At 69.6% G+C, this 57,671-nt stretch carries 41 protein-coding genes and 1 pseudogene (1 of these 42 running past the window's edge); 10 read left to right on the top strand and 32 right to left on the bottom strand.

All coding sequences use genetic code 11. The features are described 5' to 3' along the window. The 3 genes in view from AB0E24_RS42245 to AB0E24_RS42235 are tightly spaced (at most 9 nt apart) and all read right to left on the bottom strand, a layout consistent with a single transcriptional unit that may run on beyond the window. On the bottom strand, positions 1–1,573 hold the 5' portion of the coding sequence (locus tag AB0E24_RS42245; RefSeq protein WP_359385066.1) for a serine/threonine-protein kinase. It extends 608 nt beyond the left edge of the window; the window shows 1,573 of its 2,181 coding nt (coding positions 1–1,573); its start codon is at positions 1,571–1,573; its stop codon lies off the left edge, out of view. Positions 1,574–1,578: 5 nt separating this feature from the next. Next, positions 1,579–3,777, bottom strand: coding sequence for an outer membrane protein assembly factor BamB family protein (locus AB0E24_RS42240; protein ID WP_359385063.1), 2,199 nt, complete (start codon positions 3,775–3,777; stop codon positions 1,579–1,581). A gap of 9 nt (positions 3,778–3,786) precedes the next feature. Further along, the gene (locus AB0E24_RS42235; protein ID WP_359385061.1) at positions 3,787–6,258 is read right to left on the bottom strand and encodes an outer membrane protein assembly factor BamB family protein; all 2,472 of its coding nucleotides are present in this window, start codon (positions 6,256–6,258) and stop codon (positions 3,787–3,789) included. Positions 6,259–6,573: 315 nt separating this feature from the next. Between AB0E24_RS42235 and AB0E24_RS42230 the strand changes: the two genes are divergently transcribed. Beyond that, on the top strand, positions 6,574–6,804 hold the full coding sequence (locus AB0E24_RS42230; protein WP_069873995.1) for a DUF397 domain-containing protein: 231 nt from the start codon (positions 6,574–6,576) through the stop codon (positions 6,802–6,804). 89 nt (positions 6,805–6,893) lie between these two features. On the opposite strand, the gene AB0E24_RS42225 is transcribed toward AB0E24_RS42230, so the two are convergent. Beyond that, the gene (locus AB0E24_RS42225; RefSeq protein ID WP_359385058.1) at positions 6,894–8,273 is read right to left on the bottom strand and encodes an outer membrane protein assembly factor BamB family protein; all 1,380 of its coding nucleotides are present in this window, start codon (positions 8,271–8,273) and stop codon (positions 6,894–6,896) included. Between the two features lie 804 nt (positions 8,274–9,077). Here AB0E24_RS42225 and eccCa (AB0E24_RS42220) point away from each other — a divergent pair. After that, positions 9,078–13,187, top strand: a complete 4,110-nt coding sequence (eccCa, locus tag AB0E24_RS42220) for a type VII secretion protein EccCa (protein ID WP_359385056.1) — start codon at positions 9,078–9,080, stop codon at positions 13,185–13,187. Between the two features lie 88 nt (positions 13,188–13,275). Here the strand turns inward: eccCa (AB0E24_RS42220) and AB0E24_RS42215 are convergent, their stop codons facing one another. The 3 genes from AB0E24_RS42215 to AB0E24_RS42205 are packed head-to-tail and all read right to left on the bottom strand — an operon-like array spanning position 13,276 to position 16,117. Next, positions 13,276–14,148 (bottom strand): hypothetical protein, encoded by an 873-nt coding sequence (locus AB0E24_RS42215; RefSeq protein WP_141729784.1) that lies wholly within the window; start codon positions 14,146–14,148, stop codon positions 13,276–13,278. Then, entirely contained in the window at positions 14,145–15,527 is a 1,383-nt protein-coding gene (locus AB0E24_RS42210; protein ID WP_141729783.1) for a putative T7SS-secreted protein, read from the bottom strand. Before AB0E24_RS42210 ends, AB0E24_RS42215 begins: the two co-directional genes overlap by 4 nt. A gap of 29 nt (positions 15,528–15,556) precedes the next feature. Further along, entirely contained in the window at positions 15,557–16,117 is a 561-nt protein-coding gene (locus tag AB0E24_RS42205) for a hypothetical protein (protein ID WP_141765392.1), read from the bottom strand. Positions 16,118–16,248: 131 nt separating this feature from the next. Between AB0E24_RS42205 and AB0E24_RS42200 the strand changes: the two genes are divergently transcribed. Next, positions 16,249–16,425, top strand: a complete 177-nt coding sequence (locus AB0E24_RS42200) for a hypothetical protein (protein WP_167503560.1) — start codon at positions 16,249–16,251, stop codon at positions 16,423–16,425. Positions 16,426–16,803: 378 nt separating this feature from the next. Here the strand turns inward: AB0E24_RS42200 and AB0E24_RS42195 are convergent, their stop codons facing one another. The 3 genes from AB0E24_RS42195 to eccD form a co-directional block, all read right to left on the bottom strand. Beyond that, a complete protein-coding gene (locus AB0E24_RS42195) occupies positions 16,804–18,042 on the bottom strand; it encodes a S8 family serine peptidase (protein WP_435865386.1) in 1,239 nt (412 codons plus the stop codon). Positions 18,043–19,646: 1,604 nt separating this feature from the next. Next, complete coding sequence (locus tag AB0E24_RS42190) at positions 19,647–20,144, bottom strand: DUF2563 family protein (protein ID WP_206333428.1); 498 nt, start codon at positions 20,142–20,144, stop codon at positions 19,647–19,649. Between the two features lie 293 nt (positions 20,145–20,437). Further along, positions 20,438–21,922, bottom strand: a complete 1,485-nt coding sequence (gene eccD / locus AB0E24_RS42185) for a type VII secretion integral membrane protein EccD (RefSeq protein WP_099015122.1) — start codon at positions 21,920–21,922, stop codon at positions 20,438–20,440. Positions 21,923–22,141: 219 nt separating this feature from the next. On the opposite strand from eccD, the gene eccCa (AB0E24_RS42180) reads away from it, so the two are divergent. Then, positions 22,142–26,107: a type VII secretion protein EccCa gene (eccCa, locus tag AB0E24_RS42180; RefSeq protein WP_359385052.1), complete on the top strand. Its 3,966-nt coding sequence runs from the start codon at positions 22,142–22,144 to the stop codon at positions 26,105–26,107. Between the two features lie 509 nt (positions 26,108–26,616). Here the strand turns inward: eccCa (AB0E24_RS42180) and AB0E24_RS42175 are convergent. From AB0E24_RS42175 to eccB, 10 genes are all read right to left on the bottom strand, one after another. Then, on the bottom strand, positions 26,617–27,354 hold the full coding sequence (locus AB0E24_RS42175; protein WP_099015119.1) for a hypothetical protein: 738 nt from the start codon (positions 27,352–27,354) through the stop codon (positions 26,617–26,619). 34 nt (positions 27,355–27,388) lie between these two features. Next, positions 27,389–27,688: a type VII secretion target gene (locus AB0E24_RS42170; RefSeq protein ID WP_093703411.1), complete on the bottom strand. Its 300-nt coding sequence runs from the start codon at positions 27,686–27,688 to the stop codon at positions 27,389–27,391. A 15-nt stretch (positions 27,689–27,703) separates the two neighbouring features. After that, the gene (locus tag AB0E24_RS42165; protein WP_359385049.1) at positions 27,704–28,465 is read right to left on the bottom strand and encodes a hypothetical protein; all 762 of its coding nucleotides are present in this window, start codon (positions 28,463–28,465) and stop codon (positions 27,704–27,706) included. A gap of 256 nt (positions 28,466–28,721) precedes the next feature. Next, positions 28,722–29,885 (bottom strand): type VII secretion-associated serine protease mycosin, encoded by a 1,164-nt coding sequence (gene mycP, locus AB0E24_RS42160; RefSeq protein WP_256116682.1) that lies wholly within the window; start codon positions 29,883–29,885, stop codon positions 28,722–28,724. Between the two features lie 127 nt (positions 29,886–30,012). Beyond that, a complete protein-coding gene (locus AB0E24_RS42155) occupies positions 30,013–31,524 on the bottom strand; it encodes a WXG100 family type VII secretion target (protein ID WP_359385046.1) in 1,512 nt (503 codons plus the stop codon). A 22-nt stretch (positions 31,525–31,546) separates the two neighbouring features. Continuing rightward, the gene (locus tag AB0E24_RS42150) at positions 31,547–32,029 is read right to left on the bottom strand and encodes a DUF2563 family protein (protein ID WP_359385044.1); all 483 of its coding nucleotides are present in this window, start codon (positions 32,027–32,029) and stop codon (positions 31,547–31,549) included. A gap of 114 nt (positions 32,030–32,143) precedes the next feature. Beyond that, on the bottom strand, positions 32,144–32,425 hold the full coding sequence (locus AB0E24_RS42145; RefSeq protein WP_069874019.1) for a WXG100 family type VII secretion target: 282 nt from the start codon (positions 32,423–32,425) through the stop codon (positions 32,144–32,146). Between the two features lie 41 nt (positions 32,426–32,466). Beyond that, on the bottom strand, positions 32,467–32,805 hold the full coding sequence (locus AB0E24_RS42140; RefSeq protein ID WP_069874021.1) for a WXG100 family type VII secretion target: 339 nt from the start codon (positions 32,803–32,805) through the stop codon (positions 32,467–32,469). Between the two features lie 199 nt (positions 32,806–33,004). Next, entirely contained in the window at positions 33,005–34,252 is a 1,248-nt protein-coding gene (gene mycP, locus AB0E24_RS42135) for a type VII secretion-associated serine protease mycosin (RefSeq protein WP_186000224.1), read from the bottom strand. 17 nt (positions 34,253–34,269) lie between these two features. Further along, positions 34,270–35,841: a type VII secretion protein EccB gene (eccB, locus tag AB0E24_RS42130; RefSeq protein ID WP_359385041.1), complete on the bottom strand. Its 1,572-nt coding sequence runs from the start codon at positions 35,839–35,841 to the stop codon at positions 34,270–34,272. A 173-nt stretch (positions 35,842–36,014) separates the two neighbouring features. Here eccB and eccE point away from each other — a divergent pair, with 173 nt between their 5' ends. The 3 genes from eccE to AB0E24_RS42115 all read left to right on the top strand — a co-directional run bounded on the left by eccE (position 36,015) and on the right by AB0E24_RS42115 (position 41,668). After that, positions 36,015–37,262, top strand: a complete 1,248-nt coding sequence (eccE, locus tag AB0E24_RS42125; protein WP_079153774.1) for a type VII secretion protein EccE — start codon at positions 36,015–36,017, stop codon at positions 37,260–37,262. Further along, a complete protein-coding gene (locus AB0E24_RS42120) occupies positions 37,262–38,110 on the top strand; it encodes a hypothetical protein (RefSeq protein ID WP_374344982.1) in 849 nt (282 codons plus the stop codon). Before eccE ends, AB0E24_RS42120 begins: the two co-directional genes overlap by 1 nt. Positions 38,111–38,380: 270 nt before the next feature. Beyond that, complete coding sequence (locus AB0E24_RS42115; RefSeq protein ID WP_359385039.1) at positions 38,381–41,668, top strand: SCO5717 family growth-regulating ATPase; 3,288 nt, start codon at positions 38,381–38,383, stop codon at positions 41,666–41,668. A 181-nt stretch (positions 41,669–41,849) separates the two neighbouring features. Here the strand turns inward: AB0E24_RS42115 and AB0E24_RS42110 are convergent, their stop codons facing one another. The 8 genes from AB0E24_RS42110 to rimP all read right to left on the bottom strand — a co-directional run bounded on the left by AB0E24_RS42110 (position 41,850) and on the right by rimP (position 50,127). After that, positions 41,850–42,803 carry a bifunctional riboflavin kinase/FAD synthetase gene (locus AB0E24_RS42110; protein WP_099015113.1) on the bottom strand — a complete coding sequence of 318 codons (954 nt, stop codon included), beginning with the start codon at positions 42,801–42,803 and terminating at the stop codon, positions 41,850–41,852. A gap of 222 nt (positions 42,804–43,025) precedes the next feature. Further along, complete coding sequence (gene truB / locus AB0E24_RS42105; protein ID WP_359385036.1) at positions 43,026–44,003, bottom strand: tRNA pseudouridine(55) synthase TruB; 978 nt, start codon at positions 44,001–44,003, stop codon at positions 43,026–43,028. Continuing rightward, positions 44,000–44,470 (bottom strand): 30S ribosome-binding factor RbfA, encoded by a 471-nt coding sequence (gene rbfA, locus AB0E24_RS42100; RefSeq protein ID WP_102937159.1) that lies wholly within the window; start codon positions 44,468–44,470, stop codon positions 44,000–44,002. The genes truB and rbfA overlap by 4 nt, the downstream gene beginning before the upstream one ends. A 72-nt stretch (positions 44,471–44,542) precedes the next feature. Then, the gene (locus AB0E24_RS42095; protein ID WP_069874036.1) at positions 44,543–44,839 is read right to left on the bottom strand and encodes a DUF503 domain-containing protein; all 297 of its coding nucleotides are present in this window, start codon (positions 44,837–44,839) and stop codon (positions 44,543–44,545) included. 124 nt (positions 44,840–44,963) lie between these two features. Then, entirely contained in the window at positions 44,964–48,071 is a 3,108-nt protein-coding gene (gene infB / locus AB0E24_RS42090) for a translation initiation factor IF-2 (protein ID WP_079153776.1), read from the bottom strand. Positions 48,072–48,223: 152 nt separating this feature from the next. Beyond that, positions 48,224–48,511, bottom strand: coding sequence for a YlxR family protein (locus AB0E24_RS42085; protein ID WP_079153777.1), 288 nt, complete (start codon positions 48,509–48,511; stop codon positions 48,224–48,226). Between the two features lie 96 nt (positions 48,512–48,607). Beyond that, positions 48,608–49,600, bottom strand: coding sequence for a transcription termination factor NusA (gene nusA / locus AB0E24_RS42080; protein WP_069874041.1), 993 nt, complete (start codon positions 49,598–49,600; stop codon positions 48,608–48,610). A gap of 2 nt (positions 49,601–49,602) precedes the next feature. Next, the gene (rimP, locus tag AB0E24_RS42075) at positions 49,603–50,127 is read right to left on the bottom strand and encodes a ribosome maturation factor RimP (protein ID WP_069874043.1); all 525 of its coding nucleotides are present in this window, start codon (positions 50,125–50,127) and stop codon (positions 49,603–49,605) included. A gap of 230 nt (positions 50,128–50,357) precedes the next feature. Here rimP and AB0E24_RS42070 point away from each other — a divergent pair, with 230 nt between their 5' ends. From AB0E24_RS42070 to AB0E24_RS42060, 3 genes are all read left to right on the top strand, one after another. Further along, complete coding sequence (locus AB0E24_RS42070) at positions 50,358–51,005, top strand: hypothetical protein (protein ID WP_359385031.1); 648 nt, start codon at positions 50,358–50,360, stop codon at positions 51,003–51,005. Between the two features lie 33 nt (positions 51,006–51,038). Then, positions 51,039–51,542, top strand: a complete 504-nt coding sequence (locus AB0E24_RS42065) for a ferritin-like domain-containing protein (protein ID WP_359385029.1) — start codon at positions 51,039–51,041, stop codon at positions 51,540–51,542. Positions 51,543–51,882: 340 nt separating this feature from the next. Further along, positions 51,883–52,794 (top strand): aminoglycoside phosphotransferase family protein, encoded by a 912-nt coding sequence (locus tag AB0E24_RS42060; RefSeq protein ID WP_359385080.1) that lies wholly within the window; start codon positions 51,883–51,885, stop codon positions 52,792–52,794. 1,082 nt (positions 52,795–53,876) lie between these two features. Here the strand turns inward: AB0E24_RS42060 and AB0E24_RS42055 are convergent. The 4 genes and pseudogenes from AB0E24_RS42055 to AB0E24_RS42040 form a co-directional block, all read right to left on the bottom strand. Continuing rightward, positions 53,877–55,592 (bottom strand): proline--tRNA ligase, encoded by a 1,716-nt coding sequence (locus AB0E24_RS42055; RefSeq protein ID WP_069874050.1) that lies wholly within the window; start codon positions 55,590–55,592, stop codon positions 53,877–53,879. A 318-nt stretch (positions 55,593–55,910) separates the two neighbouring features. After that, positions 55,911–56,480 (bottom strand): GNAT family N-acetyltransferase, encoded by a 570-nt coding sequence (locus AB0E24_RS42050; protein ID WP_079259157.1) that lies wholly within the window; start codon positions 56,478–56,480, stop codon positions 55,911–55,913. A 25-nt stretch (positions 56,481–56,505) separates the two neighbouring features. After that, a complete protein-coding gene (locus AB0E24_RS42045) occupies positions 56,506–57,351 on the bottom strand; it encodes a GNAT family N-acetyltransferase (protein WP_069874053.1) in 846 nt (281 codons plus the stop codon). Positions 57,352–57,506: 155 nt separating this feature from the next. After that, positions 57,507–57,671 (bottom strand): annotated as a pseudogene (locus AB0E24_RS42040) (flavodoxin-dependent (E)-4-hydroxy-3-methylbut-2-enyl-diphosphate synthase); the annotation flags it as partial.

The following is a 57,671-nucleotide window of genomic DNA, read 5'->3' as shown; positions in this document are numbered from 1 at the left end:
AGGAACCGGCGGGGGTCGCGAGGGGGTCCTGGAACTCGGGGGTGTCGCTGGCCCGGCGCCATCTCTCCTCCCCCGTGCGCGCGTCGATGGCGACACGCACGAGGCCCTTACGGCTCGTCCCTTCCACGAAAACCGCCTCCGCGGTGGCGGCGAGCAGCCGTACGTCGTCGACCTCGAGGTCCTTGACCGTGGCGAGCGGCGTCCGGAAGTTACCGGTTCCAGGATCCACCGGGGCGATCCGGACCTGATCGGCGGTGGAGTCGCAGGCGAGCAGCCGCCGACCGTCGGAGACGGCGTGCTGCGTCTTCGTCACCAGGTCGTTGGTGCCACGCCTGGCTCCAGTTCCGGCGTCGATCCAGTACAGCCCGGTGTCGGCGACGATCGCGGTGTGGTCCCCGGCGAGGAGGACCGCGCATTCGGCCATGGAGGTGCTGGAGGGCGGGGTGAACTTCCAGGACGTACGCGGCGGGGTCCCGGGCGGGCGTGTAGTGGGCGCGGACGCGGGAGTCGCGGTGCCGCTCGCACCTCCGTCCGGACGAAGCCAGGCCCATGTGGCGGCGGTCGCGGCGACCGCCACGGCTCCGCCTCCCGCGATCGTGACGGCCTTACGGCGGGAGACCCCGGCCGGCCTGGACGGCCGGTCCACACCGGCCGCGGTCTCCTCGTCCGCGGGCACGGGCATCCTGGACGGCTGGATCTCCCATACGGCCGTCCCGAGCCGGGCGATCTCCGCCAGGACGGGGTCCGGCAGATGGTCGGCGAAGTGGCCGCCCCCGCCGTGCAGCAGCGGCCCGAGCTCGGCCGTGCCGGGCCGCCGCCGGGGGTCCTTGGCGAAGCACGGCTCCACTACGGTGCGCAGTCCCCCCGGCAGCCCGGACAGGTCGGGGTCGGCGTACCGCACCCGGTACAGCAGATCGGCGGGCTGTCCGCCGCCGAAGGGCGGGCAGCCGGTGGCCGCGAAGACGAGCACTCCGGCGAGGGCGAACACATCGCCCGCGGCGGTGTGTTCACCACCGGCCACCTGCTCGGGCGACATATAGGCGGGCGTTCCGGCCGCCGCGCCCGTACGGGTCAGCCGGTCGTCGCCCACCGCCCGGGCGATACCGAAGTCGATGACCTTGGGGCCGAGTGCGGTCAGCAGGATGTTGGAGGGTTTGAGGTCGCGGTGGACCACATCGGACCGGTGCAGCTGGGCGAGCGCGTCACACAGGGCGGCTCCCAGCGCCCGTACGGCCCGTTCGGGCAGGGCGCCGCAGAGCGCGACCGCGTCGTCCAGCGGTGGGCCTAGGACGTACTCGGTGGCGAGCCAGGGCGTCGGGGCGACCGTGTCCGCGTCGATGACCTGCGCTCCGTGACGTCCACCGATGACCCGCGCGGCGTCGGTCTCCAGCCGGAAGCGGGTGCGGAATTCCGTCTCCGCCGCGAACCGCGCGTGCATGGTCTTCAGCGCGGCCGTGCGGCCGCCGGATGAGCGGCCCAGATACACCGTGCCCATGCCGCCACTGCCGAGCCGGGCGAGGAGGGTGTACGGGCCGAGGCGCTGGGGGTCGTCGTGGGTGAGGGGGTGAGCCATCGCCATCAGTCCACCGGCAGTGCGTAGAAGGCTTGGTCGTTCCTGACGAGGGCCACGCCGGGCACGCTGAGGACGGAACCGCTGAGGGCCCCGGCCGACGCCCCGTCGGCCGCGGGGGCGAAGCGCCAGCGCAGTGAACCGTCCGCCGCGTCCAGCGCCTCCACCTCGGAGGCATTGATCTGGAACACGGTCCGGCCGGAGTAGCTCAGCGCCGTTTCGCTCTCCGACATGGGTGACGCCGCGTCGACGGCCGCCCGGCGGCGCCAGCGAAGCCTGCCGCGGGCCACGTCGATGGCGTAGGTGACGGCGTCGCCGTCGGTCACGTAGAGCGTCCGGCCGTGCAGCGCGCCATCGGTGTACACGAAGTCCTCGCAGCTGAAGCGCCATCGCCTTCTGCCGCTGGATATCTCATGGGCGGAGACGACGTCCGAGGCGATGGTGATCAGGAGATCCCCGGAGACGATCTCCGTCGGGTCGTCGGCGACGGCAAGGATGCCCTTGTAGGTCCGCGTCCACAGCTTGGCACCGTCGCGCCGGCCGAGGGCCAGGTAGGTCCATGGCTCGTTGGGGCCGGACTCGCTGCGGTTCGACAGCAGGAGGGAGTCCTCGCGGAGCACCGCGGAGTGTTCGTCGTAGCCGCCGAAGCCACCGGGAACCGAGGTGCGCCAGCGCTCCTTACGGGTCTTGAGGTCATAGGCGACGACCGTGGCGGTCTTCTCCTGATTCTGGTCCCGGGCCAGGAACCAGAGAGTCCTGCCGTCGGCCGCCAGCGGATAGCGGAACCGCGGGCGCTTCTCGCCGTCGTAGGCCCGCTCCACCCACTTGACCTGCCCGGTGCGCGCCGACAGGGCCATGAATTCCCTGATGCCGCCTTTCAGCACGAGGTCACCGCCGAGCGGGCTGAGGTCGCCGACGCCCCATACGTTGTCACGGGTCCACATCTTCTTTCCGTCGCGGAGCCTCACCGCGGTCACCTCGCCCTTGCCCGGCACGAGCAGACGGCTGTTTCCCCAGAGCAGCGGCGGACCGTCGATCTCGGCCTCGATGCGGCGGCGCCACAGCGGAGCGGGAGCGACCCCGCGCAGAGCGAGGGGCTTGGGCGGGGCGGGCGCATCGTCGGCAACGGCCCGCCACAGGGCGGTTCCACCGATCCCCAGGGCCAGCCCGGCGGCGCCGGTGAGGGCGGTGACGGCCATGGAGCGCCGGGACGGTCCCGGACCCGCGGACAGCGGGTGATCAGCGGGTTCCGTGAGCTGCGGCGGCAAGGTATCGGCGGGGTGGTGTGCGGCCTGCTCGGCGAGGGCGGTCTCGACGGCATGGGGCATCCGGCCCGGGGAGAGGGGCGCCGTGGTCGAGCGGAACTCCCGGGCGAGGGCGGCGGGTTGGGGGCGGTGTGCCGGGTCCGGGGAGAGACAGGCGGCGATGGGCTCGCGCAGCCCCGGCGGCAGTGCGGCGGGCCCGGCGTCCTTACGGCCGGTCACGGCGTAGGCCAGCACGGCGCCCAGTGCGTAGACGTCACCGTAAGGGCGCGGTGGTTCACCGGCCCGCTGCTCGGGCGGCGTCCCGGCCTGGCCGCCGTGGCCCATGACCGGGCGGCCGGTGTGCGAGGTCTCGGGGCGGCTTCCATGGGGTGTGGAGGGGCGGCTGCCGGTGGCGGCCCGGATGAGCCCGTACCCGGTCAGCCGGGGGCCGTCCCGCGTCAGGAGTAACGCCTGTGGCGATATCCCGGCGTGGACGAGGCCGTTGGCGTGTGCGACCGCGAGGGTTTCGGCGAGAGCCGTGCCCAGCGCGCGCACGGTGTCCTCGGGGAACGGCCCGCCGTGCGCGGCCAGCGCCGCGGGCAGCGTCAGGGCCGGGAAGCAGCCGTGGGCGACCCAGGGAAGCCCCGCGTCGGGCGGGGCGACGTCGACGACCGGAGCCACCCAGGGGCCGTGCAGGCGACGGGAGTTCTCCGCCTCGGCCCGGAACCGCACCCGGTATCCGGCGTCGTCGGCGAACGCCGCGTGGGGCAGGGTCAGGACGACGGCACGGCCCGTTCGCACGTCCCGGGCGAGACAGCGGCGCGCGTCATCGGCGTGCTCGGGCACATCCAGGGTGGCGAGGACCCGGTACGGGCCGATCCGCTCTCCCCCGGCGTGGTCGCCACGCTGTGGAGTGTCGTGATCGGTATGTCCCGTCCGACGGTCCGGAATCGACGGTTCCATGCGTCCTTCCTAATCGAGCGGCAGCGCGTAGACGCTTCCGCTCCCGGCGACGACCACCCTGTCATCCGTCAACGCGACCTTACGGCGGGGCGATCGGGGAGGCGGGTCCGGATCGGCACCGGCGTCGGTGAAGCGCCACAGCAAGGAGCCGTCCTCGGCGTCGAACGCGTCCACCTCGGCATCACTGACCATCAGCACCCTGCGCCCGGCCGGGCTGACCAGCGTGTCGGGCGTGCGGGGCGCCGCAAGCGCCTTCATCACGAAGCCATAGGCGCGCTGCCACCGGATCTCGCCGGACGCGGCTTCGATCGCGTGGAGGGCAAAACCACCGTCGGCGACATAGGCGGTCTTCCCATGGACAAGCGGAAGCCCGAAGTCGGCGGGATGGCCCTCGGGCCCCTTTCCCTTGGAACCGACGGACCACAGGGCGGCCTCGTCCTGGGCCGCCGCGAAGCCCCGCAAGGTGGTTCCCAGGGCCGCGATGAGCGTGCGCCGGGCATCGGTGGTGACAAACCCCTTCGCGCTCATGCCCGGATAAGCCCGTCGCCACAGCTCCTTACCGTGGTCGCGGCTGAACGCGACGGCCTTCTTGGCGCCCGTCCCCTCCCGGTCACCACCGGCCATCACCACCAGCGCGTCCTTCAGCAGATGTCCCTCGTCCAAACCCGCCGGGAGAGGGCCGCGCCACAACTCCGCGCGCTCATGGACGTCGTAGGCGACCACGACCCGGCCACCGCTCGGACCCTCGCCCCTTACCGCCGCCGTGAACCAGACCGTGCTCCCGTCCACCGCGAGCAGCCCCGTGAAGGAACTCCGCCCGCCCTGCCGGAAGTCGCTCGAACGCCAGTGGGTACGGCCGGTCCGCGGCTCCAGCGCCACCAGCCCGTCCCCCGGGACGACCAGCGCGTCTCCACCGGCCACCCAGGGCTGGCCCGCTGGGCGCAGTCCCTCCCGCGTCCACAGCCGCCTGCCCGTACGGAGATCGATTCCGATGACCGCCCGCCTCCCCGTGAGGACGGCGACCGCGTCGCGCCAGACGAGCGGGGCGTACGTCGAAGCCATCCCTTTGACGTCGTGGTGCCACAGGGGCGTGGGCGGGGCGCCCGCAAGCCGGTGGCGGGGGCGATGAGCCGCGAGACGCTGGGCCGGGGAGAGCGGTGCGGGCGGGTCCGGGGCCGTCGCCAGCCACGTGGCACCGCCGCCGACGGCCAGCCCGGCCGTACCGCCGGCGACACCCAGCAGGAGGCGGCGCCGGGAGGGGCTGAGGGACGGGCCGGGGGTTTGCCGGGGCGAGGCGCCCCCAGTCCCGGCCTCGGCTCCGGCCCCCTGCGCAGACCCGCGCTCGGGCACGGCCGAAGGCGCGGCGCCGCGCTCCGTCCCCGCTCGGTGCACGGCAGCGCCCTGCCCGACCGGCGCCTCCGCCACCGCAACCGGCGACGGGGCCTCGGGCGGCTCGATCTCCGCGGCCAGCACCGCCGAGGACAGCTCGGACAACGCGGCGATCACCCGCCCCGGCAACCACCCCGGCCCCAACGCGCCCGCGGCCCGGCTGATGCCACCGGCGCCGTCCAGGGCGGTCGACCCCGGGCCCGCACCCGGCGCCAGGCCGCCGTCCGGACCCACGGATCCCGCGTCGACCACCGTCGGCGGCGCGCCCGCGGGAGCCCTCACGGCGCTCGGGGGCAGGGGGACGCGTACGCCGCGCATCAACTCGTCCAGCAGGGCCCGCGCCGTCGGCCGGTCGGCCGGGTCCCGGGCCAGACACCGGGCCACGGGGCCCCGCAGATCCTCCGGCAGATCGTCGGCGTCGGGCCGCCGTCGCCCGGCCGCCGCGTACGCCAGCACCGCGCCCAGCGCGAAGATGTCACCCAGCGGCTGCGGACGCCCGCCCGCGGCCTGTTCCGGAGGCAGGGCGTCATCCGCCAGCCCCGGCAGCCCCACCCGAGCCTCACCGTCCGGGGCGGCGGCCCGCGCCGCGCCGTAGCCCACCAGCCGTGGGCCGTCTCCCGCCAGGAAGACGGCGCCCGGTGCGACACCCGCATGAGCGAAGCCCGCGGTGTGCACCTCCGCGAGCGTCTCGGCCAGGGCGGCTCCCAACGCCCTTACGGTGCGCACCGGAAGCGGTCCCCCGTGCGCCTCCAGCGCGGCGGGCAGCGACAGCATCGGCAGGAACGGCGTGACGCTCCAGGGTTGTCCGGTGCCCCGGCCTGAGACCTCGACAACGGGAGCGAGCCACAGCGGAGGCCGCCCGCCGCCCAGAAGGCGCGCGTTCTCCGCCTCCACCCGGAAGCGCTCCCCGTATGCGACGTGGTCCGCGAACTCCTGCGACGGCGCGGTGACGACGACCGTACGGTCCCCCGCCGCACTGCGCGCGATGAAGTGGCGTGCCGCAGCGGGAACTTCTCCCGTATCCGACCCCAGCCGCGCGATGACGTGATACGGGCCGAGCCGCCCCGGATCGCCCTGGCTCAGCGGCTCCACACACGCCTCCTGTGACCGCGAGGACGGTCCGGGCGGCCGGGACGGCACACCGCTTCAGCCACGGCCCCGGTTCTGCGCGTGCCGTAGTCCGTACTCATATGGAAGGCCCCCCGCCCTTGATCCATCGCGTCGCCCGCCCGCGTCACGCGCGCGGCGCTACCCTACCGGGCCCATGTCGCCGTGTTCGATTGCCGCCTCACGCGCTGTGGACAACACTGTGAGATGTGGCGGGAGTCCGGGCGCAGGGCCCGCCCTCGCCTTCCGCCCAAGGCCGGGCGGGATGTTATCCGCGGTATCCGAAGGGGTTCTCCACCAGTGGCCGACGCCAAAGAGAAGGAAGAGCTGTACGCCCTCGACATTTCCGGTGTCGAGTGGCTCAGCGCACCTGGCAGCACCTCCGAAGACCGGGTGGAGATCGCCTATCTGCCGAACGGGGCGGTGGCTATGCGGAATTCCACGGACCCCGAGACGGTACTGCGCTACACGGAGGCCGAGTGGCGTGCCTTTGTGCTGGGCGCAAGGGACGGCGAATTCGATTTGAGCTGAGGAGCCTGAGGGCTCGATGAGCGTGAACGAGAGGGTGGTCGCCGATAGGCGCCCGCCCTCTTGGCCCGTTGTCGGCGCTCGGCTCGCCTTCAGGAGCCGAAGGCCATGATGAGCTTCTCGCTGGTGCCCTCGGTTCCCGTTATGCGGTTCGAGGCGATATAGAAATTGCCGTTCCGGTAAGTGTGAGTGGCGGAGTAGAAACCGCTCTCCGCCTCGCGGGTGGCCTGGGGCAGCCGTAGCACGGTTTTGGGCTTGCCGCCCTCCGGGGAGATGCTGACGACCAGACCGGCCTGGCCATATGAGGGCTCCTCATAGGCGATCAGATTCTTACCGTCCACGCTCAAGGGAAGCAGCATCCGGCCGGCCACCTTGGCCGCCCACTTTCTCTTGCCGCTGTCCAGATCGAAGGCGTGGATCTCACTCGTCGGGCCCTTGGCGCTGTCCTGGGTCATCTCGGTCGGCAGATAGAAGGTGTCGTTGGATGCGGCGACGCCCTGACAGCTCCCCGCATTGGTGCCGAAGAGGTCCGTTCCGCACAGCGGCTGGTAGGACTGATTCCCCACGGCCAGGGCCGATCGCTCCTTGCCGCTATCCGATATGGCCAGAATGCCGCCGGTCTTGCGGTCCTGGTCGCTCAGAGCGATCACAACGGGACTGGTGGAGAAGATCTTGTCGACCTTGTAGCCCTTACGGACGACGTAGGCCCACGTGATCGTGCCGTTCGGCGCCACCTTTTGCAGCTTGGCAGTGCCATTGGTGCAGGAGTAGGCGCGCAGCAGCACTTTCCCTCCCGCATAACCGTCGACCGAGCAGCCCGGGCTCGGCTTTTCGATGGCGACCTCCTTACCGTCGTGGACTTTGATGACGGCCGAACCACCGAACCAGGACATGCCGACGAGATCGCCGCTCTGCGCCATGCCCATGCTGGTGTAGCCGCCGCCGAAGGAACCCGCCTCGGGCGCGTCGTGGTCCCAGAGCTTGACGCCCTTGTCCAGGTCGATCAGGGCGAGTTGGCTGCACGAGTCCTTTCCATGCCCTTCATAGGCGACCACGACCTTGCCGTCGGTCGTGGAGTTGGGCGCGGCGCAGACGGCCTTGGGCAGGGAGAGTGCCCACTTCCTCGTGCCGTCGTCCTTGTACGCGACGATCTTGTCTTCGACCGCCTTGACCACATATCCGTCCATCACCCAGAAGCCGGGCACATCGACGCCCTTCTTGGAGACTTCGGGCGCGGGTGTTTGGTAAAGGACCTTCGCCTCGCCGGCCCGGCGCACGTCGTTGGGGTCGCTCTCGCTTTCGCCACGGTCATGGCCGCCGGCGCTCTCACCACTCCCGGTCGGCTCGGGGGTGGGGTCCTGCCGGTTCCGACCGGCGGGGGTGGACGTCGAAGCGGCGGTGGGTTTCTTGTCATCGTCACCGCCGCTGACCGCCGCGTACACCCCACCGCCTGCCGCGAGCAGCACCGCCACGGCTGCGCCGATGACGATGGCCTTGCGTTTTGTGTTCCGGCCGCTGCCTCCGCCCCCGGAGTGGAGCATGCCGTACGGCTGCCCGGGCGGTGAGGTGTACGGACCGCCGTACGCGGGCCCTCCCTGCGCGGAGGTGTACGGATTCTGGGCGTACGGGTTGGCCGGGTCGGCCCGGGGAGGGGCCGGGACTCCGGGCACCGCGGGAGGCCCCACCGGCAACGCGCCCGTGTCCCATATCTGTGGCGGAGTATGACCCGCCGGCGGAACCCCCGGAGGCGCCGGAGGGACGCCTGGCGGCGCTGGAGGGACGGCCGGAGGCGCGGGCGGGACGGGCGGGGTCGGACGCCACGGTGGCGCGCCAAAGCCGTCCTTGGCGGGCTCGTCGCCCTGACCGGGTTCCTGCGGCGCGCCGAAACCGCGGGCCGGTGGCTGGTCAGGGGGCTGGGGCGGCTGCGACATCAGCGCTTACCTCTTCGGCGAGTCCACTGGAAGATCCCGCTCTGCGATGACATTTCGGGAGCAGGAAATCTTTGTATCACCGGACGCCCGGTTCCCGGCCCCCAGTTCCATGGATGAAGGGCGCGGAAGCCAGCGCGTACGGCGCGCACGATGGTCTCCTCTCCCTCGGACCAATCAGGATTTCCTGTTCATACGCACGACACGCCGGGGTGCCACCGCATGGTGACACCCCGTGTCGATAAGCTCACCGGGTCCGGGGAATCGCGTCGCCGGAGTGCCGGTGCGACGCCCTCACGGATCTCGCTCCTTGCACGGGAGACCATAAGAAGGGGGACTGACCACCCGGTGAGCCAGATTGTCGTCAAGCGTCCGCCCCGGGCGCTGCCGCCGACCGTGCCCACGGACGAAGTCGAGCTCAGCTCACCCCCCGAACTGCCGCGCGGCGAGCAGCAAGGACTGTTGACGCAGCTGGTGCCCCTGCTCGGCATGGGCGGATCGATGGTCTACTTCTTCAACTCGGGCGCCGGTCCGTTCATGCGCGTCATGGGCTGGATGATGCTGGCATCGGCTCTCGCGACCGTCGCCGCCCAGATCGTGCGTTTCCGTCGTGGGACGGAGGGCCGGGTGGCGGGCGTGCGCCGGGATTACCTGAGGTACCTCGCGCAGATGCGCCGCGGTGTCCGTCGTACGGCCCGCGCACAGCTCGAGGTGCTGCTCTATCTGCATCCCGCGCCCGACCAGCTCTGGGCGGTGGCCGCGGAGGGCAGCCGGGTGTGGGAACGCAGGGCCGGTGACGAGGACTTCGGTCAGGCCCGTATCGGTGTCGGCCCTCAGCAACTGTCGACACCGCTGGTAGCCCCGACCACGGCGCTGATCGAGGACCTGGAGCCGCTCACAGCGGGCGCGATGCAGAGGTTCCTGATGCTGTACGGCGCGGTGGACGGGCTGCCGGTCGCGGTGTCGTTACGCCGCTTCTACCACTTCACGGTCTCCGGCGACCCTGCCACGGCGCACGGCACGGCACGCGCTCTGGTGTGCCAGCTGGCCACCCTCCACTCACCGGAGGACCTGGCCGTGGCGGTCCTGGCCGACGGGCAGGAGGCGGTCGCACGCTGGGAATGGATCAAGTGGCTGCCGCACTCCCAGATCCCCGGGACGCTGGACGGGGCCGGTACCCGGCGGCTGTTCTGCCGGGACGCTGTCGAACTGGAGGAGCTTCTGGCGGGGTACGGTTCGGGCCGCCAGGGCAACCCGCTCTCCGAGCGCCCCCGATTCGCCCCGGACGGACCACCCGTCCTGGACGCCCCGCACCTTCTCATCGTGCTGGACGGCGGCACCGTCCCGCCGGACTCGCTGCTGGCGAGCGCGGATGGTGTCCAGGGCGTCACGGTCGCCGAAGTGGTGTCGGGGGAACTGGACGAGCCGCGCGGCGGCCTGTCGCTCGACGTACGCCCCGGAAAGCTGTTCCTGGAGTCTGCCGCCGGACTGGTTTACGAGGGCGAGCCGGACGTGCTCTCCCTGGAGGCGGCCGAGGCCCTGGCCCGCCAGCTCGCGCCACTGCGCGTCGGCGCCGGGGGCAACGACGAGCCCCTCCTGGATGAGCTTGACTTCACCGATCTGCTGGACCTCGGCGACGCGTCCTCCGTGGACGTGGCCCGTACCTGGCGGCCCCGCATGGCGAGCGAACGCCTGCGGGTCCCCATCGGGGTCGGCGAGGACGGTGAACCTGTGATGCTGGACCTCAAGGAGGCGGCGCAGGGCGGTATGGGTCCGCACGGTCTGTGCGTGGGCGCGACCGGCTCCGGAAAGTCCGAACTCCTGCGCACACTGGTGCTGGCACTCGCCGTCACCCACTCCTCCGCACACCTCAACTTCGTGCTGGCGGACTTCAAGGGCGGTGCGACCTTCACCGGCATGGCCGACCTGCCGCATGTCTCGGCGGTCATCACCAACCTCGCGGACGACCTGACGCTCGTGGACCGTATGGAGTCCTCGATACGGGGCGAGCTACAGCGCCGCCAGGAACTGCTGCGCGCCGCGGGCAACTACGCCAATGTCCACGACTACGAACGCGCCCGGACCGCGGGCGCACCGCTGGAGCCGCTCCCATCGCTCGTCCTGATCATCGATGAGTTCAGCGAACTACTGAGCTTCAAACCGGACTTCATCGAGATGTTCATTCAGATCGGCCGCATCGGCCGGTCGCTCGGCGTCCATCTGCTGCTGGCCACCCAGCGGCTTGAGGAGGGACGGCTGCGCGGACTCGACACCTATCTGTCGTACCGACTCGGCCTGCGCACCTTCTCGGCTACGGAGTCACGCGCCGTGCTGGGCGTACCGGACGCGCACCATTTGCCGTCGCTGCCCGGTTCCGGCTATCTGAAGTTCGGTACGGACGAGATGGTGCGCTTCAAGGCCGCCTACGTCTCCGGTCCGTACCGCACCGCCGAGGCGTTGGCGGACGACGGGTCGGGCGGCTCACGGCGGCTGGACCGTCGGCCGACTCTGTTCACGGCCACCCCGGTGGCCGTCTCCTACGCGGCCCCCGCGCCCTCCGCCACTACGGCTCACACGAGCGACGCGCTGTCGGACACGGTCCTGGACGTCATCGTCCGGCGTCTCGAGGATCAGGGGCCGGACGCGCACGAGGTGTGGCCCCCGCCCCTGGACGCCTCTCCCGCACTGGACGAGCTGCTGCCCCCGCTGGCCGTCTCGCCGGCGCGTGGTCTGCACGCGCCGGACTACGCGGGGTCGGGCGGGCTGGTGGTCCCGGTCGGGCTGGCCGACAAGCCCTTCGAGCAGCGTCGCGAGATCCTCTACCGCGACTTCTCGGACGCCGCGGGCCATCTGCTGGTGGTCGGTGGCCCCCAGTCCGGTAAGTCCACTCTGCTGCGTACGCTCATCGCGTCCTTCGCTCTCACCCACACCCCGCACGAAGTGCAGTTCTACTGCTTGGACTTCGGCAGCGGAGGTCTGAGCGGGATCTCGGAACTGCCGCATGTCGGCGGAGTGGCGTCACGTCTCGATCCGGACCGGGTGCGCCGTACGGTCGCCGAGGCCACCGGGGTGCTGGCCCACCGCGAAGAGCTCTTCCGTACCCACGGCATCGACTCCATCGCCACCTATCGCAAGCGGCGGGCGACTGGTGAGTTCCCCGAGGAGGTCTGGGGGGATGTCTTCCTGGTCATTGACGGCTGGGGCACCTTCAAGCAGGAGTACGAGCTGTTCGAGGGCGTCGTCATGGACCTCGCCACGCGCGGACTGGGTTACGGCGTCCATGTGGTGCTGTCGGCCACGCGCTACATGGAGGTGCGGGCCGCGCTGAAGGACCAGTTCATGAACCGTCTGGAGCTTCGTCTCGGCGACCCCCTGGACTCCGACTTCGACCGTAAGGTGGCGGCCAACGTCCCGGTCGGCGCACCGGGTCGCGGCCAGACCCCCGAGCGGCTGCACTTCTTGAGCGCGCAACCGCGGATCGACGGCGTCCTGCGGCAGGAGGCGGACGGCCCGACGACCGACCCTTCATGGGCGCAGCCGACCACGACCGACACGACCGCGTCGGCGTCGGCGTCGGCGTCGGCACCGATGCCGACGCCGACCGGGCCGGGGGCGGCCGGGCCCGCGTCGGCCGGGCCCGCTGAAGCGACGGCGGCCCTGGTGCGCGCCGTGAACACCCACTGGACCGGCCCCCGCGCTCCCGAGGTCCGCGTCCTTCCCCGCGTACTCCCCTCCGATCACCTCCCCACGAGCTTTGAGAACCCGCACCTTGGTCTGCCGATCGGCATTGACGAGGACCGTATGGAACCGGTCTTCATCGACTTCGAGACCGATCCCTTCTTCGTGATCTTCGGCGAAAGCGAATCGGGCAAGACCGCGCTACTGCGGCTGCTCGCCCGGCAGATCAGTCGGCGCTACACCCCCGACGAGGCGCGGATCATCGTCGGCGACTACCGCCGTACGCTTCTGGAGGCCGTACCGGACTCCCACCTCTTGGAGTACGCCCCGGCCGCCCCGGCACTCGAAATGCACATGGACGCCCTGAGCACCCTCATGGAACACCGAGCCCCCGGCCCGGAGGTCACCCCGCGGCAGCTACGCGAGCGCAGTTGGTGGAGCGGTCCGCAGTTCTTCGTCATCATCGACGACTACGAGCTGGTCGCGACGAGCGCCGGCAACCCCCTCGACTTCCTGACGACCGCGCTGCCCTACGCCCGCGATGTCGGTGTCCGCCTGATCATCGCCCGCAACACAGCAGGGGCCTCACGTTCCTCGTACGAGCCCTTCATGCAGCGCATCAAGGAACTGGGTGCCCAGGGCGTCATCCTCTCCGGCGACCCAGCGGAAGGCGACCTCCTCGGCAACACCCGCCCCCGCCGCCTGCCCCCGGGACGCGGCACCCTGATCACCCGCAAGAGCGGTACCCCACTGGTTCAACTGGGCTGGCTGCCCGAGTAGGAAAATCTCCCTCCACGCCGAGCTCGGATCACGCCCCCGAGGGAGGGCAACTGGAACGCCACGCCTGGTGAGCGGCAGGGTCACGGGTTCACGGGTTCCACACCGGGAAAGCCACCATTTGAGCGATGCGGTCGACGAGCGTCTGCCGCCCGACGCTCCGCGCGGTAACACCTGTGGGGGCGTCGGGTGCGTCGACATTCACCACCCACAGCTCCTCGGCAGTGGCGTACGTCATGAGCAACGGTCCCGGGGTTTCAGCGAGCAGAACCAACTGGCCGACAACGAGAGCGTTGTCGATGACATGCTTCAGCGGTGGATCGATCGCATCGCGCTCCAGGGCCCGCGGATCGAGTTCCTGAGGACGACCATCGTGTCCGGCAACCTCCTGCGGGTCGACCAACCGGCGAACGGTCTCCACTGCCTCCTGAACCGTGGCCACAAGGCTCAATGAATGCATACCGCCGCCGGTAACCTGCTCGACCAACAGCAGTTCAGGGGTGTGCAGGTAGATATAGGCGTACTCGGTACCCGCAGACGTGGTCCGCTCCACGGCCAGGACCCGCTCAGCGGTCCCACGCAAGGCAAGCGCCAGCTCCAGGTCCGGGGAGAGGCGCATATCCAACTCCACCTCGGCGGAGTCATGCTTCTCCTCCAGGGCCACATCGAGTTCAGCGGCGTTGGCGATCTCCACGAGGTCCCTCGACACCAACGACCGCAGCGCGGTCGCAAGCACCCACTCCCGCTCTTGAGCTGACATGCCCTCAAGGTGAGGAGCGGCGACGATCGGCTTCTCGGCGTCCGCCGGATTCAGCGCTGCAAGCTCTTCATCGGTCAGCCGCAGCAATGGCCGCGAACCCTCTTCCGCCAGGGTCTTGCCCAGCCCCTGGCGGACATCCTCGAGCGTCACGCCGCCTTCGTGCTGCTGTGGCTGTGGCACGGAGCCGACCTCTTTCTTCCTCACCAGAACTTCAGCTTCTTAACGGAGTTGACTGTGCCGTCCACGACGTGCTCGGCAGCTTTCACAGCACCAGAGGGGTGAAGTGCGGCATTCACTGTCGCGTCCACTGTCTTATCTACGGTGTTTGTCACAGCATGCGATGTCGTATTCCAGGCCGATTTGGCTCCAGCGGCGATATCGTCGCCCCACTTGTCGTAGATGTAGCTACCTGCAAAGTACGCCCCGGTGGCCCCCAGGACGGCCCAGCCGGCAACCGGTACGGCAGCAAGTGCGGCCTCTGAGGCCAGGAAGGTGCCGCCAAGTGCTCCTTCGGTAAGCACTGCTGCCCCACCTAGCGCCTGGGCCCCACCGGCAATGCGGTCCGCCAACCCACGACCGCCCTCATGGTCGGGGCTAATAGCTTGCTTCAGCCCACCCGCGATAGCAAAAGGCACCAAAGCCTTGTTTAGCTTGTACATGAGCCCGGCCGCTCTGGCTCCGCCGGCACCCAGCCTGGACGCCATTCTTCCTGGTTCTTCTAGCTTTTTTAGCCAATCCTGGGCGGCACTTCCACCCTTAGTGAACTGTTTCCAGAGGGCCAAACCGGCAGTGACGGTTTGCCAAACCTTAGGAATCTTCTTTAGCTTTCGATAGCCCTCCCTATATTCTTGATATTTTTGATATTGTTCATTATTCTTGATGCTTTCCAAGAAATTCAGCTCGGTCGTTCCGGCCTCGGAAGACTTCGCTTGGTGCTCGTCGTACGTGCCCTTAATCGCCGTCTGAGCCCTGTCGTGTGCTGCGTCACGCTGGCGGCGGGCCTCGACCAAGATCTCCCGGGCCGTCTCCATGTCTGCGGCACCAGGATCATGAAAAGTACCGGGAGCCTTGGGGGGCGCCGCGCACTCGGCGCCGTCGGTGGAGGGATTACTGTTATAAGCCTCAACTGCCTTGTTGTAGGCATCCACTTTGGCATTGTGAGTCTCGCGGGCGCGCTCAGAGGCGCGCTTGCCCCGGCCATAGGCGTCGATCGCTTCCTGAGCCTGGTGTTGCGCCCATTCCACAGTGTGAGCAACATCAGTCAATGCTCCGCTCGCGCGCTCGCACGCGTGCGCGACCTGAAACCACTTCTTCGGCTCGGCCGAGACTCGCTTGCGGAAAGCATCAGCCGTCTCGCCTTTGATCTCGTGAGAGTTCAGGTTCCGCAGCCCCTCACCGACGCTAGCAAGTCCTTTGGATAAACCCCTCAACTGCGCAGCGTTCGCGCGGAGCTTGGCCGCATCGCCGTGGATCAGCTCTTTCGGCTCCTCTGTCTGCCCCAGCTCCAGTTCGCCCGTGCCCCAACCCAGAGCCCTCTCAACCCAGGCATTGGCCAGGCCGGCGTTCCTCGCGGCCGGATCCACAGCGGTCGACGTAGGATCGTTCCCCGGCATCAGTTCCCGCCCCCATCAGCGTTCCCCTGGCCCGCATTTCGGCCAGCCCCCTTGCCGTCGGTCGCAATGTAATCCAAGATCGACGACTTCACGGTCTTGATGTCATCCCCGGAATCGATCCCCGGGCCGCTCTGCGGAAAGGGCTGGGTGGTGTAATCCGACGTGCCGGAAGGGCCACCAAAGCTACCGAGAATGCCGCCCGCCCCGACCCCGGCTGCGCCTCTCGCGGCGCCCAGGGCGGCCCTGAGCGCCCCCGCCCGGTTCCGGTCTTCCTCCCACAGGACGCCTGCCGCTTGGCTCAGCTGGGACCCGAGAGAGTTAGCCGTCCGCTCCAGCATGCTGACGCCCAGCTGCCAGAACTCGCAAAAATCAGCGAAAGTAGTGGCCAATCCGCTGCCACTGGCCTCTGCCGCTGACAGACTCATATTGCTCAGGCTGCCACGCCGAGCAGAACCATTGCTCTTCTCAGCTCCCTCCAAACCCTGTAGCGCTGATCGGAGGCTTCTGGTGATACGCTCCTCAGCTTCCTTGGTAATTTTCAGCTCGCCTTGATTGACCACCGTCTGGGTCCCTTCCCCCGTGGCGTGCCCACGCTGTTACATCATCTCGTCAGAAGGCGACGGTTGCCCGCAGACATCGACTGCCTCCCGCTATCCGTTTCGCAACTCAAAACGCCGCCTGACTAACGCAAATGCCGTTCATCGTGCACCGGGATGTGGGGAGCAAAAGCTCCTACAGCACTTCGAAGAAGCTCGGGATCGAAGCGCCAAAGCCGGATCGCGCGACTCGCAAGGAAGAGATCGTGATCGATGTGACGAGCGAGCTTCGCTGTCTGTTCTGGCCGCAGCTTGCTATTCGGACCCGGTAGCGGTGGCGCCCCAGGGTGTCGCCGCACGCCAACGAAATCGGTCCACTCGTCTGACGGCGTGAACAGCCGCAGCTGACCGAGGGTGGTGACATCCCGCAGGTACCTACGCCAAATCACCACGGAAGTGATGTCTTGCCATGGCACGAACGCAGTCTGCTTCGGAGTACCTCCGAGAAGGACACCCGCGCGCTCAACTCGGAGCATGAGTATGCGCTTCCAACCCACCCCGAACAAAAGTTGGACGGGGGTGCGGGTGAGGTACGTTTCATAAACTGGAGGTTCCCAGTTGCTCATGATACTGCGACCTCCAAGTTGGGTGCGCTTACTCTGTCGCCGTATGGCACTTCACGTCTGGCCCGGTGTCGCATTTTTCGCTCTCTATATCCGCCTCCGCTGGCGCGCCCAGGCAAGCCCCCCACCACCTAGGGCCAGGACCGCTGCGACTCCGACTCCAACGTAGATAAGCGTGTTTCCATCGCCGTCATCGCCCTCTGCCCGTGAAGCGGCGGGCGTGTCGCCCGGGGCATTCGGGGTGGTTGAGGTGCTGTCAGGCTTCGACGGAGAAGACGGCGACGCAGCTGATGCCTTCCCCGGCTCGTACTTGGGGAACAGCGGATTGACGTCCGCTGCCCCCGGGTCTCCCTTACCATCGAGTAGGACCTGCCCGGGGCGGACGATGCCGTAGCCGATGTACTCGCTGGGGACCTTGCCCTTGGGCTTGCTTGTCGTTTGCATCATTACGCGCAGAACCTGGTTGGCCGTCCATTTCGGATGGGCGGACCAGATGAGGGCGGCTGACGCCGAGGTGATGGCAGTGGCATAACTGGTACCCGACTGCTCACACCAGCCTCCCCCCTCCTGGCAACGCCCAGGAATACCCTCACCAGGGGCAGCGAGAGCCACTTGCGGACCATAAGTCGAAAACTTCGAAACGGTTCCGCTCTGATTCACAGAAGCTACTGCCACAGCCCCAGGAAGGCTAGATGGATAGCCGGCAACATTAGAAGACTTACCATCATTTCCCACGCCTGCGAATATAATGGCACCGCTGGAATTTATCTCGTCCAAGCCATCCTGGAGGCGCTTTCTCGCATCCTCGGTCAGTGAACTCGTGATGGTCTCCGAGAGGTTGATGACACGCGCCCCCTGCTTCACGGCATAGCGCATCGCCTTGAGATAGGCCGGCGTTGCATCGCCGATCCCGAGATGCCCCGAACTGGTCTTCACTGGAAGCACCTTCGCACCAGGTGCCAGTCCTTGGATCCCACCGGAACGCCCTGTCCCCGCAATAACAGCCGCCATGTCCGTGCCGTGGCCACTGATATCGATGTTCGCTCCTTTCGGCTCGTGTGAAAAGTTCTTGCCCTCCAGAACTTGACCACGCAACTCAGGAATCGAGCCATCAACCCCGGTGTCCAGCACGGCAACGGTGACACCTTTGCCTGTGCTTGTTCGCCACATCTGGTCGGCCCCCATTGCATCGAGGTACCACTGACGCGAACGTACATCTTGAGCGATCGCTGGGGATGTAGAACTTCCCATGCACGTGATGAGTACCGCAAGTAGCGTCAACCCACGCTCTGAGCGCCTCTTGTTTCCACTGGACAAGACTGACATCCCTGCGAAATCTCCTGAGACTTCAAGTGCCGACTATTCAATGACGGGAGGCAATGCGTCCTGGCGCCCTAGCTCCCAGACTCCCTGATCAACGACCGCATGTCCTTGCCTATTCTCGGGCCCGGGACCGCGACGGCCGGTGCCAGAGGCCTCAGAGGCGGGAGACTCTTGCCCTTCGGCCTGACCTGACCGAACGAGCCCGGTACCCCCACGGGTGAATGCGGCCCCTCTTCTAGAGGACGAACGAGGATCCGCGATCGCCCCCCCTGGCTCGGAGGCGACCGTGCGTCCTCTGCCCGAATCCCTGGAAGGGTCACTTGCCGCATTTGAGCCGTCAGAAGGCGCCGCCCCTGACACGGGCCCACGTGTGTGAGATCCGTTCTCCTCGCCGATGGCGACACCACGCTGGCGTGTGCCGGTGACACCGAGGTTCGGCGTGCGCGGGCCGCTCACCGGTCCTCCCGGCTCCGAGGCCAACCGACGCCCTGAAGCCATAGCTTCGGTCCCTGGCACACCGGTTGTCCGTGCCAGGGAGTGGCCGACACCGCCGCCGGGACCGCGGGACATCTGACCGCTCTCCTCCCCCACCACCATCGCACGCGGAAGGCGAGGGGAAGGGCCGAGGCGCCGCTGCTGTCCTCCCACCACATCGTTCTCGACCGGTCCCCGTGGCGTGAGCAGGCGACGCGGAGGCGTGCCTCCAGGTCCTGTTACGCGTTCGGGCACGGGGAGACGAGGCATGCCCTTCCCCGTCACGGGTGTAGTGCGTTGAGGGGGCGCTGTGGACGGCCCAACCGGAGGTGATGGCATCACGACGGGGCCTGGTTGCCTAGGCTGGTCCGCAGGCGGCGTCGAGGTAGGAGATGGCGTCTTGACCTCTGGAGCGGGGAGGGTGGCAGTCGAGTCGATATGGGTACCCGCCGCTTGGTGATGACTCGGCTCCGAATCCACCTGCTGTGATGACGCAGGAATGTCGGCTTCCGTCTGCGGCAAGTGACTCACGCCTGTTGCCGAATGAGGTGCCGTCCCTGTCGCAGCGCCGGAGTCATGTCTCCTTGTCGCAGTGCCGGAGTCGTATCTCCTTCCGGCGTCCCGGACTTGGCCATCGTTGAGGGGGAGCGTCTTGAACTGCGGCTCCGGCGCCGCCGCCATCGTCTCCTGCGCCGCCCGGTAGGCCGAGGAGAGGCGCTCCATCTGGTGCCTGGCCTCTTCGGTTTCGCGCTGCTCCGCTTCCTGTGCTGCCGGGTCCTCGTGGGCCGCCCTGGGGCCCGGAGCCCTGGACTCGGGCATGGCCGACTTGGTCTCGGAGAGGGCCTGGCCGGCTTGGGCCACATGTTGGCCGACCGTGGAGGTGAACTGACCGAAGCGCATGACTTCCAGGGCGAAGTCGTGGGCCCATTCGCGGAAGGCGGACCCGCCTTCGCCGGTCCAGTCCACGCGGGACACATGACGGCGCAAGTCGGAGCCGACGTCGAGGATCTTCGGGCCGGCGTCGCCTAAGGCGGTGCCGGCGGCGGTCAGTTTGTCGGGGTCCGCATTGGCCAGCATGGCTCGCAGGTTCTCCACCGACAGACCGTCGAACTCCCCGTTCCCCATGTCTCCCCCTACTTGAAGTTCGAATCGGCGGTGCCGGACTTGCCCGTGTCGGTCTTCCGTGCCTGGTTCTTGTCCTGCCCGTCGCCCCGGTAGTCGGCGTTCTGACCGTAGTACTTGCTCGTGCGGTCCTGGATGGCACGGAGCCGATCGGCCTGCTCGGCGTCGATGCTCTCGTAGCCGCGGTCCGAGATCTGGACGGCCATGCCCAAGGCTTCGAGCTGATCACCCAGCGTCCTGGAGAACTTCTCCAAGCGGTCATGCAGTTTCTCGTAGGCGCCCGCGAGGTCGGCCGCGGCAGAGAATTCAGCGCCGAAGGCGGCGTGTACGACGGTCTGGTCGCTGATCTTGCTCCTGGCTGCCGGAGACTCTTCGAGATCGATGAGGATCTTGTCGATCCTGCTCTTGAAGCTCGCCAGCGTCTCGGCCTCTACCTTGAGGTCCGACCCGCCTCCGCGCGCCCTGCTCGCGCTGGCGTCGTTCGCCGAGACCCGGCTCCCCTCGCTCATCGGATTCCCCCTACGGCGTACATGATGACGGTCGGCACCAGCTTAGTGGCGCAGGGTGTACGGCCCAATTTCATTGCCGGCAAGGCGACCTTGGCGATTCCAGGGCATAACGCAGGCATAGGGCGTATCGGGGAGGCGTTCCACGCGTCGTCCGGATCCGGGCGGCTCGGGGTACTCCCTACGGGTGAAGGCCAAAGCGAAGGCGCCCCGGTCACGGAGTACGTGACCGGGGCGCCTTTGGTCGTGGCAGGTGGCCGGTGGCAGTCCGCCACTACCTCACCGTCCCGGAAGCGTCACTTGCTGACCAGGCCGCGCGCCGTCGCGTACACGTCCAGGACGGCGAGCACGAGCGGGGTGATCGACAGCAGCATCGCGCCCTCGACCAGATCGCCGAAGCGGCCCCAGAAAGGCGTCACGCTCTTCTTGGGGACGATCAAAGCGATCGCGATGAGGATCAGCGCCCCGAAGGCGACGGAGGCGGCGAGCCAGACGGTGCGGATGTTGAGCGGGCCACTGTCGCCGCTGAGCAGGTCGATGACGGCGCTCGTCGGCGGGTTGAGGGCGAGCCCCAGGATGAGCAGGGCGAGGGAGATGACGCCGGACGCCAGGACGACGGCGACCTGCCAGGTGTACCGGAACAGCCGGGCGCGCAGCAGCATCGCCAGGCCGGCGGCCAGGGCGAGCAGTTGGGCCCAGGTGCCATTGGAGAAGCCCAGCACCGCCGACGAGCCCACGACGACCGCCGCGCATCCGCCGATCAGACCGAGGAGAAGCTCGTGGCCGCGCTTGACCTGGGCCGCGATCCGCTCGCCGTCGACCGGTCGGGCGGCGGACGAGGGATTGTCGGAGTCGAAGCCGCCGGAAGCGCCGTAGTCGTTGCGCGAGGCGTCACGGGGCGCGACGTACCCGATGGGCAGTCGGGCGGCGCGCGCGGAGAGGCCAGGCAGGAACGCGATGGCGGCGATGGCGACCGCCGCGCAGACGGCCGCGGTGCCCGCCGCGCTGGTGTCGGTCAGGATCTGGCAGAAGGTGGCCAGCGTGCCGAAGGCCGAGAGGACGACGGCAGCGACGAACGGGGCGTCGCCGGACGGCATGGCGGCGACCAGAGCGACCGACACGATCAGGACGGCGACACAGCCGAGCAGGAACTGAAGCCGCCCGATGCCCTCGCCCGACTCCAGCGCCAGGACCCCGGACCCACCGATCATCACGTGTGGGAGGGCCGCGAGACCGAGGGCGACGGCGGAGGCCCGGTCGTCGTAGACCCGGGCCCGTACGCCGGCGAAGACCGCGAGCAGCAGACCGACACCGCCGGCGATGACGCCGGGCAGTCCGTGCATGTCGTGCTCGACCGGGTCGGCGAACCACAGGACGAAGCCCATGAAGACCAGGAGCAGCGCGCCGCCGAAGAGTCCGCAGGCTCGCAGGTAGCGGGCGTTCCACAGGGCGTGGTCACCGGCCACCGTCGAGGCGATCGCGTCGGAGACGTCGTCGCGCACGACGGGCGGGAGGGACTGCGCGAAGGGGCGCATGGACAGCACATCCCCGTCCAGCACGCGCTGCGCCGCGAGGGAGCGGGAGCCGTCCAGGACGGTGCCGTCGCGGCGGACGAAGTGGTAGCCGACCGGGGTCCCCGTGGGCTGGGTCTGACCGGTCAGCCTGAGCATTTCCGGATACAGGTCCGCGAGGGCTATGTCGTCGGGGAGGGCAACGTCGATGCGGCTGTCGGGTGCGACGACCGTCACTCGGCAGAAACCGGTCGATGTGGTCGAACTCACCTGCGGGGCCCTCTCATTAGAGTCTCTCCGCGCCTTCCGTCCGGACGCGTCCATGTCTGACAGTGTGCGAGAGGTCACCCTACCGGGCCCCAATTACCGTCCCGACACGTAGGATCGGCTCATTGCCGGGTAGGCGCCGCAATGACGCGCCGCAAGCGTGCGTGCGGGCCCTCAGCAGGTCCTCAATTGTTCAGTCCGCATCGGGGGATAGACAGGCCGATGAGCCAGATCATCGTGAAACGTCCACCTCGGGAGACTCCTCCCGAGATGCCCGCGGATGAACTCCGACTCGAATCCCCTCCCGAGCTGCCTCGCGGTGACCGGGAAGGCATGGCGATGCAATTGCTGCCCATGCTCGGCATGGGCTCGTCGGTGGTCTTCTTCTTCATGCCGAATTCGGCACCGTTCATGAAGATCATGGGCGTGATGATGTTGCTGTCGACCGTATCGATGGCCGTCGCACAGGCGGTCCGGTATCGCAAAGGCGCGCAGGGCGAGGCGGCGGAGGGCCGCCGCGACTATCTCAAGTACCTCGCGAAGACCCGGCGGAGGGTGCAGCGTACGGCGCGCGTACAGCGCGATGCGCAGTTCTTTCTCCACCCGTCCCCCGAGCAGCTGTGGTCGCTGGTGGCCGAGGGCAGCCGGCTGTGGGAGCGGCGGATCACCGACGACGACTTCGTCCAGGTGCGGATCGGGCTCGGGCCGCAGGAGCTGTGGACCCCGCTGGTGGCGCCGGAAACCGCCCCGGTGGAGGAGTTGGAGCCGCTCTCGGCGGGTGCCATGCAGCAGTTCCTGGCGGTCCACCGGTCGTTGGACGGCATGCCCATGGCCGTCAGTCTGAGGGCCTTCTACCACATGACGGTCTCCGGCGAGCCGGAGACGACCCTGGAGACGAGCCGGGCACTGGTGGCGAGCCTTGCCGCGCTGCACTCACCCGAGGACCTGGTGATCGCGGTGGTGGCCGCGGCGGGCGCCACGGAGGAGTGGGACTGGGTCAAGTGGCTGCCGCACGCCCAGGCGCCGGGGTCGGTGGACGGAGCTGGAACCAAGCGGCTGTTCAGCGACAATCTGGCCGAGGTCGAGGATCTGCTGAAGACCCGTCTGGAAGGCCGTTCGCGGTTCAACCGGGAGGGGCAACCGCTGCTGGACGCGCCACATGTGGTGGTGATCCTCGACGGCGGCCTGGTACCGCCCGACTCGCTTCTGGCCGCCCAGGAGGGTTTGCAGGGCGTGACGGTGCTGGAGGTCATCCGTGGCGGCCTGGACGAGCTGCGTGGCGGCCTGTCGCTGATCGTGCGGCCGGGTCTGCTGCGGGTGGAGTCGGCGTCGGCCGTGTACGAGGGCGTACCGGACACCCTGTCGCTGCCCGGCGCCGAGGCGCTGGCGCGGCAGCTCGCCCCGCTGCGGGTCTCGGCGGGCGGCGGGGACGACGAACCGCTCCTGACCAACCTGGAGTTCACCGATCTGCTCAACCTCGGCGATGCGGCGTCCATCGACCCCGTGGTCACCTGGCGGCCACGCTCGACGGCGGAACGGCTGCGCGTTCCGATCGGGGTCGGGGAGAGCGGCGCGCCGGTCATGCTCGACCTGAAGGAGGCGGCCCAGGAAGGCATGGGCCCGCACGGCCTGTGCGTGGGCGCGACGGGCTCAGGAAAGTCGGAGCTGCTGCGGACGCTGGTGCTGGGCCTGGCGGTTACGCACTCCTCCGAGACGCTCAACTTCGTCCTAGCGGACTTCAAGGGCGGCGCGACCTTCTCGGGCATGATGGAACTGCCGCATGTCGCCGCGGTCATCACCAACCTCGCGGACGATCTGACGCTGGTCGACCGCATGCGCGACTCGATCACCGGTGAGCTCCAGCGGCGTCAGGAGCTTCTGCGCTCCGCGGGCAACTACGCGAATATCCATGACTACGAGAAGGCGCGCGCCGCGGGCACCCCGCTGGAGCCGCTTGCCTCCCTGGTGCTGGTCATCGACGAGTTCAGTGAGCTGCTGACGGCCAAGCCCGACTTCATCGAGATGTTCATCCAGATCGGCCGCATCGGGCGGTCGCTCGGGGTGCATCTGCTGCTGGCCTCTCAGCGGCTCGAAGAGGGCCGGCTGCGGGGGCTTGACACCTATCTCTCGTACCGGATCGGTCTGCGGACGTTCTCCGCCGCCGAGTCCCGTACGGCGCTCGGCGTTCCGGACGCCTATCACCTGCCGTCGGTGCCCGGCTCGGGGTACCTGAAGTTCGGTACGGAGGAGATGGTCCGCTTCAAGGCGGCGTATGTGTCCGGGCCCTACCGCTCGTCCACGTCGACCGCCGTGGGCAGCGGCCCCATCCCGACCGACCGCCGTCCGGTGCTGTTCAGCGCCTCCCCGGTACCGGTCCGCTTTGCCGAGCCCGACCCCGCCTTCACGTACACCGCGGACCACGACCGAGTGGACGACGCGCTCGCGGACACGGTGCTGGACGTCATCGTGCACGGTCTGGAAGGACGCGGTCCGGCCGCGCACCAGGTGTGGCTGCCGCCGCTCACCGAGGCGTCGTCCATGGACCAGCTGATGCCGCAGCTCTCGGTCTCGCCCGAGCGCGGTCTGCACGCCGGCGGGTATGCCCGCAGCGGTGGTCTGTGCGTTCCGATCGGCATGGTGGACAAGCCGTTCGAACAGCGGCGGGAAATCTTCTACCGGGACTTCTCCGGCGCACAGGGCCATATGTTGATCGTCGGCGGTCCGCGGTCCGGCAAGTCGACCGCCTTGCGCACCCTGATCGGATCCTTCGCACTCACCCACACCCCGCACGAGGTCCAGTTCTACGGTCTGGACTTCGGCGGTGGCGGCATGATCGCCGTCGAGGGGCTGCCCCACGTCGGCGGAGTCGCCTCACGTCTGGACCCGGAGAAGATCCGCCGCACGATCGCCGAAGTGACCGGCGTGCTGAACCGGCGCGAGGAGTTCTTCCGGGACAACAACATCGACTCCATCGGCACCTACCGGCAGCTCCGCGCCTCCGGGCAGCTCCCGGGTGAGCCATGGGGCGACATCTTCCTGGCGATCGACGGCTGGCAGTCCTTCAAGACGGACTACGAGATGCTCGAGCCGATCGTCGCCGACATCGCGACGCGCGGTCTGGGACTCGGGGTGCATCTCATCGTCACGGTCACGCGCTATATGGAAATGCGAGCGGCGCTCAAGGACCAGTTCCTCTCGCGGCTGGAGCTGCGGCTCGGTGACCCGATGGACTCCGAGCTCGACCGTAAGGTCGCCGCGAACGTGCCCATGGGCACTCCCGGCCGCGGTCTCACCCCGGAGAAGCTGCACTTCCTGGGCGGTCTGCCGCGTATCGACGGTACGTCGGGCAACCCCGACGACCTGGCCGAGGCCACCGCCGCGTTCGTCAGGGCATCGGTGGACAACTGGCCGGGCCCGCACGCACCGCAGGTGAGGATGCTGCCGCGGATGCTGTCGGTGCGGGAGATCCCGTCCGGTCATGAGCAGCGGGACCGGGGCATCGCGATCGGCATCGACGAGATGAACCTCGAACCGGTCTTCATCGACTTCGAAACCGACCCCTTCTTCGCCGTCTACGGTGAGTCGGAGTCCGGGAAGACGGCTCTGCTGCGCCTGCTCATCAAGCAGATCACCGAGCGCTACAGCCCCGAGGAGGGGCTGTTCGTGGTCGGCGACTACCGGCGCAGTCTGCTGGAGGTCGTACCGCAGCCTCATCTGGTCGGTTACGGCACGACGCAGAACGCCTTCGAGAAGTACATCGCCGATATGAACACCCTCATCAGCCAGCGCATCCCGGGGACGGACGTCACCCCACAGCAGCTGCGCAACCGCAGTTGGTGGTCGGGGCCGCGGGCGTTCATCGTGGTGGACGACTACGACCTGGTCGCCACCTCGTCCGGCAACCCGATGTCCGAACTGGTGGACAACCTGCCGTACGCGCGGGACGCCGGCGTCAACATCATCGTGGCGCGGACGACGGCCGGTGCGGGGCGCTCGTCGTACGAGCCGTTCATGCAGCGGTTCAAGGAGCTGGGCGCGCAGGGTGTCGTGCTGTCGGGTTCGCCGGGTGAAGGCGAGTTGCTGGGCCAGGTCAAGGCGCGTCCGTTGCCGCCGGGGCGAGGCGTCTTCGTCTCACGGCGCGGCGGGGCGTCGCTGGTCCAGACGGCGTGGGTGCCGTCGGTGGACTGAGGGGGCCGGGTGGGTCGAGGACGGGGCCGGGGGCGACGGCCCCACGGGGTAGGGCTCGTACGGACCGGCGGTCCCGGCCGTACGAGCCCTCTTGCCGCTCAACGAGCGTTGTTCGCCTCGCTCACAGCTCCCTGACCAGCCGAGCGGCCACCTTGAGCGGAAGGGAAGGGTATTGGCGCCTGACCTCCCGGAGAGCCTGCGCAGGACCCTTCGTCTCCCGGATTCGCAGGAGGGCCGTACGGTCCACGGACCCACGAAGCTCCTCGAACGAGGCGAAGTTCCCGGCGTACCAGGACCGCTCCTTATGCCGCCTCGCCAGCATCTCGGCGGTTCCTGGGCAGAGGATCGCAAGGGCACAGAGGACGGCGATCAGCGGGGGCGGGGGGAGGCCGATGGCCCAGTCGGTCACCGCTGGGAGCACCAGCCACGCGAATGAAGCCACCCCGACGGCCCAAAGGGCGACGCGAGGTCCGTACACAGGCTCACCTCAAATCGTCACGTCAGGCACGTCAGGCCGTGCCCACCGGCCACTGGCCGTTCGGAAACGCACTGTTGTCGTTGGCGTTGCTCTTCAGGTCGGCCATGGCCTTGGCCTGGTCGCCCAGTACGCCCAGCAGAGTGGTCACGGCGCCGGCGATGACGAGCCAACCGGCCATCCCTTCACCCAAGGCGGCGATCGCGGCCGGGACGGCGCCGACCACGGTCGCACCCGCGGCTATCGCGGCGGCCATGGCGGGAATGAACTGGATCAAGAAAGCGGCGATCGCTCCGTAGAATGCCACTCCCGCAATGGCGGCGGTGAGCAGGATATCCGCGATCGAATTCGCTTGGGACGCGACCTGCGCGGCCGCGGCGGACTGAGGGAAAACGGCGTTGGTGTACGCGTCGGCCCCCTCACCCTTCCACTCCTTGGGGGCTTGGAGGTTGAATTTCTGAGTGCTGGAGGAGGCGGTGGTCGCGTCGCCGTGGATGCCCTTTCCCTTCCAGCTGTTGGCGTCGATGAACAAGATCACCGGGGCAACGACACCCTCGAGCAAATGGCCGATCTTGGTGAGGATCCAGTTCACGAACTCGATGAGCTTGTTCGCCGCGGCGACTACCGCTTTCGCCACTGGGCCGGGAACGTACCAATGGTCCACCGCCCCGTTGATCTTGTCACCGAAGGTGACGAGATCCTTGGAGAGCTTCTCCAGCTTGTCGTTGATCTTTTCGATGAGTGTTTCGAACTGCGTCTGGCTGAATGCCATCGCCTTCCCCGTCTCCCCGGTGCGCCGCCGGCTGCTAGTAGGCGTCTTCCACAGACTTCGTGGTTTCCACTTCGTGATCGTCGTACGCCTTCGCGTTCTTCACGAGCGCGTCAGCGATGTCCGACATCCGCTTCTGCCCTTCGGTGCATCGGCCCGAAAGATGGTCGATGGCATCCGAGTAGGCGCCGAAGAACATCTGGTACATGCCCAGCTCAAGCCGGTCGCGTTGCAGCCCGCTTATGTTGCTCCCGACACCGCCGATCGCCTTCGCCTGCTCATCCCACATTCTGGCGTCAGTGCGTATCGCGTCTGTGATGACCTTGAGCTTGCTCATGGCCCTCCCTTCTTTTCAGTATGAGTCCCTGAAGCGCTGAGGGTCTTTGATCATGGCCAGAAACTCGTTCATCAGACCGCCGACATGCAGGTTCGCGACGCCGACGGCGCCGGGGCTCTCGGCATTGCCGACCTTGCCGCGAGCGTTGTTCAAAGCCTCGTTGAGCGCCTGATTCAGCCGGACGGTTGACTGCCCGACAGCCCACTGAGGGTCCACTTCGCAGGAGACCAAGGCATGCGCGGTAAGGGTGATGGCGACTCGGCGCGCGGCGGATTCTCCCGTGACCTTCGGCGGCAGAAACGAATCAGCATCCAGTTCCTCGACGGCGTCGAATGCCGTGAGGACATCCTCGATGGATTCGTCCATGGGCCTGCGAAGAACATGGCGCACGTCGTGGTCGGAGATTTCAGGGAGTGGACCGGACGGCGCCGACGACGCGGACGAGGCGAGGCCCTCGTCGATGTGGTCGGCCCGATCTTCCCAGCCGGACTGCTCCAGCGATCGCGACCAGCGCTCCAACCGGTCGCTCATGGCGGACTCGAACGCTTCGACAACGGCGCCGCCGAGGTCCCCGTCGGGCCGTCGCCGCTGCCAGTCGGAGGCGAGCTTGATCCACTCCGGTAGCCCATCCGCACCCAGGGCCACGGAGACGGCCCCCTGTGCGTCCGTTCCTTCGGAACTCTGGGGCACTTGGTCGTGCATGTCCGACATCAACTGCCGGAGATTCTCCGCGTGCTGCTGGAACTGTTGCAGTTCACGAAAGATGTCCTCGCTCACGCTTCCCCCTTACTGGCCAATCGCGGAGCCATCGCGCTTTTGTGAACAAATGACCAGAAGCGCAGGTGTGTTCCTTATCGTTTGCTTCGCACGCTAGCACGGGCCAACCGGCCGGTATACCTCCCGTAACGGCAATTGCCATGGTGAACCGCTGCTGTGGCGAATTCGGAACACCAGCAGGACATCCGAAACCGCGCTTTCATCACAGGATCCATGGCGACCGCGCATGGGGAAACCCGGTTCATGGCGCGACTCGTCATCTGGGCGAGGCGGCCCGGCGGCGGACCACGAACAGCGCGAGACAGGCCACGGCGAGGACGCCGGCCGCGCCCAGGATCCACGGGAGGGCGCCGCTGCCGCCGTCGCCACTCTCGGCGGCGGTATCGCTCGCGGAGGAGCCGCCCTTGGGCGCTGACGGGGATTGGCTCTGCGACGAGGAGTCGGACGGGGAGTCGCCGGCCTGCGCGGGCACGAGGGGGTTGATGTCGGCCGGGCCCGGCTTGCCCTTCTCATCGAGGACGTTGTAGCGGGGGCGGATCGTGCCATAGCCGATGTAGCGACTGGGAATCTTGCCCTCGGTGGGCTTTCCGGCGGTGTCCATCATGACGCGGAGCACCTGATTGCCGTTCCATGTGGGGTGCTTGGCCCAGATGAGCGCGGCGGCGCCGGAGGCGATCGCCGTGGCCTGGCTGGTGCCCCAACTGCGGCAATATCCCGGTTTTCCGTTGGTGCAACGGATCGGGATATCCTGCCCGGGGGCGGCCAGCGCCACATCGGGCCCGGAAGTCGAGAACTTGGTCCGGCTCAGGCTCTGATCCACGGCTGCCACGCCGGCCACTCCGTCGATGGCCGCCGGATAGGAGACATAGTTCCCCGATTCCCCGTCGTTCCCGGTACTGGCCAACAGCAGCTTGCCGCGCTTGATCGCGTATTCCACCGCTTGCCGAAGCTGGCTGCCCGCACTGCCTTTGACCATGTATTCCTGGAAGCCGAGCGACATGTTGATGATCTGCGCATCGCTGTCGGCCGCATAGCGGATGGCCTTCGCGAGGGCCGGGACGCTGTTGGTTCCGGATTCCTTCGTGGACCCGAAGACGGTAATCGGAAGAATGCGCGCATCCGGCGAAACACCCTTGACGCCCTGACCATCGCGGCCATTCCCCGCGATGAGCATCGCCATGGCCGTTCCATGGCCGTCCGGATCCTCACGGGCGTCCTTGCCCGGCTCCTTGAAGTTCTCGCCCTTGAGGACCTTCCTCCGCAGTTCCGGAGCGGACGCGTCAACCCCGCCGTCGAGGACCGCGATCGTGATGCCCTTACCGGTGCTGACCTTCCACATGCTTTCCGCCTGCATGCGGTCCAGATACCACTGGCGCTCCCGCATGGTGTCCGCCGAGGCGGGAGGGGCGGTCAGCCCCATGATGGCGAGCAAGGACGCGAGTAGTAGGATGACCACTACTGTCCGGCTCCGGACCTGGTTGAGCGTTGTTTCCATATCGCCTGTTCGTCCTGTGCTCGCCATCATCCGCGGCCTCTGCGGAAGGGTTTTACCCAATCACGGGAGGCACGGTGCCGCGCCGGCCCTCGTTCCAGGTCTCTTCGTCCTCGGTCAGCTGGTCGGGCGCTTCCCGGCCGCCTTCCTCGCGCTGCCTCTTCTGGCCCTCACCGCGCCCCGATACCGCCGTCCCCGGCGTGCCGGGGACCCGTCCTTCGGCCTGCCCCCGGACCAGTCCGCTCCCCCCGGGGGTGAACTCGCCGCCGGTCCGCAGCTCGCTTGCGCGACGCGCAGTACCCTCGGCCCGGGCCGACGCCGAAGCTCCCCGGTTCGGACCGGCGCCGATGACACCTCCGGGCCGCCCGGCCGTGGGGAGGCCGGGGCCCGCGCCCGGACCCACACGGCCCACAGGACCGGCCGGCTCCCTGCCGATGACGGTCCCCCGGCTCTGCCGGGAGCCCTGGTTCGTGCCCGCCTGGTGGTTTTGCATACCACCGACGATGCTCTTGTCGGCGCGCACCGGGTTGGTGGTCCGGCCGTTGATCTGCTCGGTCGGTCCATTCGGCAGCCTGGAAGTGGTGATGGGGCCCTTGGTGCCGCCCGTCCCCACGGTGGGGTTGACCTTGCCCACAGTGGGATTGACCTTGCCCACACCGGTTGTGGGCCCGACCGTCGGCGGAGGTGACGCGGGCAGACCCATGGGCCCGGGCCCGTCGGTGACCGGAGGCCCACCGCTGGTCGGAAGCTGCGGTGTGGTGGTGGGCGGCGGCGACGGCTTCACCGTGTCGATGTTGGTGTGCGTCGCGTCCGGAACGGTGACATGCCCCGGGTTATCCGGAATCGACGGAGGGGTGACATGCCCCGGCGAGACATGCGCGGGGGAACCCGGACTCACCGTGGACGGATCGACCGCCGGATGCGTCGCCCCGACAGTGGCGGGCGCCGTGTGGACGCTGCCCCCCGAAACGCTGGGCGAGCCATAGCTCTCCTGCCCGCTCCCGTCCTGAGTCCTCGGCAGAGCCGAGGCCGGCAGCGGTTTGAAGACCGGCTCATTCTCCTGGGACGCCGCGATGGTCTCCTGCGACATCCTGTAGTACGAGGCCAGCTTGTACATCTGTGGAAGCGCCTCGTCGCGGGCCTTGTCCAGACCTTCCAGGCGCTTCTTTTCCTTCTCCTGGTCCGCGTAGCACACCTGCGAACCCGCCGGACGCTCCGGCATCGACTTCTTGACCTCGCTCAGCGCCTGACCCGCGGTTTCCATCGCGGTACCGACGGATCCGGCGAAGCCTGCCAGCTTCAGAGCCTGGTTGGCGAAGTCGTCGCCCCAGTTTCGGAACGCGTCACCGCCCTCGCCCTTCCAGGTGACCCGGCCGACGCGCTTCTTGAGCTCGTCGCCGATCTTCTCGATCTCGGACTGCGCCTTCGTCAGGGCATTGCCACGACGAATGATCTCCTGCTCATCCGTACCTTCGACCATGGCGAGCATGTCCTCAAATGAGGCATGCTCGAAACTGGTGACGTTGTAGCACATCTTGAGCGGCGGCAGCTTGCTGGAATCGCCCATGATCCATTCCCCCGTTCACCCATCACATGCCGTCGTGGCCACTGCTCTTACCGTCACCCGTCTTCGGGGCGCCCGGCTTGTCGTGGCCCTTCGGTTCGTGCTGTTTCTGGTACTGCTCGTAGTAGTTCTGGGTGCGCTCCTGAATTGCCTTCAGGCGCTGCGCGTGCTCGTGGTCCACCGTCTGGTAGTCGCTGTCGGCCGCGCCCACCGTGATGCCCATCGCCTCCAATTGCTCGCCCAGGGTCTGGGAGAGCAACTCCAGCCGTCCGTGCACCAACTCGTACGCGGTGGCCAGGGACAGCGCCTCGGGAAAATCCGATCCGTAGGCGGCGGTGTTCACCCTTTGCTGGGAGATCTTGCCGTGCGCCGCGTCCGACTTGTCGAGATCTGTCAGCAGCCTGTCAACGCGCTTCTTGAATTCCTGTAGAGACTCGGTGGGAGCGTCGAGGTCCGGCGAAGAAGGGGACTTAGCGGAGCCACCCCCGTCCGGCGCCAACTCGGCCATGAAGCACCTCCTTCATTACCTGAATGACAGCACTCGTGGGTGCGGGACACTCGGCCCGTGCCGAGTGTCCCGCACCCACGACACGACCGCAGGCTGTGCGCGCTACGTCTCTCGCTACGACGCGAACCGCTGGCCTTGACGATGGTCATTGGCCTTGTAGCCTTCCGTGGCCTCCAGCAGCTTCCTCGAGATGGTGAGGAGGGTGGTGTGCAGGTGGTCGACACGCTGGTTCCACTCGTGCTGACGCTCGTTGAACGCGCGCTGTGCCTCACCGCTCCACGACTCCGACACACCCTTGACCTGCCTCATGATGGTGTCGAGGTCGGTCTTGAGCTGGTTGGCCTCGGTCCTGACGGTGTTCGAGGCTTCGACAACGCCTTCGTACGTAATCTCCATTGAGCTCTAACTCCTGATGCGAGGCGGACGGGTCACGAGGATCAAGAGGCGTGGAAGGAGCCGAGGATGCCGCTCTCGCCGCCTCCGACGCTGTTGATGTTCCTCAGCTGGTCGAGCTCCTCCTGGTCGAAACCATCCCGGCTCGCCTTCACCAGTTCGCGGGTGAAGCTCAGCAACTGGTTCACCCGGCGCACATCGTTGTTGACCTCCGTCTGGAGTCCGTTGTACGCGCCCGCCGCGATTCCCTTCCAGTGGCCCTCAACGTGATCGATCACGCCATTGAGCTTCGCGATACGCTCGGTCAGCTGACCCTCCATCCAGTCGATGGCGCTTTCGAGGGTCTTGAAATCATGACCTTCTACGCGGAGCTTCTCCGCCATGGCACACCTTCCCCCATGAATCGGATGCGGTGGAACGGCCGCGCTGTGTGACCGTCCCGTGTGCATCGGACCAAAGCTGTCAAGGATCACTCTAGTCAGCATCCCCGTGTGCATGACCAATAAGTATCCGGTTGTTACATGGATGGGACGCCGGGGACGGCCGGGTAACGAGGAGCGTCGATCAGGCGCTGACGTCCCCTCATGCGTGGCGTCGGCGACGCCAGTCACGCAGCACGACCGCACCGCCCGCGGTGATGCCCACGATCACCGCGCCCGTGGTCAGCGCGTAGGTGGCCAGCCGCGTACGCCGCTCCTGAGGCGTCTCGCCGAGCGTGAGGCGGCCGGGCTCGGGCTTCGCGACGTTCGCCGCCGAGCCGGTGTCCGCCGTAGGACGCTCGATCTTCTTGTCGTCGTCGGTGAGGGCCTTGACCGGATCGACTACACCCCAACCGATGAACCGGTCACGGCCGTTGACGCCGCGTTCCGCGGTCTGCTCGATCTGGGCGATGACCTCCTGCCGCGTCCAGTCGGGGTGCTTGGCGCGGATCAGGGCCGCCACCCCGGCCACGTACGGGGCGGCGAAGCTGGTGCCGTTGTCCACGCACTGTCCGCCCTTGGGCACGGTGGAGACCATGTCGACGCCGGGCGCCGCCACGCCGATGAAATCGCCGCTCTGCGAGAAGTACGCGCGCTCGTTGTTGCGGTCGGAGGCGGCGACGGCGAGCACACCGGGATAGGACGCGGGGTAGGTGCGCCTGGACCGGCCGTTCGCGCCGTCGTTGCCGGCGGCCGCGACCACGACCACGTCGTGCTGGACGGCGTATGCCGTCGCCTGCTCCAGATCGCTCTGCGAGCGGGCCCCCTTGGTGTCCTGGGAGATGTTGATGACCCGGGCGCCCTCGTGCACCGCCTTCTCGATGGCCTGGGCCATTTTCTGCGGTGTGCCCTTGCCCTCGGCGTTGTTCTGCTTGAGGGGAATGATCGTCGCCTCGGGCGCCAGACCCACGAAGCCGGTGCCCTCGCGGGGGCGGGCCGCGATGATGCCGGCGACCTTGGTGCCGTGCCCGACCTCGTCGACCGTCGGATCCTCGGCGAGTTTCCGTTCGTCCTTGGAGGCGTCCTTGGACGGGGGCAGGTAGTTCGCCCCACTCGACTTGTCGACGGCGCTCTTGAGCTGGACGTTGGTGTCATCGACACCGGTGTCGATGACGGCGACCCGTACCGGCTTGCCGCCCTTCTCCTTGCCCTTGGTCTCCTCCCAGAGGCGGTCGAACATCAACCGTTGCAGCGACCAGGGCGTTCCCTTGATCTGCTTCTTCATCGGGAAGGTGCACTCACCGTTGCCGTCCAGCGAGAGCACCGCGGCGGACGGTACGGCGCCGGCACCTGTGGCGGCGGTGAGACAGGCCAGCGACACCGCCGACGACAGGGCGGCCATGCGTCTCATGCGTGGGTGCTCCATGCTCACGAACCCTGCGGCTGTCGTGCGCTGTTGGTGTCCAGACGCGGCCCGACCGGCAGGAACTGGGACCAGTTGAGGGGCACCGCCACCGGCTTCGCGTCCCCGTACCCCAGCCTGACCTGCGCTTTGTTCGCCGCGGTCTGCCCGCCGGACGGAGCGTCCTGCTGCCCGGCGGAGCCGGAACCGTCAGCGCCGATCTTCGACTTGCCCGCGCTGCCGTCGTTGTTGGCCTGCACCTGGTAGCGCAGGCCCGTGTCGGTGACGAGGAAGACCTGGCCGGTGCTGGTCGACCTGCCCTGGAACTGCCGGTAGAACACGCCGGTGCCCGGCGTGACATACGCGCTGGTGGCACCGTCCACGATGGTCGCGGGGTAGTCCCGGCCCGCCCAGGTCTCGAGGGTGGGCGTGCCGTTGTCCGCCACCTTCGTGAGGATGTTGCACACGGTGTCCCTGGCCTCGCCCCCGCCCTCGGCAGAGTTCACCTGGCTCGGGGACTCGGAGGGCCAGGCGGTGTCACCGGCGAACACCGTGGAGTCGGAGACGAAGTCCTGCGGGTTGACCTGCATCGGCTTGCCGAGCTGGTTGAGTCCTGCCAGCTGTTCGCTGCTCAGCAGCAATTCGGCGGTGAATTCGGAGACCGGCTGCACCTTTCCCGGCACCACGACATAGTGCTGGACGCCGCCGCCCGTCTGGGCCTGAAGCACCATGCCCACCTTGTTGGCCCTGTCCGGCAGCGAGTCGACCCCGGCCGAGGTGTTCGGCTGCCCCGGCACCCGTGGGAACACCACGGGCGCGCCGTCCTTCAGGGTGTCCAGCCAGTCGTCGGTCACCTGCTGGGGCTTGGCGCCCTCCGAGAAGAGCGTCCGCAGCAACAGGTTGTACTGGCCGGCGGACATGCTCTCCTCGCCCTTGGGGCCGCCGAGCAGGTACTTGGCACCGGACGGGTCGACGAGATAGCGACCCGACTTCCCCCGGACGTACAGCGCCTGGCTGCCGTGCAGCCGCTGCGGGCCCTCGACCTTCGACGCCTCACGGTCGGCGAGGATGAAGACCGCCTTCTGCGCGGTCTTGTCCTCCCCGCCGCCCGGCTGCTCGCAGACCACCCAGCGCTTCTGCTTGACGGCCTCGTCCGCCGAGGGCATACGGTCCGGGGCATACGGGATGCCGATGGTCGGTCCGCGTGGAATGTCGCCGTTGTCGAGCTGCGACTCCTTCACCCGGATGATGTCGGACTTGTTCTGGTCCAGCAGGAGTTTCGCGGAGGCGAGGTTGAGGACCGGGTGCAGCTGTTTCTTGCCGCCGGTCTTGAGAATCACGTAGCGGGTCGTCGAGTCGCTGCCGACGATGATGTGGGACGCGGTGTCGTCCCAACCCTTCGGCGCGCTCGGCCGGATCATGCCCCATGCGCCGAATCCGGCAAGGATCAGCGCCCCGACTATGACCCCGGGGAGAAACGCACGCAGCGGACGTGGCGCACCGTCGTCCATGACGGTGGGCGAGGGCTGCACGAAGGAGGCAACCATCCGTTTCTTCGCAAAGGTGTAGGCATTGAGCTCGTCCCGCCGCGATGCCATGTCTCGCCCGCTTCTCCCCGTGTGTGCCCGTGCAGTACGTACGCTTGGTCGCCGTAGGGAGATTACTCATCCCCTCGGGTCGCCTGACACCCCAGCCACCCTCCACGCTCCTTTCCGATACCGTAAACACACAATCGACCAGGACAGCATCAGGACAAGCGGGGGTCTTCGGGATGAGCTCTGCCACCCATGCGCGCGCCGCGGTACTGCGGCAGCCCTCACGCACGGCGAGCCTGGGCCCCCTGCGGCTGTATCAGCTCGTGCTCATCGAGGTCGCCGCCGCGATCCTCGTCGTCGCCTGGACCGTCAACTCGCTGCTGCTGATGCCCGCCGGGGTCGTCGCCCTCGCGCTTGTGCTGCTCGCGGTGTTGCGGCGCAGGCAGCAGCCCTTCATCGACTGGCTGGTCGGCATCAGCGCCTTGCGCACCCGTCAGAAGCAGGCCAAGGGGCCGGTTCCGGCCGGAATCGACCCATCGCTCGCGCCCGCCGTCGAATGCGATCCGGCGCTGCGCACCTACGCGTATGTGGCCCGGGACCGCCGCGAGATCGGAATGATCGGCGACGGCACTTTCCTCACGGCGGTGCTCCAGGTCCAGTCGACCGACGCTCCACTGCGGCCGATGCGCACCCAGCGGCCACTTCCCCTCTCGCTGCTGCGGGACGCGCTGGAGGTGGACGGCATACAGCTGGAGTCGGTGCAGGTGGTGCAGCACTCCCAGACCGCGCCCGCACCGCATCTGCCCGAACAGGCCGCGGCGGCGCGCAGTTACGCCCCCCTTCAGGAGCAAGCTGGAGCACCTGCCGTCCGGCTGACCTGGGTGGCACTCAAGCTCAACCCCGAGCTGTGTCCGGAGGCCGTACGGGCACGTGGCAGCGGTCTGGAGGGCGCTCAGCGGTCTCTGCTGCGCGCGGTGGACCAGCTGGCGAGTCGGCTGACCGGCGCCGGATTCTCGGCGCGACCACTGGCGGAGGGTGAACTGACCACGGCCATCGCCACCTCGGCGTGTGTCAACCCGCATGCGGCGACCCAGGCGGGGCGCGCGAGCACGCCCACGCGCCGGACGGTGGAAACCTCTCGCGCCTGGCGCTGCGACGACCGTTGGCACACCACCTACTGGGTGGGCCGCTGGCCGCAGATGGGCCCGGAATCGGTGCCGCTGCCGCAACTCGTGGCGCTGCTGACGTCGATGCCCGCCCTCGCGTCCACCTTCAGCCTGACCCTGACGCATGACGAGGGCAGCCGTAACGCCTTTTCGGTCACCGGACACATCCGGGTCACCGGGCGCAGCGACACCGACCTGATCACCGCCCGCAAGGCTCTGGAGCGCGCCGCGCGGGGAGTGCGGGTGGGGCTGGTACGTCTCGACCGCGAGCAGCTGCCCGGTGTACTCGCGACGCTCCCGCTGGGAGGCACCCGCTGATGACCACACCCGCCTTCTCCCCCACCGCTTCTCCCTCCGGTCATGGAGCCGATCCGAATTCCGCTCCCGGAGCCGGTCTGGGGTCCGGTGCCACGGTTTACGGTGCCACCGCCCCCGGGATGGCCGGTGGCCCGGGCCCGGCGCGCAGGACGCGCCCCGGCTTCGGGCTCATCGGGCCCCGGCGCGGACGGCAGACACTGCCCCAGGAGGAATTGGAGGCGCTGGCGCTCCCTATCGGCGACGACGGCGTCATCATCGGCGTGGACGAACAGAACCAGCCCGCCGTCCTCGGCTTCAACCGCCCCGAGCCGTTCGACGTGGTCCTGGTCGGCGGTCTGTGGACCGCGCAGGTGCTGGCCTTCCGGGCGGCGGCCACCGGCGCCCGTGTCGCCGTCGAGACGGGGCGGCCGCATCTGTGGACCAACTTGGTGCAGGTCGCGGGCGGCGGACAGCAGTGCATGACCATCTTTGACGTGGGCCGTGTGCCACCGCAAGGGCCATCGGTGGGCAGTCCGGTTCTGGTCGTCCGGGACTGCGGCATGCGCCCGCCGCGGGGCCGGGTCTCCGCTCTGCCCTGGCAGTCGGTTCTGACCCTGCTGCCGTATCTGAGCCCGGTCGCGCCCCGACTGCTCGAGCACGCCGGACTGGTCGGCATTCAGCGCGTTTCACCGGACGAGGCCGAGGAGATAGGCCGCGTCATGGGGCTTCCGCGGTCCGATGTCGCGGCGCTGTCCACCCTGCCCGACTGGGTCACTCTCTGGTGTACACGTACCGGACGGCAGTTCGTAACCGTGCAGGCAACGGATGCCGAGTCGGGGCTGCTGGGATCTCCGCGTCGGGTGGACTAATCCGGGTCACACCCTTCAGGGTTGGCCCGTCGTTGATCGACACCCCTCAAAAGCGGTCCACATCATGGGGTGGACCGCTTCGAGTGGCGGGACAGGCCTGCCCTCGTGGCGCTCATGGTGATTAGTCTTGGGGTGCGCGGTGGAGAACCTGCTCAGGGGTCCCCCGGCGTCACAAAAGGGGAAAGCCGAACGGTCGGACGACAGTAGCGATCGGCAACAGATCGGCCTCGCCAAGAATTACAAGGGTGTTCGACCACACCAGGAGGCATTGTGAGCAGCGATCGGGACGAGATCCGCGCGGGCGGAAACACACCCGGCGATGATCGGTCCGACGCGGAGACCGAGCACACGGGCGAGTTCACCATCGACTACACCCCACCGGCCTGGTACACGCAGAACGCTTCGTCGTCGTCCTCGCCGTCCTCCACGGGGCCCGCGTCGACCGGCGGTTCCGGGGGCATCGGGGCGGGCGCCGGTGCGGGGGCGCCGCCTCCGCCGCCCACGGGCGCTCCGGTGGCCGTGCCGGGGGCGCCGGAGCCGAGTGGCTTCTCGGGTGCTTGGCCGCCGCCGACCGCGGCGCCCTCCGACGATGTCGCGTCGGACGCCTCCGAAGTGGAGGAGGTCCACGCGCAGAAGGAGGGCGAGGCTCGGTCGGAACCGGAGGCCGAGGAGTCCGACGCGGGCGTCCGCATGCCGCCCTTGCCCGACTCCGAGCCGGATTCGACTGGTACGCCCGTGCCCGAGCCCGTCCCCGAGTCCGAGCGCGAGCCCGAGTCCCGCGACTCTTCCGTCGGGGCTTCCGACGTCGAGGCGGAGGACTCCACTTCGGGTTCCGCTTCCGGTCCCGTCGATGACGACTTCACGCTGGCACCCGCCGAAGGCGCGCGGGACGACGTCTCCCAGCCCGCCGCCGAGCCCGACTCCGACTCCGACGAGAGCGACAACGGCGATGTGGTCAGCAGCTCCACCGTACGGTTCTCCACCGCCTCGCTGAGGCGCGAGATGACCGAGAAGCGGAGTGAGGACCCCGAGGGCGCCCCGGCTGACTCCGGTTCTGGTGCTTCTTCGGGTTCCGGTTCTGGATTTGCTTCCGGTTCCGGTGCGGGTGCCGGCTCCGCGCACGCGGATACGGACGGCCGTGACGACCGTACCGACGATGTGGGCAGCGAGGGCACGCTGCGCTTCTCCACCGCCGCGCTGCGGCGCGAGATGGAGGAGTTGAGGCGGGCGACCGCCGAGCCTGAGGACGCGGTGCCCGAGGACGCGATCCCCGAGGACGCCGTGCCGCCGAGCGCGCCGCCCCCCGAGCAGCCCGCCGCCACCTGGGCCCCGCCGCCGGTTCCGCAGTCGGGGCTGCCGCCCCTGCCGCCGGACTTCCAGCCCGCCGCGCCCGAGGGCGCCGCACCGGCTCCCGGTCCCGCTCCGGTTCCGGAGCAGCGTACGGATGGGCCCGCCACCCCTGGCGCCGGTGTGCCGCTCCCGCCCCAGGACACCTCCTGGGCGCCTCCCCCGCCCCAGACGCCGCCCGGTCAGCCCGCCGCCGCGGCGCCGGGGCCCGAGCAGGGCCTGGGGCCGCAGGGCGGATACGGATATCCGCGGCCCGGTGAGGGCGCTCCGGGTATGGTCCCCGGCCAGCCCGGTCCGGCCCCGCTGCCGGACCAGGGCCAGGGGGCGCAGCCCCCGGCGGCCAACATGCCCGGCCCGCAGGGCGGTTATCAGCAGCCCGGTCCGCAGGCTCCCCCGGCTCCGCAGGGGCCCCACTACGGCTATCCGCCCCCCGGGGCCCAGCCCGCGCCCGGCCCGGCCGATCAGGGACAGGGGCAGGCACCGGGCCAGGGGCCGATGCCCACGCAGGGCGGTTACGGCTTCCCGCAGCCGCCCGCTCCGGACCAGCAGGGCTGGGGCCAGTACCACCAGCAGTCCTACTCCCAGCGCACCCCCGCGCCGCCCCAGCCTGGGCAGCAGGCCGAGTACCCCGGACAGGCCGGACAGCCCGGACAGCCTGCCCAGCCGATGTACCCGGGCCAGCCGGGCCAGCCCGGCCAGCCCTCGCCGTACGCGCCGACCGGCCCCGCCCACGGCCAGCAGCCTCCGGGGCAGCAGCCCCAGGACCAGCAGTTCCCGGGCCAGCAGGGCCCTGGCGTACCGGGCGCGCAGGGCGGCTACGGCTTCCCGCGTCCCGGCGACGGCGTTCCCGGGCCCGGCCCGCAGGCGCAGGGCGGCTACGGCTATCCGCGCCCCGACGCGCAAGCCGCCCCGGCAGCCCCCACCACCCCCGCGGCCCCGGCCGACCCCCGTACCGGCGGCTGGCCGACCGTCACGCCCGACCAGCGGCGCCAGGGCGGAAGCGCCGGGGCGCCGCTCGGGTACACCGCCGCGGTCGAGCTCTCCTCCGACCGGCTGATCAAGGGCAAGCAGAAGCCGAAGAAGAACACCCCCGGCCCCTCCCGCTTCAAGATCGGCGGCAAGAAGGAGGAGGCGGAGCGGCAGCGCAAGCTGGAGCTGATCCGCACGCCGGTGCTCTCCTGCTACCGCATCGCGGTGATCAGCCTCAAGGGCGGTGTCGGCAAGACCACGACGACCACCGCCCTCGGCGCGACCCTGGCCATCGAGCGCCAGGACAAGGTCATCGCGATCGACGCCAACCCGGACGCGGGCACCCTCGGCCGGCGCGTGCGGCGGGAGACCGGTGCGACCATTCGCGACCTGGTCACCGCGATCCCGTACCTCAACAGCTACATGGACATCCGGCGGTTCACCTCACAGGCGCCGTCGGGGCTGGAGATCCTGGCCAACGACGTGGACCCGGCGGTCTCGACGACGTTCAACGACGACGACTACCGCCGTGTCATCGACGTCCTGGGCAAGCAGTACCCGATCATCCTCACCGACTCGGGCACGGGTCTGCTCTACAGCGCCATGCGCGGCGTCCTCGACCTCGCCGACCAGCTGATCATCATCTCCACGCCCTCCGTGGACGGTGCGAGCAGCGCCAGCACCACCCTCGACTGGCTGTCCGCGCACGGCTACGCGGATCTGGTCTCGCGGAGCATCACGGTGATCTCCGGGGTCCGGGAGACCGGAAAGATGATCAAGGTCGAGGACATCGTGTCCCACTTCGAGACCCGCTGCCGCGGGGTGATCGTCGTGCCGTTCGACGAGCATCTGTCGGCGGGCGCCGAGGTGGACCTGGACATGATGCGGCCCAAGACCCGTGAGGCGTACTTCAACCTCTCGGCCATGGTCGCGGAGGACTTCACCCGCGCCCAGCAGGAGCAGGGCCTGTGGACGGGCGACGGCGGGGCCCAGCCGCCGCAGGTGGCCCCGCCGCTGCCCGGGCAGGCCCAGCAGCCCTACCCGGGCGCCTACGCGCCTCAGCAGGGCCAGCAGGGCCAGCAGCCGCAGTACCCCGGATACCCGCAGCAGGGCGGCCAGCAGGGCTGGCAGCAGTCCTACGGGCAGGGGCAGCAGCCGCAGCCCGGCCAGCCGTGGCAGCAGTCCCAGCCGGGTCAGCCCGGCCAGCCCGGAGGGCAGGGGCAGCCCTGGCAGGGGCAGTAGCCCCTGAGCCGCGGCAGCGGCGAGCGGAAGCGAAGCGCCCCGTGGGGCCGGTGATCCGGGCCCACGGGGCGCATCCACGTTCAGCGACGGTGTATCCGTGTGCAGCCCACGGCTTGCGTACGCCCGCGTCTCACGGCGTACCGCACACCCGTACCGCACAGCGCCGCGGCGCCCCAGCGGCTCAGCGGCTGCCGTGCTCCTCGACGAGCTCGCGGGCACGCTTCACATCGGCCGCCATGCGCTCCAGGAGCGCCTCGATCGAGTCGAACTTCTCCTGGCCGCGCAGATAGGCGAGGAAGTCGACCTCGACATGGAGTCCGTACAGATCCAGTCCGACCCGGTCGATCGCATACGCCTCGACCGTGCGCTCGGTCCCGTCGAACTGCGGATTGGTGCCGACCGAGATGGCCGCGGGCATCGCCTCGCCCTGCGCCGTCAGCCAGCCCGCGTAGACGCCGTCGGCCGGGATCGCGGTGTGCGGCAGGGTCTCCAGGTTGGCCGTCGGGAAGCCCAACTCACGGCCGCGCTGCGCACCGCGCACCACCACGCCTTCGACCCGGTGCGGCCGCCCGAGGACCTCCATCGCGCCCGCGACATCGCCCTCCGCGACCAGCCGGCGCACCAGCGTGGAGGAGAACGGCTCACCGCCGCCCGCCTCACCGCGCTCGTACAGGTCGATGACCTGGACCTCGTAGTCGTAGGTGGCGCCGAGCTCGCGCAGGAACTCGACGTTCCCGGCGGCCTTGTGGCCGAAGCGGAAGTTGGGGCCCTCCACCACGACCCGGGCATGCAACTTGTCGACCAGCACCTTCACCACGAAGTCGGCGGGGGTGAGCCGCGAGAACTCCACCGTGAACGGCAGGATCAGCACCGCGTCCACGCCCAGTCCGGCCATCAGCTCCGCACGCCGCTGATGCGTGGCGAGCAGCGGCGGATGGCTGCCGGGCCGCACGACCTCGCTCGGATGCGGGTCGAAGGTGACCACGACCGCCGGTACACCCAGCTCACGCGCCCGTGCCACGGCACGGCCGATGATCAGCTGGTGCCCTCGGTGCACCCCGTCGTAGGAACCGATGGTGACGACGCTGCGCCCCCAGTCCTCGGGGATGTCCTCCAAGCCACGCCAGCGCTGCACTTTGCCCGCTCCTCGCCCGAACCTTCATCTGTCGACTTCGCAGGTCTAAGACTGCCATGTCCCGGGTGTCCGCCTCGCATCGGTGGCCGCCACGAGCGCCCGGACCGGCCGGAAAGCCACCGTAGGCGGCCGGTCGGGGCGCTTGCAACGCGGCAAAGCGTCAGCCAGGACACACCGCGGCGCGGCGCCTCGGCCACACCGTGTGAGGTTGGATACATACGGTCATACGAAGACGGCCAGGCTCTTCGCCTTGCCCTTCGACTCCTCCACGAGCGCCAGGAAGCGCCCCTCCGGCCCGAAGACCGCGACCGGACCCTGACCCTGCCCCGCGACCGGACCCGGACCAGGCTGCTCACCCGGCCCCGGCGTCCCCTCCCCCGCCCGCTCCCCCGTCGGCATGTCGATCCGCACGCCGTTGCCCAGCAGCCGGGCCTGGTGGGCGTCCACGTCCCAGCGCGGGAAGGCGGCGGCCGCCGCCTCGGCGATGGGCATGATCTCCAGCGACTCCTCCAGCCGCTCCAGCGTCCTGGCCGCGTCCAGCCCGTACGGGCCGACCCGGGTCCTGCGCAGGGCCGTGAGATGGCCGCCGACACCGAGTCCCGCGCCCAGGTCACGCGCCAGGGCGCGGATGTAGGTGCCGGAGGAGCACACCACCGTGACGTCCAGGTCGAGGACGGTGGTGCCGTCCTCCGCCTTGCCCTCGCGGCGATCGTGGAGGACGAAGGAGGAGACGGTCACCGGCCGCGCCGGGATCGTGAACTCCTCGCCCTCCCGCGCCCGAGCGTAGGAGCGCTTGCCGTCGATCTTGATGGCGCTGACCTTCGAGGGGACCTGCTGGATGTCCCCGGTCAGCTCCTCGATCCCGGCCCGGACGGCGGCCGGGTCGATCCCGGTGGCGCCGTCCGAGGCGGTGATCTCGCCCTCCGCGTCATCGGTGACCGTGGTCTGGCCGAGCCGGATGGTGGCCCGGTACTCCTTCTCGGTCAGCGCCAGATGGCCCAGCAGCCGGGTCGCCTTCTCCACACCGATCACGAGCACGCCGGTGGCCATCGGATCCAGCGTTCCGGCGTGGCCGACCCGCCGGGTGCGAGCGAAGCGGCGCATCTTGGCGACGACGTCGTGCGAGGTGAAGCCCGCCGGCTTGTCGACGATCACCAGGCCGTCCGGTGCCCCGGAACCAGCCCTGCCGTTGCGTGTCATACGTCCGCTGAACCCTTGCCGTCCGTGCCGGGCTCCTCGTCGTCCTCCTCGTCGGGCTTGCGGTACGGATCGGCCTCCCCGGCGTAGCTGGCGCCCGAGGACGCCTCGCGCACCTGGGCGTCCGCCGCCCTGGCCTTGGCGAGCAGATCGTCGATGGTGCGGGCGTTCTCCGGGAGCGCGTCCGGGACGAATGTCAGGGTCGGGGTGAAGCGCACCCCCGTCTGGCGTCCGACCTCCGACCGCAGCACGCCCTTGGCGCTCTCCAGGGCCGCGGCGGAGGCCGCCCGCTCCTCGTCGTCGCCGAAGACCGTGTAGAAGACGGTCGCCTCCCGCAGATCACCGGTGATCCGGGTGTCGGTGATGGTCACATAGCCCAGCCGCGGGTCCTTGATCCGCCGCTGGAGGGTCTCCGCGACCACGACCCGGATGCGGTCCGCCAGCTTGCGTGCCCGCGCGGTGTCGCTCATGCGTCTTCTTCTCTCTTCTTCGCGTCAGTCATCGATGGCCGGGGGGACGGTCTGCGACCGCCGGTCCGGCCCTCATTCATCATCGCCACCGTGGAGCCGCCGTCGCACCGACAGCAGCTCCACCTCCGGCCGCGCCGCCACCAGCCGCTCGCAGCGGTCGAGCACCTCGGCGAGGTGGCCCGCGTCCCCGGAGACCATCGCGAGGGCGATCTGGGCCCTGCGGTAGAGGTCCTGGTCCCCGACCTCCGCCACGCTCACCGCGAATTTGCGGTGCAGCTCGGCGACGATCGGGCGGACGACGGAGCGCTTCTCCTTCAACGACCGTACGTCGCCGAGAAGCAGGTCAAAGGACAGCGTCCCTACATACATGCAATCCGGGTCAAGCCACCCGTGGGGCCTATGTGAATGCGGGCTTCTGGCACCGTACACGCAAGGGCCGGGGCCGATCGACGGAAATTCCTCCGCCGATCGGCCCCGGCCGGACAGCCGCTCGTCAGCCGCGCGGCTTCTCGCGCATCTCGTACGTCGCGATGACGTCGTCGACCTTGATGTCGTTGTAGCTGCCGAGGTTGATACCGCCCTCGAAGCCCTCGCGAATCTCGGTGACATCGTCCTTGAAGCGGCGCAGGCCCTCGATGTTGAGGTTCTCCGCGATGACCTTGCCGTCGCGGACGAGGCGGGCCTTGGTGTTCCGCCGGACCTCGCCGGAGCGGATGAGCACACCCGCGATGTTGCCCAGCTTGGACGAGCGGAAGATCTCGCGGATCTCCGCCGTACCGAGCTCGACCTCTTCGTACTCCGGCTTGAGCATGCCCTTGAGGGCCGCCTCGATCTCCTCGATCACCTGGTAGATGACCGAGTAGTAGCGGACGTCCACGCCCTCGCGCTCGGCCATCTGCGTGGCACGCCCGTCGGCGCGCACGTTGAAGCCGATGACGATGGCGTCGGAGCCGGTCGCCAGGTCGATGTCGGTCTCGGTGACCGCACCCACACCGCGGTGCAGCACCCGCAGGTCCACCTCTTCGCCGACGTCGAGCTGGAGCAGCGAGGACTCGAGAGCCTCCACCGAACCGGACGCGTCGCCCTTGATGATGAGGTTGAGCTGCTGGACCTGACCGGCCTTGAGCACCTTGTCCAGGTCCTCCAGGGAGACCCGGCGGGTGCGCTTGGCGAACGCCGCGTTCCGCTCGCGGGCGGCGCGCTTCTCGGCGATCTGGCGGGCGGTGCGGTCCTCGTCGACGACGAGGAAGTTGTCGCCCGCGCCGGGCACGTTGGTCAGACCGAGCACCAGGACCGGGGTCGCCGGGCCGGCCTCGTCCAGCGCGTTCCCGTTGTCGTCGAGCATCGCCCGGACGCGGCCGTACGCGTCGCCGACGACCATCGTGTCGCCGACCCGCAGGGTGCCGCGCTGGACCAGCACGGTGGCCACGGCGCCGCGGCCGCGGTCGAGGTGGGCCTCGATCGCGATGCCCTGTGCGTCCTGCTCAGGGTTGGCCCGCAGGTCGAGCGAGGCGTCGGCGGTGAGGACGACGGCCTCGAGCAGGCTGTCGATGTGCAGACCCTGCTTGGCGGAGATGTCGACGAACATGGTGTCGCCGCCGTACTCCTCGGCCACCAGGCCGTACTCGGTCAGCTGACCGCGCACCTTGGTCGGGTCCGCGCCCTCGACGTCGATCTTGTTGACCGCGACCACGATCGGCACATCGGCCGCCTTGGCGTGGTTCAGCGCCTCGATCGTCTGGGGCATCACACCGTCGTTGGCCGCCACCACGAGGATCGCGATGTCGGTCGACTTGGCACCGCGGGCACGCATGGCGGTGAACGCCTCGTGACCCGGGGTGTCGATGAAGGTGATCCTGCGCTCTTCGCTGTTGACCTCGGTCGAGACCTGGTAGGCACCGATGTGCTGGGTGATGCCACCGGCCTCGCCCGCGACCACGTTGGTCTTGCGGATCGCGTCCAGCAGTCGCGTCTTACCGTGGTCGACGTGACCCATGACGGTCACCACCGGCGGACGCGCGGCGAGCATCTCCTCGCCGCCCTCGTCCTCGCCGAACTCGATGTCGAAGGACTCGAGAAGCTCGCGGTCCTCCTCCTCCGGGCTGACGATCTCGACGTTGTAGTTCATCTCGTCGGCGAGAAGCTGGAGCGTCTCGTCGGAGACGGACTGCGTCGCGGTGACCATTTCGCCCAGGTTGAACATCACCTGGACCAGGGACGCCGGGTTGGCGTTGATCTTCTCCGCGAAGTCGGTCAGCGAGGCACCACGCGACAGCCGGACCGTCTGGCCGTTGCCGCGCGGCAGCATCACACCGCCGATGGACGGGGCCTGCATGGCCTCGTACTCCTGGCGCCTCTGCCGCTTCGACTTACGGCCACGACGCGCCGGACCGCCGGGACGGCCGAAGGCGCCCTGGGTGCCACCGCGGCCACCGGGACCGCCGGGACGGCCACCGAAACCGGGACGGCCACCGCCGCCGCCGAAGCCGCCACCGCCGCCGGGACCCCCCGGACGGCCGGCGAAACCGCCGCCGCCACCGGGACGACCGCCACCGCCACCACCGGGACGACCGGCGAAACCGCCGCCGCCACCGGGACGACCGCCGCCGCCCCCACCGGGACGACCGCCACCGCCGGGACCGCGACCGCCACCGCCGCCGGGACCCGGACGCGGGCCGGCAGCCGGACGCTGCGGCATCATGCCCGGGTTCGGGCGCGGACCGCCGCCGGGACCCGGACGCGGGCCGCCACCCTGGGCGCCCTGCGGACGGGGCATCTGGCCCGGAGTGGGACGCGAACCGCCGGCACCGCCCTGGCCGCGGCCGGGACCGCCCTGGCCGCCGCCCTGCGGGCGCGGACCGGGACCGGGCTGGCCGCCGGGACGCGGGGCGCCGCCGGGACGGGGCGCCTGCGGGCGCGCCATACCGGTGGAGCCGCCGGAGGTGAAGGGGTTGTTACCGGGACGGGGACCGGCCGGACGGGGACCGCCCGGACGCGGACGCTCCTGACCCGGACGCGGGCCACCACGGCCACCCTGACCGCCCTGGCCCTGACCACCCTGACCCTGGCCCGGTGCGCCCGAACGGCCGCCGGGGCGCGGACCGGGCGTGGCGCCCGGCTTGGCGGGCGCGTTCGGCTTGGCCGCAGCGGGCTTGGGGCTGGGGGTCGGCGGTGCGGTGAACTCGGGCTGCGCCGGAGCCGCCGGCGCGGCGGGGCCCGGCTTGGGGCCGGGGGTCGGACGAGCGCCCGGCGTGGGGCGCGGGCCCGGCGTGGGTGCCGCGGGCGGAGTGCCGCGCTGGCCCTCGGGCGTCACCGGCTTCGGGCCGGGCGTCGGGGGCTTGGGGGCGGCCGGACGGGCCGCCGCCGCCGGACCAGGGGTCGGCGGTTTGGGCGTCGCCTTACGCGGCGCCGAGGGCTTACCAGCGGCGCGGCCGGAGCCGTTGCCACCCTGGAAAGCGTCAGTCAACTTGCGCACAACCGGCGCCTCGATCGTGGAGGACGCCGAACGTACAAATTCACCGAGTTCTTGGAGCTTGGCCATGACGACCTTGCTCTCAACTCCGAACTCCTTGGCGAGTTCGTATACCCGGACCTTAGCCACTTCGCTCCTTTTAGGTCCGGGTTGTCGCCGGACCGTCGCTACTTCATGGGCGTACTCATCGCGTACTCATCGAGTGCTCATCGCAATCTCGACCTACTTCCGACTCGCGAGGTACCTGACCGCACGGTGGCCCGTGCCGTTCTTCCAACTACTCAGGGTGTCGCCTGCTCACCCCGCTCGACAAACCGGCGGAGCGCCGTGGTGTCGAGCGCTCCCGGCCCCCTGAAGGCCCGGGAAAAGGCCCGGCGGCGAACCGCCAGGTCAAGGCAGACCCGTGTCGGGTGGACATAAGCACCCCGACCGGGGAGCGTACCGCGCCGGTCGGGGAGACAAACACCCTCGACCAGCACGATGCGCAGCAGATCGTTCTTGGCCGCCCGATCCCGGCATCCCACACAGGTTCTCTCAGGGCAGGCACCAGCTCGCGTGCGGCCAGACACTGCTTAAGTCTACCTCCCTGCGCCGACCGCACCCCTTGGGGGGAGTGATCGAATCGTCACCCGATTTCGACCGGATCCCGGGGGATCCGGCCTGATTCAGCCTTGATCACCCGACTGCTCGGTGTCCGGCCGGATGTCGATCCGCCAGCCGGTCAGCCGCGCCGCGAGCCGCGCGTTCTGCCCCTCCTTGCCGATGGCCAGGGACAGCTGGTAGTCCGGCACGGTGACCCGGGCCGAACGGGCCGCCAGGTCGACCACGTCGACCTTGCTCACCCGCGCGGGTGACAGCGCGTTCGCCACCAGCTCAGCGGGGTCGTCCGACCAGTCGACGATGTCGATCTTCTCGCCGTGCAGCTCGGCCATCACGCTGCGGACCCGGCCGCCCATCGGGCCGATGCACGCGCCCTTGGCGTTCAGCCCCGTGCGGGTGGACCGGACCGCGATCTTGGTGCGGTGGCCCGCCTCACGGGCGATCGCCGCGATCTCCACCGAGCCGTCCGCGATCTCCGGAACCTCGAGCGCGAACAACTTCTTGACCAGATTGGGATGCGTACGCGAAAGGGTCACCGACGGTCCGCGCACACCCTTGACGACTCGTACGACGTACGTACGCAGCCGGGTGCCGTGTGCGTAGTCCTCGCCCGGGACCTGCTCCTGCACCGGCAGGATCGCCTCGAGACGGCCGATGTCCACCAGCACGTTCTTGGGGTCCTTGCCCTGCTGGACGACGCCGGCTACGACATCGCCCTCCCGGCCCGCGTACTCGCCGAAGGTGATCTCCTCCTCGGCGTCCCGCAGCCGCTGGAGGATGACCTGCTTCGCGGTCATCGCGGCGATCCGGCCGAACCCGGAGGGGGTGTCGTCGAACTCGCGGGGCTCCTGCCCCTCCGTCAGGTCCTCGGCGTCCTCACGGGCCCATACGGTCACATGACCGGTGTCGCGGTTCAGCTCCACCCGGGCCCGGCGACGGCTTCCCTCGGTGCGGTGGTAGGCGATGAGGAGGGCCGATTCGATCGCCTCGACCAGCAGGTCGAAGGAGATCTCCTTCTCTCGCACCAGACCCCGCAGGGCACTCATGTCGATGTCCACGGCTACGCCTCCTCCTTGCTCTCGTCGTCCTCGCCCGCGGCCTTCTCCGCGGGCTTGCGGCTGAACTCGATCTCCACCCGGGCCTTGGAGATCTCCTCGAAGGCCAGCCGCCTGGCGGTGGGCTTGCGCCCCTTCACACCGGGGACCTCCAGATCGAGCCCCTCGTCGTCCACCTCGACGATCCGCGCGACCAGCTCGCCGCCATCGGCGAGCCGCGCTCTCATGAGGCGGCCGGCGGCGCGGCGGTAGTGGCGCGGCTCGGTCAGGGGGCGCTCGGCGCCGGGAGAGGTGACCTCGAGGACGTACGCCGTCTGACCCATGGCGTCCGTGTCGTCGAGGGTCTTGGAGATGTCCCGGCTCAGCTCCGCGCACGTGTCCAGCTGGACACCGTCGTCGGAATCCACGACCACTCTCAGCACACGCCGCCGCCCGGCCGGAGTCACCTCGACCTCTTCCAGATCCAGGTCCCGCGCGCTGACGAGCGGTTCCAGCAGTCCGCGCAGCCTCTCGCTCTGGGTGGTGCTCATCCGGGTGACTCCTCGGCCGCGTGTGCTGTTGTGGGAAGGTCGCGTGTCAGGTCAAAGCCTATCTGTTCCGGCGGCGGGCTGACGATTCGGTGGGCGCTGCCGGGCAGACGGCCTCCGCGCGGGTACGCTCGCCTGCTGTGATCACTACCGGCGGCCGGGAGCGGCCGCAGCCCGGAAAGAGGAACGTGTCGATCACGACTCCCCCACCTCGTCCCATGTCCGTGTCGGATGTGTCCGACACGTCCGATGCGCTGTCCGCGGTCTCGCCGTCGTCCGCCGCGTCCTCGGCGCGCGTCGAGTCTTCGGCGTGCGTCGAGTCCTCGGCGTCCGCCGCGTCTGCCGCGGCTTCAGGGTGCGCCGCCCCGGTGACCCGGCGGCGGAGTCTGCTGCTGGGCGGCGGAGTGCTGGGCGTCGTCGCGCTGCTGAGCGGCTGCTCCGACGACTCCGAACCCCGGCGCGACGCGGGCGGCGAGGAGGCTGTCGCGCTGCTGCGGGCGCGGGGCGCGCGGGACTCCACCGCACTCCTCGCACGCTACGACGCGACCGTGGACACGCACCCCGCCCTTCAGAAGCGGCTTGCGCCGCTGCGGGAGGAGACCGCCCGGCACGCCGCGGTCTTCACCGCCAAGGGGCGGTCCGCCTCTCCTTCCGCTACCGCGTCGCGCTCGCCCTCGGCGGGCGGGCGGCGGGTGCCGGAGGTCTCCAAGGACGAGAAGCGGGCGCTCTCCGCACTCGCCCAGGCCGAGCGCCAGATCGCCGACACCCGCACCGCCGCGCTCGCCACCGCGCCGCCCGAGCTGGCCCGGCTGCTGGCCTCCGTCGCGGCCTGCGGCGCCGCCCACGTGTATCTCCTCACGCAGCGCGACACGGACTCGTGATGGCGCTCGGGACGACCGGGAAGGGGTACTGACATGGCCGTTCGAGCAGGCCGTACGGCCGTCGGCGAACGCGCCGCGGCACTCAGGGCCGCGCAGGCGGCGCTGGCCGCCGAGCACGCCGCGGTGTACGGGTACGGCGTCGTCGGCGGGCGGATCGGCGACGACCGGCTCGCGGAGGCGCGCGAGGGCTACGCCGCGCACCGCGCCCGCCGGGACGACCTCGCCCGTACCGTGCGCGACCTCGGCGGCAGCCCCGAGAGCGCGGCGCCCGCCTACACCCTGCCCTTCGCGGTGCCGGACGCGCCCGCGGCGGTACGGCTCGCGGCCGAGCTGGAGAACCGGGTCGCCGCCGTCTACGCCGACCTCGTACGGGCCTCGACCGGTTCCCTACGCCGCCAGGCCGCGGGCGCGCTGCGGGAGGCCGCGGTCCGGGCGGTGCGCTGGCGGGGCGGCGGCGTAGCCTTCCCTGGACTCACCGAACGCGCCACACCGGCCACGCCGTCGGCGTCGCCGAGCGGTGAGGCGGACGGGGTGTGAACGGGCGCGTGGGCCGTCGGTTGAGTTCGGCGGGGCCGGTGGGTCCGACGAGTGCTGTGCGGGCGATGCGGTCTGCCGGGCCCATGGGGTCTGCCGGGCCCATGGGGTCTGCCGGGCCCATGGGGTCTGCCGGGCCCATGGGGTCTGCGGGACCCATGCGGTCAGCCAGGCGCATGAGGTCTGCGGGGCCCATGTGGTCCGCCGGGCCTGTGAGGTCCGTCAGGCGCGTGTGGTCGGTCAGGCGCGTGTGGTCGGTCGGACGCGTGAGGTCCGTGAAGTCACTGATGGTGGAGGGGACAGCTCAGGAATGGCATCGGCACCACGGCCCGGCGGCCGCGATATGGCCCGCGTCCCCGTGCCGAAGCGGCTTCTGGACGCGCTGAGCGACGATCCGCCGGGCGCCGTACGCACCTGGCTGGACGCCCTGCCCGAGACGGTCGAGCGGCAGCTTGTGGCGTGGGAGCTGACCCTGGAGCGGGTGTCGACGCCCGGGGGCCGTCGCGGGCTCGTCGCGCTCGTACGGCAGGCGGACGGCACCCCGGCGGCGCTGAAGTTCCCGGTCCCCGGTCCGGACGCCGAGTGCGAGCGAGCGGCCCTCGCGCACTGGGACGGCTGGGGCGCGGCCCAACTGCTGCGTGCCGACCCGGACACCGGTGCGCTGCTGATCGAGCGGCTGCACGGCACGGTGTCGCTGCGCTCGCTGCCCGAGGCGAAGGCGCTGCTGGAGGCGGCGGGCACGGTGCGGCGGCTGTGGGTGGCACCGCCCGAGGGGCATCCGTTCGCATCGATCAACGGCCGTACGGAGGAGGATCGCGAGGTCTTGCGGATGCTCGGCGCCGGAGGCTGGACGGCGGAGGCCCGTCCGCTGACCGAGGAGGCACTGGAGCTACGAGAGGCGCTGCCCGCCGAGCCGCCCGAGGAGGTCCTGCTGCACGGCGACTTCCGGCAGGGGAAGGTGCTGGCCGGGGAGCGGGCGCCATGGCTCGCGGTGGGTCCGGCACCGATTGTGGGCGAGCGCGCGTACGACTTGGCGCGGCTGGTGCTCGACCGCTACGAGGACTTGGCCGCGGGCCCCGGCCCCGCTGCGGCCGCCCGCCGCCGGGTCGCCAAGCTGGCGGACTCCCTGGATGTCGACCGCGACCGGTTGCGGGGCTGGTCTCTCTATCGCGCCGTGGAAGCGGGTCTGCGGCACGCTGCCGCGGGGGACCGCCGACGGGCGGAGCTGTTGCTGGAGTTCGCGGGCTGGCTGTGATGGGGCGGCTCGCGGGGGTGTGGTGGGTTGCGGTGGGTTGCTGCTGGTGGGGTGCTGTGGTGCTTGGCGGCGTGGGTGGGTGCGGGTTTCGTCTCGCGCCTTCGGCGCAATTGAGCAGCGGGGCAGGAGGTGCCGGGGCACGGCACATTGCCGAGTGACGGGCTGGTGGGGGCTGCTGCTGGTGGGGTGCTGTGGTGCTTGGCAGCGTGGGTGGGTGCGGGTTTCGTCTCGCGCCTTCGGCGCATTTGAGCAGCGGGGCAGGGGGTGCCGAGGCACGGCACGTTGCCGAGTGACGGGCTGGTGGGGCGTGACGCCGGTGGCGGCTTCTCTGACCGGGGGCCGAGGCCCATGCCGGACAACAGGGCAGTAGCCTGCGTCGCCTGGGCCAGTGGGGATGAGCGCCGGTGGCTGCTCCCGCGCCTCAGAGCCAGAGCCCACGCCGCCCAACAGGGATACGGCCTGGCCTATGCCGCCGACCGCCAGGCCCGGTGAGGGCAAGCGCCGGAACCGGCGTGACCGGGGGCCTAGGCCCATGCCGGACAGCAGGACAGTGGTCTGCGCGCCAGCCGCAGGCCAATGGGACGAGCGCCGGTGGCGGCTCTGTGGCCGGAGGACCCACTCCGGACGTCGGACAGCCGGGTATGGGGGTGTCTTCTGGAAATCGCTTGATGTATTAGTTGCGCCAGATCAAGCGTTTTTGAGAAGGGGGTACCGAACCCCCGCCACCCGCACTCCGGAGGGGCCCCGGCCACCGAGCACAGAAGCCGCCACCGGCGCCACGCCCCACCAGCCCGGCGGCCGGCGATGTGAGCCCGGCCCGGCACCCCCTGCCCCGCTGCTCAAATGCGCCGAAGGCGCGAGGCGAAACCCGCACCCACCCACACCGCCGAGCGCCCCAGCCCCCAGCCCCCAGCCCCCAGCGCCACAGCCACAACCACAACCACAGCCACAACCCGGAGCCCCAGCACCCGCGCCCGCACCAGAAACCCCCAACCAACCACGAACCCCCGGCTCGCAGGAACGCGGGAGCCGGGGGTTCAGGGATCGGCAGGCGCCGGATCGGCAGATGACGGAGGTGGCCGTCAGGCGGTGGCCGTCAGGCGAGCGATGGCCTCGTCGATCGCGACGTCCTCCCGCTCCCCCGTCCGCCGATCCTTCAGCTCCACGACGCCATCCTTCGCCCCACGCCCCACAACCAGAATCGTCGGCACCCCGATCAGCTCCGCGTCGGTGAACTTCACGCCCGGGGAGACCCCGGCACGGTCGTCGACCATGACGCGGATGCCCGCCGTGCCCAGCTTCTCGGCGATGTCGAGGGCCATCTCGGTCTGGAGGGCCTTGCCCGCCGCGACGATGTGGACGTCCGCCGGGGCGACCTCGCGGGGCCAGCAGAGGCCGGACTCGTCATGGGTCTGCTCGGCGAGGGCGGCGACGGCGCGCGAGACGCCGACGCCGTACGAGCCCATCGTGACCCGCGCCGGCTTGCCGTTCTGGCCGAGCACATCGAGCTGGAAGGCGTCGGCGTACTTGCGGCCGAGCTGGAAGATGTGGCCGATCTCGATCGCCCGGTCCAGCTCGATGCCCGTACCGCAGCGGGGGCAGGGGTCGCCCGGCTCGACCACGACGACGTCGAGGTACTCGTCGACCTCGAAGTCCCGGCCGCAGACCACGTTGCGCGCGTGGGTGTCGGGCTTGTTGGCACCGGTCACCCAGGCGGTGCCGGGGGCGACGCGCGGGTCGGCGATATAGCGGAAGGACTTGCCCGCCAGACCCTGCGGGCCGACATAGCCGCGCACCAGCTCGGGGCGGCCCTCGAAGTCCTCGGCCGTGACGAGCTCGACGACGGCGGGGGCGAGGTGCTCGCCCAGCTTGCCGAGGTCCACCTCGCGGTCGCCGGGGACGCCCACCGCGGTGATCTCGCCGTCGATCTTGACCAGGAGGTTCTTCAGGGTGGCGGAGGCCGGGACGCCGAGGTGCGCGGCGAGGGTCTCGATGGTGGGGGTGTCGGGGGTGTCCAGCTCCTCGATGGGTCCGTGCTCGGCGCCCTCGACCGGCGGGACGGCCACCGTGACCGCCTCGGTGTTCGCGGCGTAGTCACAGTTCGGGCAGTCGACGAAGGTGTCCTCACCGGCCGCCGCCGGGGCCAGGAACTCCTCGGAGGCCGAGCCGCCCATCGCGCCGGAGACCGCGGAGACGATGCGGTAGTCCAGGCCCAGCCGCTGGAAGATCCGCTGGTACGCCTCGCGGTGCAGCCGGTAGGACTCGGCGAGGCCCTCGTCGGTGGTGTCGAAGGAGTACGAGTCCTTCATCAGGAACTCGCGGCCGCGCAGCACGCCCGAGCGGGGGCGGGCCTCGTCCCGGTACTTGGTCTGGATCTGGTAGAGCATGACCGGCAGGTCCTTGTAGGACGTGCACTGGTCCTTCACCGTGAGGGTGAAGATCTCCTCGTGGGTCGGGCCGAGGAGGTAGTCGGCGCCCTTACGGTCCTTGATCCGGAAGAGCAGATCGCCGTACTCGTCCCAGCGGCCGCTCACCTCGTACGGCTCACGCGGCAGCAGCGCGGGCAGGAGGACCTCCTGGGCGCCGATGGCGTCCATCTCCTCGCGGACGATCCGCGAGACGTTCTCCAGGACCTTCTTGCCGATCGGCAGCCAGGTCCAGATGCCCGCGGCGGCGCGGCGGACATAGCCGGCGCGGACGAGCAGCTTATGGCTGGCGGTCTCGGCGTCCGCCGGGTCTTCGCGCAGCGTCTTCAGCATCATCGTGGACATGCGCTGGACGTTGACGGCGTGGGCCATGGGGTCTCTCCTGCGTGCGATGGGATGTTCAGGAGGTTAGCCGCACGGGCTGGTTTCCCGGAAATGCGCAAGGCTCCGCGACGGCGCCAGGCCCTGTCCGGTGGATCTTCGCGCCTGTGACATCAGCGGCCGACGCCGCGGGGCCGTGAAGATCCGCCGGACAGGGCCTGAGCGGGTCGGGCGAAGTCCGCTACGGTTCGGCAGCGCCCCGAAGGGGCGCGGGGCCGTGTCGATCTGCGGCTCCGCCGCGCGGGCGCGACCAGCCACGACGGCGCCGCGGACGACCAACGACACATCGCGGCACTTCCAGCGGAGCGCTTAGCGGCGGCGCAGCGGCAGGGGCGCTCCCATCACGGCGTACGGGCTCGGGGCGCTCGGGAAGAGCACCGGACGGGCGAGGTCGCGGTAGCCCAGCGAGCGGTAGAGGGCACGGGCCGGGCTCTCGACGTCGATGGCGGACAGGATCGAGCGCGGCTGGCCGACACCGTCCGTGATGGTCGTGATCAGCCGCCGGCCGATGCCGCGGTTCTGGTAGCCGGGGTGCACATGCAGCTCGGTGATGACGAACGAGTCGTCCAGCCAGTCATCGTGCCCGGCCGCGCGCAGATACGGCTGGACCACCGTGGACCACCAGTGGGTGCGGTTGTTGGGCATGCCGTAGACGAAGCCGACGAGCCGGCCGGAGGGCGTGGTCGCGCCGAGCGCGCGGGCGCCGGGGCTCTTGAGGTGGCGCAGCACGATATGGCGGCGTACACCCACCTCCTCGTCCGTCAGCCCGAAGGCGACGGCCTGGACGGCGAGCGCTTCGTCCACGCGAGCGGCGAGGTCGAGCGACCCGACGACCACGTCTTCGGGTTCCGGGGTCCGCCCCCCGGGGAGATGCAGCATGGGCGGCACCCTACTGGCCCGTCGATCAGAACAGCACACTCATGAACGCGCCGACTTCCCGGAAGCCGACCCGCCGGTACGCGGCGCGGGCTGCGGTGTTGTAGTCGTTGACGTACAGGCTCACCACCGGGGCGACCTCGCCCAGCGCATAGCGCAGCACGGCCGCCATCCCGGTCTCGGAGAGGCCGCGGCCACGGTACTCGGGGGCGACCCATACGCCCTGGATCTGACACGCGTGCGGGGTGGCCGCGCCGATCTCGGCCTTGAACACCACCCGGCCGTTCTCGACCCGGGCGAACGAGCGCCCGGCGGTGACGAGCTCGGCGACCCGCGCCTGGTACAGCAGCCCGCCGTCGCCCGCGAGCGGCGAGACGCCGACCTCCTCGGTGAACATCGCCACGCACGCCGGCATGATCACGTCCATCTCGTCCTTACAGACGCGGCGCACCAGCGGGTCGGGCGGGACGTCGGCGGGCATCGAGCTGGTGACCATCAGCGGCTGACGGGCGCGGACCTCACGAGCCGGGCCCCAGCTGGGCTCGAGCAGGGACCACAGCCCGGCGGTGGTCTCCGCCGGGCCGACGATCGAGGAGCAGCGGCGGCCCGCTCGGCGGGCGCGCTCGGCGAAGCCGCGCACCGCCTCGGGGGTCGCGCAGATGGGCACCAGATTGGCCCCGGCGTAGCAGAGCGACTCCAGCCGTCCGCCGGAGTACCAGCCCCACATCTCACCGCCGAGCCGCCACGGGTCCAGGCCGGCGACCTGAACACGGGCGGCCACGAAGGCGTTCGAGACGGGGTCGCGGTCGAGCACCGCGAGGGCCGAGTCGAGCTCATGGGGCTCGAGGACCCTGGTGGTGGACGTGGTCAGCACGTGTCGGTCTGCCTCACGTGGTGCGGGCCTGCGGGCCGGGGACGTCGATTCTCCAGACTCTACCGCGCAGGCCAAGAGGGGCTTCCCCGGAGGCTTGGTTCGCCTCCGGGGCGCTCGCCGGAAGACCACCCGGAGGCGGACCGGGTCCGTGAGGATCAGCCGCCGCTGACCGAGACCTCGGGCTCGCCGGAGGTGATGCCGTCCTTCTCCATCTGCTCGGCGATCTTCATGGCCTCGTCGATCAGGGTCTCCACGATCTTCGACTCCGGCACGGTCTTGATGACCTCGCCCTTGACGAAGATCTGCCCCTTGCCATTCCC

Source organism: Streptomyces malaysiensis subsp. malaysiensis (assembly GCF_040653035.1).
In the GTDB taxonomy this organism is placed as follows: Bacteria; Actinomycetota; Actinomycetes; order Streptomycetales; family Streptomycetaceae; genus Streptomyces; species Streptomyces malaysiensis.
The sequence above is the reverse complement of the archived record's forward strand: the minus strand, read 5'-3'. Positions and strand labels throughout refer to the sequence as shown.

Bases quoted from the DNA above. Each gene is read 5' to 3' on its own strand.
- AB0E24_RS42150 (WP_359385044.1), bottom strand. From the start codon at position 32,029: ATGGCCGAGTTGGCGCCGGACGGGGGTGGCTCCGCTAAGTCCCCTTCT.
- AB0E24_RS42155 (WP_359385046.1), bottom strand. From the start codon at position 31,524: ATGGGCGATTCCAGCAAGCTGCCGCCGCTCAAGATGTGCTACAACGTC.
- AB0E24_RS42065 (WP_359385029.1), top strand. From the start codon at position 51,039: ATGGCCGTTCGAGCAGGCCGTACGGCCGTCGGCGAACGCGCCGCGGCA.
- mycP (WP_256116682.1), bottom strand. From the start codon at position 29,885: ATGGGGCTGACCGCCCCTCCCGCCTCGGCGGACACCATGCGGGAGCGC.
- AB0E24_RS42240 (WP_359385063.1), bottom strand. From the start codon at position 3,777: ATGGAACCGTCGATTCCGGACCGTCGGACGGGACATACCGATCACGAC.
- eccE (WP_079153774.1), top strand. From the start codon at position 36,015: ATGAGCTCTGCCACCCATGCGCGCGCCGCGGTACTGCGGCAGCCCTCA.
- truB (WP_359385036.1), bottom strand. From the start codon at position 44,003: ATGACACGCAACGGCAGGGCTGGTTCCGGGGCACCGGACGGCCTGGTG.
- AB0E24_RS42175 (WP_099015119.1), bottom strand. From the start codon at position 27,354: ATGGCATTCAGCCAGACGCAGTTCGAAACACTCATCGAAAAGATCAAC.
- AB0E24_RS42050 (WP_079259157.1), bottom strand. From the start codon at position 56,480: ATGCTGCATCTCCCCGGGGGGCGGACCCCGGAACCCGAAGACGTGGTC.
- AB0E24_RS42190 (WP_206333428.1), bottom strand. From the start codon at position 20,144: ATGAGCGAGGGGAGCCGGGTCTCGGCGAACGACGCCAGCGCGAGCAGG.
- eccB (WP_359385041.1), bottom strand. From the start codon at position 35,841: ATGGCATCGCGGCGGGACGAGCTCAATGCCTACACCTTTGCGAAGAAA.
- AB0E24_RS42095 (WP_069874036.1), bottom strand. From the start codon at position 44,839: ATGTATGTAGGGACGCTGTCCTTTGACCTGCTTCTCGGCGACGTACGG.
- eccCa (WP_359385052.1), top strand. From the start codon at position 22,142: ATGAGCCAGATCATCGTGAAACGTCCACCTCGGGAGACTCCTCCCGAG.
- AB0E24_RS42170 (WP_093703411.1), bottom strand. From the start codon at position 27,688: ATGAGCAAGCTCAAGGTCATCACAGACGCGATACGCACTGACGCCAGA.
- AB0E24_RS42200 (WP_167503560.1), top strand. From the start codon at position 16,249: ATGCCGTTCATCGTGCACCGGGATGTGGGGAGCAAAAGCTCCTACAGC.
- AB0E24_RS42145 (WP_069874019.1), bottom strand. From the start codon at position 32,425: ATGGAGATTACGTACGAAGGCGTTGTCGAAGCCTCGAACACCGTCAGG.
- AB0E24_RS42140 (WP_069874021.1), bottom strand. From the start codon at position 32,805: ATGGCGGAGAAGCTCCGCGTAGAAGGTCATGATTTCAAGACCCTCGAA.
- AB0E24_RS42055 (WP_069874050.1), bottom strand. From the start codon at position 55,592: ATGGCCCACGCCGTCAACGTCCAGCGCATGTCCACGATGATGCTGAAG.
- AB0E24_RS42060 (WP_359385080.1), top strand. From the start codon at position 51,883: ATGGCCCGCGTCCCCGTGCCGAAGCGGCTTCTGGACGCGCTGAGCGAC.
- rbfA (WP_102937159.1), bottom strand. From the start codon at position 44,470: ATGAGCGACACCGCGCGGGCACGCAAGCTGGCGGACCGCATCCGGGTC.
- rimP (WP_069874043.1), bottom strand. From the start codon at position 50,127: ATGAGCACCACCCAGAGCGAGAGGCTGCGCGGACTGCTGGAACCGCTC.
- AB0E24_RS42120 (WP_374344982.1), top strand. From the start codon at position 37,262: ATGACCACACCCGCCTTCTCCCCCACCGCTTCTCCCTCCGGTCATGGA.
- AB0E24_RS42195 (WP_435865386.1), bottom strand. From the start codon at position 18,042: ATGTCAGTCTTGTCCAGTGGAAACAAGAGGCGCTCAGAGCGTGGGTTG.
- mycP (WP_186000224.1), bottom strand. From the start codon at position 34,252: ATGAGACGCATGGCCGCCCTGTCGTCGGCGGTGTCGCTGGCCTGTCTC.